Below are 56271 nucleotides of genomic sequence, written 5' to 3' on the forward strand. Positions count from 1 at the left end.
AGATGTCACACCCGGTTCTAAGAAAACATGTATTCCCAGCGGATATAATCCATGGAGAAAAAGAATAGAGGTCAGGCTCTCGGAAAACGCTTTCAAGGGCAAGGCTAATGAACAGCTCATAGAGGTTTTTGCGTTTTTTTTCGGCCTGACTGCTTCAGAGGTCTGTATCATCAATGGCCGGAAAAGTACCAAAAAGTCAGTACTCCTGAAAGGCCTTGACCACGCGAAGGTTGTTTCCATTATAAAGGATGAACTGGACCTGCCGGAATGTTGATCTTTTAATGAATAATTTTGATTCCGGTCTAAAAATAGTAATTAGAGAATACTTTCACTCTGCTCGGAGTCCCTTAATATAAGCGAGAAACCATTTGTAGACTGAGGTGAAACAGATGGATGAATATTTTGAAAGTCTGGCAGCAAGAGCTGCTTATTATGAACAGTTCGAAGAATTCGTTCGCTATTACAAGTGATGGTATGCCGACCTCTGCCGTGAACTCCTCCTAATCCCGAAGCATTATGCTTTCATCGCGGCAGGGTCTATTACTTTCACTTGTTTTCCAGTTACTTATTTCCTGCTTACCTGTTGAATTTTTACAAATTCCAGTGGTCAGCTTTTAATGTATTGCTTCTAATTGTTCAAGAAGGTCATCAGTACCTATTACGATATCAAGGGACAGTAGAGAATTTATGTTCAGGAGCATAAGAGATCACCGATTTTTGAAAGCGCCACTTCATGTTTATCAGAACAGACTTGAGAATATTGAAGATATTATCGATGAACTGCTTCAGCTTACAGAAGAAGGAACGATTATCATAGTAGAGGGCAAAAGAGATGTCAGAGCACTTAATAAGCTGGGCATCGATGGCCACTTTGAGATGGCAACACATCATTCACTCTCAAATTTCTGTGAGAACATTGTAAACACCGGCAAGAATATAGTAATCCTGACAGACTGGGACAGGCGCGGAAACATACTTATGTCAGATCTTACAAAACATTTTCAATCCTTTGGTACAAACCCCGATGTAAGGATAAGAGAACGTTTGAGATCCATTGTCCAAAAAGAAATAAAAGATGTGGAAAGCCTGCCTACTTATGTCCTGAAACTAAGGCATATAACAGGGTCGTCCACATTTTTAGATTAATTAAGAATGTACATTAATAACTGACTGGTCAAAAAGTGTCGTTATGATGCTGCGGTTCCCACGTCCTTTCAAACTCAGGATAGAGTTCTGACTTGTCCATCAGTTCAGTATATACATCGTGCCTGGGGCTGACTATAACCACGTGAGCAGGCGGATGTATTTTTCTCAGTTTACTTATTGCCGCACCTGCGTTATTGTCAAGTTCAACAAGAGCGGCTGAATTGCACTTTGCCCTGAGCGGAACGCCGGCAACGCTTACCAGCAGATTGTCCGCGAAGTTTGGTTCAATGCGTTTTGGCTTGGAGGCGAACCTCATGTGCCCATAGTGTTCAAGGTCATGTAATGCAACATTCACTTTGTCCGGATTATCGCCCCGGATCACGGCAAAAGACTTTATTTCAATCCCCATTTTGATTTTATCCCCCTGTTGTTTTTACGCTAGTCTATTTCAATCCTCTTTCCATACCTCTCCACAGTAGCATAGAATGCTAGCTTAAATAATATTAAAACCTTGCGATATAATAAGCTTTTCTATATCAACAAGGAAAAAAATAATAAGAGAGATATTTATATCAGTTACCAAGTTCCTTTGAGCGATTGGAAGCAGCGATGACAGCATTCATGAAAGCAGCCCTAACTCCGCTTTCTTCAAGTACATGCACGCCCCTTATCGTCGTTCCTCCGGGCGAGGTAACCATGTCCTTTAGCTGGCCGGGATGCATCTCCGTCTCAAGTACCATCTTTGCGGCACCCATTACCGTCTGTGCTGCAAGTACTATTGCACTGCTCCTGTCAAGACCTTCAAAAACCCCACCATCTGCCATAGCCTCGATCACTGGGAAGATAAAGGCAGGTCCGCTTCCCGAAAGCCCGGTGACTGCATCCATAAGGTGCTCAGGTACTATCAGGGAGCTACCCACTGACCCGAATATAGCCAGAACAGCATCAGCATCCTCCACGGTTGCATTCTTACCAGGCGAGATTGCAGAAGCTGCTTCTGCAACTGTCGCAGCTATGTTCGGCATGACACGCACTACACGTGTACCTGGTTTGAGTTCGTTCTCAATTGCATCCAGCTGGACTCCTGCTGCAATGGATATAAGAAGTTTATCTGTAGTTACCTCTTCCCTTATATGGGAAAGAACCGATTTCAATATCTGCGGCTTCACAGCAAGGACAATTATATCGGTATCCCTGACCACATCCATGTTATCTGTTGATATGTTGATCCCAAACTCATCATGTAACTCGTTCAGATATGACTCGAAAACATCACTTGCATATATCTCGGATCCCGGGATCATTTCCGTGTCACATATCCCTTTTATCAACGAACTTCCCATCTTCCCTGTTCCAATAAAGCCAAGTTTCTTTCCATTCAAAACCATAATAACCACTTGATCCTGTCAAAAAATACAAAATAGAAAGGAAATCACTTCCTTTTGATCGTTACTATATCTCCGAGTGTAGTACCTTTATTCAGGCGTTCTCCACTCCAGTCATCTTCACGGCTTCTCTCCGTAAGCTTGATATCCAGTTCTCGCTCCAGCTTTTTGCGAACTTCCTCTTCAGGCACAATGTCCCCACGTTCAAGTTTTTTTATCAAAGAGGACTTTTCCTTGACTTTGTAGGCAAGTTCATCATGCGTCAGTTGTTTTTTCTCCCTGGCTTCCTTGATGACAGAATCATAATCATCAACGAGCTCATCGCTGAAAGCTTCAAAACCTTTAGATCTTGATTTTTTCCTACTCTGAGCAACGGGTGCCACTGGTGCCATTTTTCTGGATACAGGCGTACGTTTTTCCAGGTTTTTGCCGTATTGGGAACACCTTCCACAAACTGTGAGTTCACTACCGTCTATACTTACTTTAAAAGAAGGCCCCTTGATATCAGTGCCACATATTTCACATTGCATAGATCTCAACTCATAAAAGCCAAATCTTGTCTTTACGAAAGGGCTATATACCCTTCGGGCTTAAATAATGTTCGGAGGCACATGAGCGAAACCAGCGACAGTGATGTAAATCACGAAAGGTACGATTTCACAGGTGTTAACAAAGCGGAATTCGGTTATGCCGGTGCAGGAAGCGAAGAGGATTTTTCGAAATACTTGCTTGACCGCATGAGGCAGCTTGAGTCGCGTAACAGTCTGTTGAAAGAACAATGTGAACAAATTGAATCTGAAAAACGCTTTGTTGAAAGTCAGAAACTGAAATATGAAAGAGAGGTCAGAAGGCTTCAGGCCGAGATTGACCGTCTGAAGACAGTTCCATTGGTAGTTGCTACTATAATGGATGTGATCAGCAATGACAAAGTACTTGTGAGAAGCTCGACAGGTCCCCAGTTCATGGTCAATGCATCCCAATATATAGATGATAAGACCCTTGCACCCGGTACCAAGGTAGCCCTGAACCAGCAGACCCTTGCAATAGTAGAAGTTATTCCTGCTTCAGAAGACCCGGCGGTATCTGCAATGGAAGTCGTGGATGCCCAGGATGTCGATTTCAATGACGTAGGTGGTCTTGAAGAACAGATACAGGAACTGGTAGAGTCCGTAGAGCTCCCACTCCTGAAGCCGGAATCATTTACTCGCATCGGCATATCTCCACCTAAAGGAGTGTTGCTGTTCGGTGAACCCGGTACTGGTAAGACCCTTCTTGCAAAGGCCGTTGCCCGCAGGACAGAAGCTACCTTTATAAGGGTAGTAGGCTCTGAACTGATACAGAAGTATATCGGTGACGGTGCAAAGCTTGTAAGGGACATGTTCGAGATGGCAAAAAAGAAATCCCCCAGCATAATCTTCATAGATGAGCTGGATGCTATCGCATCAAGGCGTCTTAACGATACCAACGGTGCTGATCGTGAGGTACAGAGAACACTCATGCAATTGCTTGCGGAAATGGACGGGTTCGAAACAAGAGGGGAAGTACGCATAATTGCAGCCACCAACCGGCTGGATGTGCTGGATCCGGCCATCATGAGACCTGGAAGATTTGACAGGATAGTGTATGTACCTATGCCTGATGAAGAGGCCAGGACAAATATTCTGAAGATCCACTCACGTTTCATGAACCTTGGGGAAGACGTGGATTTCAGAAAACTCGCTCGTATGACCGATGGTGCAAGCGGAGCAGATCTGAATGCGATCGCAATGGAAGCGGGAATGCTTGCAGTCAGATTTGAAAAAGAATCTATCGGAATGGAAGACTTCTTCGAATCTGCCAAAAAGGTCATGTCCAAGGTTGAGAACAAGCAGGAAGAATTGCCAACATCTATGTTTGGTTAATTCGACCTCACTTTTTATTTAATCAGATGCAATCTCTGCTTTTATAGCTATTTTTGTGTATCATTGAATTATTATACAAATTCAACCGGACCTAATATTAGATATCATATCTCTAACCTGTCGGTAAAGTACTTCTGATGTCTTTTGCATAACTTACCCTGTGAGCAGGTTCCATATTAAAGAAGAGATACGCATACTTGGCATTGATGATTCTGCCCTGATCAGTGAAAGTATATTGATAGTGGGTGCCTTTTTCAGAGGAGGGTTGTGGCTGGACGGAGTCATGCGTTCATACCTCACAAGGGATGGCATGGACGGCACGGACACCATTGAAGAGATGGTTAAAAGCAGCAAGCACTATACACAGATACGCATTATAATGCTTGATGGTATAACCTATGGGGGGTTCAACACTATTGACATCGTTCATCTGTATGAGGAAACCGGCATACCTGTCATAGTCCTGATGCGCGAGTATCCGGATTTCGGGATGATCCGTAAGGCACTTGAATATCTGCCGCACAAAGACCTGAGAGAGGAAATTATCGCAAAGGCCGGAAAGATATCAAAAGTTCATACAAAGAATACACTGAACCCGGTTTACATCCAGTGCAGGGGGATAGATATCAAAGACGCTGCCAGAATCGTCAAGCTCAGCGCTACAAGGAGCAATATCCCCGAGCCCCTGCGTGTAGCCCATCTCATCGCCACAGGGATCATTCTCGGAGAATCAAGAGGCAAAGCCTAAACGGAAACACAGATTTAAACCATGCATGCACCGATCAGTCTTACTCCTTCCTGCATCAGTGATTCTGCCCTTTCTTCCGTCCTCGACTCTGCGAATACGCGTATGATGGGCTCTGTTCCGGAGGGTCTTATGAGCACCCATCCATCATCGTGCCATATCTTGACCCCATCTGTGGTGTCCACCTCGTTTGCAGCACCAACAAGGCCCATTTTCACTCTTTCCATCGTAGCGACCAAATCCGTGCACCTGACTTTGGTCTTGGAATTGTAATAGACAGGTACGCTTTCAGCCAGTTCCGATAATTTATATCCGCTTGCGATAATCTCAAGAAACTTTGCACAGGCCATGCCACCGTCACGACAGTACTGGTGCTCAGGGAAAATAAGGCCCCCATTTCCCTCACCACCGAATACAGCATCAATCTCCATCATTTTGCGGGCCACATTGATAGAACCCACTGCAGTCCATACAAGTTCGACACCTGCTTCCCGGGTAATATCCATCATCCTGGAAGAAGAACTCACAGGCGTTACAACAGGACCTTTTTTTCTCCCAATTATATACTTTGTCATCATCGCAAGCAGTACATCTTCGGGTATGAAATTACCCCTCTCATCAATGAATACAGCTCGATCAGCATCGCCATCCTGGGCTACTCCCATGACCGCACCTGTCAATTTGACCAGCTCGATAAGCTCTTCCAGAACATCGGGAGTAGGTTCAGGATTACGCCAGGGAAACGTGCCATCCACCTGAGAATTTATCGTAATCACCTCACATCCGAGTTTCTGAAGGAGGAAAGGAAGGGTTACCGAGCCGGCCCCACAGCCGGCATCTGCAACAACTTTGAATCTGTTCTCACGAATAGCCTCACTGTCCACAGAATCTATTATCCCGTTAATGTAACGTTTATTTGCATTCAGGTCCGTTTGGAGATCACCAGTCCTTTCCCATGATGCGGCCACGAATTCCCCGGAATAGTATATTCTTTCAACTTCCCCTTCCCCATCCCTTGAGAATTCACTGCCATCATCTGCTATGAGTTTAATCCCGTTGTACTCACGAGGGTTATGTGACGCCGTTATCACTATGCCCGCATCAGCATGGTCCTTGACATAGTACTGGATAGAAGGAGTAGGAACTATTCCCAAATCTATAACCGTCAGGCCGGCAGACAGTGCACCTGCTATGGCAGCTGATTTCAGCATTTCACCTGAAGCCCTTGTATCCATGCCGATGGCTACTGTTCCCTTAGATCTCATATACGTGCCAACACTTCTGGCAACATCTATCACAAGCTGAGGAGTAATGTACTCGTTTGCGATTCCCCTAACACCATTTGTTCCAAAAAACGCCATTTGAATATCACCCATATATAAGGACCAGGTATTAACTCTAAACCTGAAACTCTATGTTATTCTTAATGTGATTATCTTAATAAGGCATTTCCCCATATTCAGTACTATGGACACAAAAGAGATCACATCTCTTGAAAATGCGATCCGCAGAAAAAAAAGTGCAGTCGTGGCTTTCTCAGGGGGTGTTGACAGTGCGACCCTTGCATACCTGGCCCATAAGACTTTAGGGGACAAGGCAGTTGCCATTACGATCAAACTCCGCTCCTTCCCGGACCGGGAACTCGAACATGCAAAAATGGTTGCGGACGAGATCGGTATAAAGCACAGGATTGTGTTCTTTGAAGAGCTGAAAGTCCCTTCAATAGCCAATAACACTGCGCAAAGATGTTATCATTGCAAGAAGAAGATACTTCATTTGCTTGACACAACCAGGAAAGAACTTGGCTTTGATGTGATCCTGGAAGGGAGCAATGCATCGGACAAAAATACGTACCGTCCGGGCAGAAAAGCAATTATGGAAGCAGACGAGCCGGTGCACTCTCCCTACATAGAGCTGGATGTGACAAAGGAAGAGATACGCCATATAGCCATAAAAGCCGGACTGACCGTTGCCGACAGGCCTCCATCTCCCTGTCTTGCATCAAGGTTTCCCTACGGGAATGTATTGACCGAAGAAGCCATCAGAAGAGTTGAACTTTCAGAGAATTTCCTGTCAGACCTTGGTTTTATGGAGTTGAGAGTAAGGGACCATGGCAGAATAGCCCGCATCGAAATCCATCCCTTTGATTTCAAGAATCTTCTATTACACAGGGAAAATATCATAGCATACTTTAAAAAGACAGGTTTTGATTACGTAACCCTTGATATGGAAGGTTTCCGTAGTGGCAGCATGGATGAGATATTATGAACCCGGAAATATCCATACGTGATGCATCGAACGGAGATATGGGACCCATACAGGTACTGATGTCAACTTATTTCCTTGATATCGAAGGAATATCATCGGAATGTTTTGCGGTTGCAGAGAAACAGGGAAAGATCATAGGTGCCGGAGCAATTATCAAAGATACTTTCCCGGAGATCCATTCCATAGCTGTGCACCCTAATTACCGGGGAACAGGAATAGGAACCTCGTTGATCCATCATATTCTTTCACGAATTCCAACAGGAAGTTTGGTTTATGCCAGAACGACATGTCCCGCGTTCTTTGAAAGCGCAGGTTTTGTGAAAGCAGATCCTTCGAAAAAAGCAGAGATATGGGACGACTGTGCCGGATGCGACAGGTTAAATACATGTAAGCAATCTGTCATGTGCCTGGAATTGAAATAAACATGGAGCAACGGTGAAAGTATGCTTACTCTTGGAATAGTGAACACATATGATAAGATCAAGGTACTGGATGCCCATTACAGGGCCATTGCAAGAGCTGCTCCCATATGCCATGCCTTCGGATTCTCTTTAGCATTATTTGATTTTCCCTTTAAGATGACACCCGATGAGCTTGTGGAATATGTAGCTGACAAGACCACAATCGGTGAATCGGGAAAATTCCTTCGCTTGCTGCATGAAAAGAAAAAACTCTTTGTGTTCGATCTGCCAAAAAAGGGTTTCCAGCCCCAGCTAGGATCTGTAGTAGTAACATCTTCAAAGCCGGAGGAAAGGCGTTCGGTCATGCCGGAGGCCCTGGCAAGCGACATCCTGCACAACAAATCTTTTCTGCTGCTTGTGGGGCTTGGCCATAAAGGTCTGCCAAAAAATCTTTTTGAAATGGCACCATACCACCTTGATATCACAGGCAATGGCACATCCCTGGAAACATGTACTGCCATAGGATGCATCCCCGCCTATCTGATGGGACTTGTCCATGCAGGAGAACACAAAGGTAGTATCCAGGGGAAACCTAATTAACAATTGATACTGACATTTCCTAATATGCGTCTTAACATTTTTTATTCCGGCGATTTCGGAAAAAAAGTGATTGGAAACCTTATCAACTCTGACAGGTTCTGTGTATCCTGCGGGGAATTGTGTGACCACTGCAGAGAATCCCGCGAGGGATTTGCAAATATTATCACAGGGATCTTTGAACTGCGGACAGACCTGCCGGACTTTGTAGAGGAGCCCATGGAATATATGCCTGTAGATATCCCTGAGTGCAACCTTATCCTTGCGATCGATCTTAACCCGGATCTTCTCATGGCAATACCCGGGATCGCGGAAAAGTCAGGTGCAAAAGGAGTTATTATTCCAGTAGATGATTCCAGGCTCACACCTGCAGGACTTACCGAGCAGGTGAAAAAAGAACTGGCCTCCAGAAGTATAGAATGTGAATGTCCCAAACCTTTCTGTTCACTGGATATAACAGGAAAGGATCCGATCGATGAGTTCGTAAAACTCGGCTTTGGAAAACCTCTTCTTAATCTTGAGCTGGATAAAAGGAACAATATTTTCACCCACACGGAGATTATCAGGGATGCGCCCTGTGGCTCCACATGGTTCGTTGCAAAGAAGCTCAAGTGGTCGGATATAAAAGATTACAAGGAAACTATCTCAGGTGCCCATCACTCATACCCCTGTACCGCAAGTATGGAAAAGGACCCGCAGATAGGAGATACCATCCTGCATAAAGCGGGTTATATAGTTAGGAAAAGTGTGGAAGATGCAATGGAAATGTCAGAAGATCAATGAAAGATTATCAATAGAAATTGTTTAAAAATAAAGTACAGAGAAGATAGTGGAATTAAAGTTTCAGTTGAATAAACAAACTGAAACCTTATATTTCCAATCTATCCTCACCCGGATTTGTACATTGTTTATTAATTAACTATTTATCCGGATCCGACAGTAATCGTACCCTGATAGGTTTCGCCTCCTCCCTGGACTGTGTATTCATAAACACCAGGACTCCTGAACAGGCGGCTGTACATGTTACCAGGTTCAATTGATCCTGAATCAAATGATCCATCGGTTATAGTTAACGTCTGATTTCCAGCATTTGTCCACACAACACCCTCATCCACAGGGACGCGGATATTTGCAGGCTCAATACCAGACTCACTTATTGATACAACGTCTGTTTCTACTATTTCACCTTCTGGGATTACCTGGTTTTCTCCATCGGCATTCTCAGTCGCATTGTCTTCTGTTGCATTATCCTCGGTCTCGTTGTCCATGGTCTCGTTGTCCATGGTCTCGTTGTCCATGGTCTCGTTGTCCATGGTCTCGTTGTCCATGGTCTCATTACAGCTCACCCATGCACTGTCATCTCCTGCCTCTCCGATATTATTGAAGTCTACGGCAATCTTATATCCTTCTTCGTTTGGAGGCAACATGCCATCCCACGAATCATTAAAGTAGACTATTATCGGACCATTGGAGGTATCACTCTGGTTTGCTATGATCCTTGTGATGACAGTTCCTTCACTCTGATCCAGTATTGTCCAGTTACCTTGCGAATCTGTCACATTTGTGATCATATCCCCTGGCACATTCATGACAATCGTGTTGATCACAGCATCCGGGAACATTTCCATAGTTTCGTTCACCATTTCAATTTCCGCAGTGTAAGGAGTTGTCTCGTTGTTGACCATCAGAGTTGCATTAAGGTCTCCCTGATATTCACTCTTGTCTTCTTCTACATTGTTCAGGTAACATGTGACATCAGTCACATTATCCATCTCATCCGGTTGTGTTGGCGGTGTCACTTCACCGTCCTCGACCTCTTCACAGTATCCAAGAGTGATCCAGGCACTATCATTACCCATCTCTCCGATGTTACGGACATCCGTTGAAATCACATAGCCATCTTCATTTTCCGGCAGTGTGCCATTCCAGGACTCATTGAAATAGATTGTAGCCGGAAGTGTTGCATTCTCAACATCGCCACTCACTGAGATCATCGTTTGGAAATCACCGAACGGGTTATCGACAGCTTCTTCAGCAGTAATTCTTGTCAGGAAGAAACCAAAAGGATTCTCCATCTCAAGATCTGTAATCTCCCACTCATTTCCAGCTGAATCATTCGCATTCATGATCTGATCGGCAGGAACATTGAGCAGAACTGTATTCACCGTTGCGTTCGGGAAAGTCTCATTGGTGTCATTGGTAAGGTCTATCTGAGCCGTGAAAGGATCTGATTGCGTATCGACCATCATTGTAGCATTCAACTGGCCTTCATACTGACTCTTGTCATCTTCTACAACATTGAGATAACATATTGTCACATTTCCGTCAGTCACATTTCCGTCAGTCACGTTTCCGTCGGTCACATTTCCGTCGGTCACATTTCCGTCAGTCACATTTCCGTCGGTCACATTTCCGTCAGTCACGTTTCCGTCGGTCACATTTCCGTCAGTCACGTTTCCGTCGGTCACATTTCCGTCGGTCACATTTCCGTCGGTCACATTTCCGTCAGTCACATTTCCGTCGGTCACATTTCCGTCGGTCACATTACCATCAGTAACATCGCCGTTTGTAACGTCACCGTCGGTAATATTAACATCTGTAATGTTATTGTATGCCCAGACAGAATAGTCCTCACCCCAGCGAATATGGATTGCCAGATCGAGTTCTTCAGGGCAATCATCATATTCAATTGTAACACTGGTGCTCCTGTCATTTGCCGAACTTATCTCATAGTAAGCATCTCCGCTTTCAAAGTTATCGGAGAATGGTCCGGGGAAAGGTGGCTCAGTAGAGACGTCCCAGTTGATCGAAGTGTTATCATCAGTGATGTTTGCTGATCCCGGACTAATCAGTATTGACTTAATTCCAGGGTTTGCACTCTCGTTAACACCGTAGTCACTTGCGTCTTCGATCTGCAACTGACCTTCAGTACATGTGATGTTAAAATCGATCATGACATCTTCAGGGAGAGTATCGCTCAGTTCCCATTCCCCTACTGTGACATTATCATCTGCGATATCGTCTTCTGTGACATTGTCACAATAGCCTGTTATCCATGCACTTTCATTACCCATTTCTCCGATGTTCTGTACATCCAGAGCTACTGTGTATTCGTCCTCATTTTCAGACAGAGTACCATTCCAGGTTTCATTGAGGTATATAGTCAATGGACCTGATATGTTAGTAGCGTTCTCACCGGGTTCAACTTCTGTAGCGAAGTTTCCAAACGGATAGAGTTCTCCAAGTTCTTCCTGTGTTGAAGGTGGGATCAGTACTCCATCAATTACATGTATCACACCATTGCTGGCCTCAATGTCAGCAGTTGTTACTGTAGCATTGTTGACCATGACGCTACCATTTTCTTCAGTAATGTTGAGCACCTCGCCCTGAACAGTGGTCAGGTTGTCAGTCTCAGCGAGAGTAGTAGCGTTGTATTCTCCTTCAACTACATGATAGGTCAGAACACCGGTTAATGCCGCTTCATCTTCAAGAAGCATATCAAGTGTATTTCCCGGAAGTCTGTCAAAGGACTTGTTTGTCGGTGCAAACACAGTGTATGGTCCCTCTGCGGCCAGTGTGTCTGTAAGGTTGGCGGCATTAAGGGCTGTGACAAGTGTCTCAAGCGAATCAGAACTTGCAACTACCTCAGCGATTGTGACATTCTCGCCTCCAAGGTCAACGCTTACATTGTCATCAGGTTCATCATCAACGTTATTTACGACCCATTCGTTACCTGCTGAATCTGTTGCATTCATGATCTGATCAGCAGGAACATTTAGCATGAAACTGCCAAGTGTCGCATTTGAGAAATTATCCTTAGTATCATTGGTCAGATCCAGCTGTATACCATAAGGAACAGTTTCGTTCCTGACCATCATTGAAGCATTAAGTTGACCTTCATATTGGCTCTTGTTATCTTCTACTGTATTAAGATAACATGTAGTAGCATTTGTGAAGTCGATTTCTTCTGTTACATTTTCACCAGTAACATTTTCATCGGTTACATTATCTTCCTGCATAGATGATGGAATCAATACTTCATCAATAGCATGTATCACACCATTGCTGGCTTCAATGTCTGCATTAGTTACTGTTGCATTATCGATCACTATAGTGTCATTTTCTTGAGTAATGTTGAGCATTTCTCCCTGTACAGTCGTCAGGTTGTCTACTTCAACAAGTGCACTGGAATTATATTCTCCTTCAGCCACATGGTAAGTCAGAACACTGGTCAAAGCTTCCTGGTCTTCAAGCAGTCCCTCAAGAGTACCTTCAGGAAGTTTATCAAATGCTTCGTTAGTTGGCGCAAAGACTGTAAACGGACCTTCGCCATCCAATGTCTCAACAAGACCAGCTGTTTCCAGAGCTGTTAATAGTGTCGAGAATGATTCGTTACTTGCAACAGTTCCGGCTATGGTAGCATTGCCATCGGTTACATTACCATCAGTCACGTTACCATCAGTCACGTTACCATCAGTCACGTTACCATCAGTCACGTTACCATCAGTCACGTTACCATCAGTCACGTTACCATCAGTCACGTTACCATCAGTTGCGTTACCATCAGTTACGTTACCGTCAGTTACGTTATCATCTGCAATTACATCATCTTCTTCGCAGAACCCAAGAGCTACCCATGCGGTGTCCTCATCATTTTCTCCGATATTTTCAATGTTTACAGCAATCGGATTACCTTCATCATTTTCAGGTAATGCGCCATCCCATGTATCTTCAAAGGTTACTATGATCGGAGCGGTGACATCCGCATCTGCTGCGTTAGCTTCTGTCTGGAAAGTACCCAGTGGGTTAGTTCCTTCCGGTCCTGATATTTCCCACTCGTTACCTGCTGAATCGGTTACATTAACAATCTGATTCGCAGGTACATTGAGTATCACACTTGTAACCTGTGAATCCGGGAAAAATAATTCAGTTTCTTCTGTCATTTCTATTGCAGCAGTATAAGGAGTGAACTCATTATTTAGTATCAGACTTGCGTTCAGATACCCCTCATACTCGTTCTTATCATCCTGCACGTCATTTAGATAACAGTCTGCACTCGCAAACCCTGTAAAAAGGAAAGCAACTGCTAACGTTATCAAAAATATTCTTTGTATCATATCGTACCACCTACTTTTATTGTAGTCACTGTATCTTGTCTTTTTGCTGACATATCCCCTTTGCGAAACAATAATACATAATTCTAATAGTAATAATAAATGTTAGTATATTAGGATAGTTTCTTATATCTTTAAATTTTTAAACATTACAGTAGTAAATAAATGTAAAACTTAAAGAGAATAGATACATCATGCAAATTACTACAAAGAGCAGAATAATCAATAATAGCAATTATGTCTATGAAAAATAGAATTACAGGAAAAAGCAGTTCATAATAAACAATTCAAGTCAAAAAACAGACAGAGAAGCAAATTCTAAAAAATCAAAAAAGAAGGAATGAACTTTGAAGTTTACTCCTTCCTGCGCTGGAACATGAATGCCAGACCGAGAATTGCAGCTATTGGAAGCGCAACTGTCGGAAATTCGGGGATTTCCTGCTGCTGACCGTTTCCATCATCATTGAAGCAGAATGTTATATGACTTATGGCAGCAGAGTTAGGTGTCTCACCTTCACCGGATGTTGCACCATCAAAGTAAGTAGTTTCATCTTGAGCGGCTGCAAACACAAGCACTGAGCATACCGGTATATCTGAAGTCCAATTGAAAGCTATTGCTTGCGACTCATCTTTTACTTCTGTTATTTCGATGGTAACATTTTTACCAGGATAATCAGGAATTTCCAGTGTAAATGTGTCTCCTACATCAACATCCTCAAAATCTACGTCAGTATCATCCTCGAATTTAAGCGGCGTACCATCCCCGCAAGTGCATTCGTCTGCTGCTGCTGCCAGTGACATCCCCGCCATTAGCAGTACCATAGTTAGTATTACTATTCTTTTCATTTTCATAACGTACCACCTCTCCTATATCCTTAAGATTGTTCTTGACTATATATGTGGAGTATAGTTATGTAACTATATTCTTCTTCATGTTTATAACATTTTCTAAAAAATTCAAATGTCATTATCATCATTATGATGATATATGAAATTGCACAAAGTATTTCAAAATGTTAGTGAGTTTGCTGTTACAACATCATAAAAACAGACATGCTCAAAAGATAGATAGTTTATCAGTAAACACACTACACCATCATGGACAACAGGGTTTGCATAGTCGTATCGATGATCATAAAATGTCAACTGAGGTAATCAGGCATCCGGTGGAACTTACAGGAGGCTTTTCCTGTATTATTTCGTAAGAAGAACAGGTACATTTAAAACAAGACCAAATATTCTTGGTGCATATAAACAGGAAGATACTGTGGAAGTTAAAAAGTCCCTGCTTGCAAAAATGTAACAGGGACTTAATACAGGGACTTCAGAGCTGACACACCGGACTCTTGCGAAGCCAGTCTATGTCTGACTGGTAAAGCAGACGCAGGTCCTTAAGACCCAGCTTGAGCATCGCCAGGCGGCTGACACCAAGACCCCATGCGAGTACCGGATACTTGATTCCCAGAGGTTCCGTCACCTCTTTCCTGAACACGCCTGCACCACCGAGCTCCACCCAGCCAAGACCATCTACATATACCTCGGGTTCCACACTTGGTTCGGTATATGGGAAATATCCCGGCCTGAAACGCACGTCTTCGAAGCCCATCCGATGATAGAACTCTTTCAGGCAACCAAGCAGGTTTGCAAAGGACATGTCCTTGTCCATGACAACCCCTTCAAGTTGCTCAAACTCGGGCGTATGGGTCGGGTCGATCGTTTCGCGGCGGTATGCCCTATCAATGGAGAAGGCCTTTACAGGAGGCTCAGGGTTGTCGGACAGATATTTTATAGTCAGTGCCGTGGTGTGGGTTCTAAGAACATCTTTACAGGCGATTTCCTCACTCCAATTACCCCCCCAGCCAGTGGAATCAATATCTCCTCCGTGTTCATGCATGGCACATACTTTGTCTTTATATTCAAGGGGAAGTTCGGATCTGCTGGAAAGATGGAAAGTATCCTGCATCTCCCTTGCAGGGTGGTCCTGTGGCTGGAACAGGGAATCGAAGTTCCAGAAGGAACTCTGCACGATCTCACCCTTGATCTCGGTGAATCCCATATCAAGGAATATACGCCTCATCTGATCGATCAGACGCTGATAAGGATGAACTTTAGCTCCATAGATGTGCCTCGGAGGAGTCTGAATATTATATGACCTGAACTTCATATCTTTCCACTGACCGCTCTTGAGCATCTCCGAACTGATCTGTGCAACCTCTTCCTCAACTTTGATTCCTGCAGCAACGACTTCAAGTCCCTGAGACGTGATGCTCACCAATCTGCACTTGTCTTCGTTCTTTGTTATGAGTTTGCGCTTGAGAATGTCCTTTATGAGACCCGGCCCTGCTTCCAGCTCTCCTATAGTCCTTGCCATGTCCCCAAACCTACCAAGTACCTTCTCGTCATCACTGAGTTCTGCATTTCCTGTGGGTACGACCATTCCTTTCTCGATACTGGCCCAGCCCTTACGACGCAGCCATCCGGTCGCAATACCGACCACAGGAGGAGGGAACATCTCCTTCAGCTCATCCATAGAGGTGGGCTCAGAAAGAGCATCGATTATCTGCCTCTCGGGCAAGCCTTCGTCTGCATATCTTTTGCCTTCGTCGGTCAGTTCATAGGTCTCGGTGACTGCTTCATCCACTCTGGCTAGCCCGTTCTCATCAAGCAGGAAAGCAGCCTGCATTGCAGTTTCCACTTTCATGCCCGCTTTTCGGGCAAGTTCACCCGGGTCTGCGGTCCTTAGTTCATCAAGTGCTATCAGCACATTCTTCTCATTGGGTGTGAGCTTATAATCTGAAACCATACATTACACCTTAATCATACTATAGTCCATATTCATCGAGCCTGTCTTTTGCGACTTCACGCAGTTCCTGGTGCTCCTTCAGGAACTTTTCCATCCTTTCCGCTGCAAGTGCCTTGCAGTTTCCACATACCTTTTGCCCGCTGACACATTCGTTGTAAATCTGCGCAAGTTCTCCATCATCTTCAACCAGATTGAACAGCAGCAGTTCGTATACAGAGCATTTGTCAGGTTCACCGCCAAGCTTCTTCTGCTCCTCAAGTGTTATCCTGCCACCGGTCTTTGCCTTCCGGACCTTATTGGCAGCTCCCTTTGGATCCTCAGTGAGTGATATGTAACTCTCCGGGACACTGCTTGACATCTTCCCGCCCTGCAGTCCTGACATGAATCGGTGATAGGTGGAAGACGGAGGAACAAAAGCATATCCACCGAATTCAAGCTCGACCTCCCTGACAATCTTTTGAAGTTTCCCGAAATCATCGAGATCGAATACATCAACATGGCCTTCGAACAGTTTTGTCCTTCCAGAGATACGTTCTGCCAGCTTCTTAAGAGCCCCTTCAGGTGCCGCCTTGCTCCTGATACTGAAGTAATGCCTGCCATCTTTATTCTCCCGCCCCTCTATCTTGAACATATTCATCTTATGACCGAGCCCGCGTGTTAAACGGATGTGAGGGTCCTGGTCAGCACCCACCGGTATAACAACCGGTTTTGGCCCCCCGTACGCTTCAAGCTGGGGGTGTAAGATATCCGCACTCTGGGTAACAGCACTGAGCATATGGGACACGCTGGTCTCACCTGTGAAGCCGTATATTGCACTTAGTTCGGAAAAGTTGGCCTTCGAACCTAATTCGAATGCAAGATCCTTGACCTGCTCAGAGTCAGACTGGAAATATATATGTCCATGCGGTTCAAAGCCAAGTGCTATGAGGCTTATGAGGTATTCGTTGATACCGATATCCCTGCATTTTTCCCATGACATGCCCCTTACTGAATGTGCCTCCCTGTCGGCGATGCCCACAAATGCATCGCCCCCCTGCTGCTGGTGCCATATTATCTCTTCCATCACCATCTTATGGCCCAGATGTATCTTTCCGGAAGGCATAAATCCGCTCATGACCGAAAAAGGTTTGCCGTTATTCATTGCATCGGTTATCAGATCATAACCCCTGTGGCCGAAGATAATCTTCCTGCGCATGTATCTGTGGGGACCTGTTATCTCAGGAAGCAATTGATCAAATGGTAAAATACCGAATTCCTCGAATAGTTTGGAATAGTCGTCAATGTTCAATGCACTCCATGGGTCGATCTTCATATTCATATAGGGCCTCGTGTATGATCGGATGTTCAGGATAGAACACCTATTTTCGTTTTCTGTCAGTAAAATTGTTAATTAAAACACCTGGGGATATGTAAAGGTTCTTATCCGGTAAATAAGACATATTTCATACCAGTTTTTGATTCAGCCTTTCAGAAGTTCCCGGGCATAGGGTTTTGATGCACCTTCCGGTATCCTGTCCACAAGCTTCAGGTATTCGGTTTCCTGCATCAGACACGTGCTCCGCTGCCCCCTGAATGTCTTGTCCTTTCGAATCTTACTCCAGATATCCTGCATGGAACTGTCCTGTATGTTACCGTAGCTGAACGGGATGTACGGGCAGGGTTTGACCGAACCGTCCACACATACGTGCAGCCATCTCTGTCCTGCCATGCACCCCAGCATCTCCCCTTCGAAATACGAGTTGGAGAAGATCCTTGGCCCGCCTTTTGTAGAGTTGACACGCTGGTACATATCCAGCACTGTCCCCCGGTCGACTTCGGTTATTATGGCATCCCCTTTCTTCTTGGGCACGGACTCCCACAGGGAGAACTCATGAACTCCAAGTTCCTTTGCAAATTCGTACATGGCAGGCAGCTCTTTTATGTTCCGGGGAGATACGTGTGTTGCCATGGTAACAAGCAATCCTGCCTCCAGTCCGGTCCTGATTGCACCTGTGGCCATATCGAATGCACCATCCAGACGTCGCACAGCATCATGCTTTTCAGGATCTGTGGAATATATGCTCACCAGGAGATTATGCAGCCCTGCTTTTTTCAGGCGTTGTGCATTATCAGGAGTCATTTCCGTACCGGGAGTGTACATGTTTACTATGGCACGTTCCTTATCCACATAGTCGATGAGTTCGTAGATATCCTCACGCAACATGGGATCCCCTTCTGTGAACACGATAACCATTGCCCCCATATCAAGGACATCATCTATGGCACGTTTCATAGTTTTGATATCCAGGTCCCCTTCTCCGCCACTTACCACGCAGTGTTCGCAGTTGCATTTACAATTACGCGTGATCTCAAAGGAAACTGTTTCGGGAACATACCTTCCCAGGGCGATCTGGGTTTCAGCCATAAGGAGCCTCTTGAAGGCCTTGCTGGGTATGGGCGGAAGCCATGTCGAGGCAATTACCTGTTCATCCGTAACAAGCGCTGGTTTTTCCTCTTTCAGCCTCTCATTTATTCTGTTCAGAAAAGGAGTGCATGCCTTACGAAGGCCACCAGTTGCCTTTAACTGGATAAAATCTTCTGTCCGGTCCAGCTTGATGGAAAGTCCCGGTATTGAAAGTAATGTAATGTTAGCGTGCTGTGAATCAGCGCCATTTTGTCTCATCTGATTTTCCCCTGGAGTTGAATAGCCCGGTGGAGAAAACATCTGCTTCCTTGCCTATAACGGACTGGGAAGAGTAAACGAAGATCCCATTATCAGCCATTACATAAGGCCTTAGCACCTCATCATGCCTGGTGCCTCGCATCTTCAGTATCTCAAGGGCCCTGATCCTTTCTCCGCCAATCCTGAATACCTTAAGACAAATAACTCCTTCGGCAAGATACTCTTCAACACTAAAGTGATCAGGATCTCTGTGCATCTCACTTGTGACCAGGGTCGTACAGTCAAAGTTCTCTATGTTCTTGATGAATTCAAGTATTATATACCTGACATTGACAGGATTGGGCGATATCTTGAGAGAGGTAATGGAGTCTATAAAAAGACGTTTTGCCCCTATCTCCTGTAAACTTGCATATATCTGCCGCAGAACAGTTTCGATTGTGCTGGTATCTGTTTCCTTATCAGATTCCGGGTCCCTGTTCTTTTTAATGTACCGTCCATAGGCGATGGGATCGACCCGGACTATACGAAGTTTATCTTCCTTTATAAGTCTCTCAAGGTCCCAGCCATGCCTCCACATGTTGCGCATTATGCGGGCAGGTGTTTCTTCAAAGGTAATATAAACCCCGGGCTCACTATAGCGCGTAATTCCTTCGTAGAGATATTGTGCTCCAAAAGTGGACTTTCCTGCCCCGGGTCCACCGATAAGCAGGATCACATCGTTCTCTATGAAGCCCCCTTCTACAAGTTCATCAAATCCGGGAATTCCTGTGGGTATGCGAGCCATTTAAAACCTCGAGCAGCTATTTTCGAGTATAATTATGGATTATAATTATATTATGACTCTGATCTAATATAACTTGTTCCTTTTAAAACACAGGTCAAAACCATTAAAAAGAAGTAAATAAAGACCAGATCCTTATTGGATCAGATCTTTTCTGCAAAAGCAAGCGTTCCACTGAGACGTTTGACCCTGATCTTCACGGCCTGGCCTTTTGAGGTGCCCGGTACGAAAATTGTATATTTGTCCACCTTGGCAATACCGTCGCCTTTGGAGCCAACGGCATCGATGTGTACTTCATATTCCTTGCCTTCTTCAATAGCATCCTGTTTGACAGGCGCAGCTGCTCTTCTTTTCTTTACCGGCCTGTGAGCTCCGCAGGCAGCGCATTTGAGGATGAGCACCCTGTCCATCTTTGTCAGCTGAGTATCAGGCCTTGAACACTCCGAACACATGACGAACTCTTCAACATATGCTTCTATGTTGGCCTTGATCTGATCCTTTGAGAAACGTCCCTGGAATATGGCCCTGCTACCATCGATCTTGCTTGCCGTACCCATCTCACGGGTCAGGAACTTCATCAGGTGATCAGGATCCCTGTTCAGTACATCAGCTATATTGCTGAAGTTATCCAGGATCGTAGTCTTACCTTCAACCATTGTCTTTGGCTCAGGGATCACGAAACGGGCATCCGTAGTCTCCTTGTCAGGTAAGTTTGCTATTGCACGGTCCAAAAGCGCTTCGTAATCTTTCATTTGATTCCTCCCGGGTCAGCTTCAATCAGTTTCACTGTACAAGTTCCAGTCCCTGGTCTACAGATATCCTCACAGGTGTTGGCAGTTTCTGGCCTGCCTTTCTGAGAGCATCCTTTGCGATTGCAAAATGTTCTTTGTTGACAGAGATTGTGAAGATCTTCTGACCGGCTGAAACTCTTGCAGCTGTTCCGACATTCTTCCCGTAAGATCCGCGCATACCGCTGGATACACGATCAGCACCTGCTCCTGTTGCCTGTTTGTTCTCTCTCAATACTTCGTGAGGGTACACCCTGAGCTTCATGTGGTAGCCTGCACGGCCTGCAGCAGCCATGATGGACCTGTTGGCAGTGATACGTGCTGCTTCAAGTGCAATGTGCCGAATCTGGCATCTTTCCACAGATATCAGTGATAACTTCACAGGGAATTCAGATGTCTTGTTACCCATGTCGTAGTGAATGATGTGGCTTCCGGGCACACCACCCATATATTTCTTTCTTGTGAATGAACGCTGTCTTACGTTCCTGTACATACTCGCTGGTTTTCTTACCATGAATTTAAGTCTCCTTGAATAATTATTAGGATAATGTACATCAAATAGTACCGCTTTGTCTCGGTTCCTAATTGATATGTCCGTATATCAATTTGTTGATGTGTTCAAACATCAGGTTGATACAATTTCATCTGGATGGTTCATTCCCTATTACCTAGAACTTTATAAGTCTTGTTGCTCATCCCGCCTCAAGCAAGGGGTAAGCAGACCGTAACAACCAGAAAGCATCATGTTTCCAAAAGGTGCGGCAAAATGCAGCCTGCCCCACAATTTCCGGTCCTTTGATCCTTCATCCATATTCATCAGTAGATTGCGCCTCGGACCGGTTATCATTACAGACCTTATCGTATCAAAGCCAATACTCTCTTTGATATAACAGCCATGCCCCCCATGGTCAAATACTTCTTCAAATGTGAGAGTGCCTTCGGCAAATCGTAACAATTGCTCCTGAAGCCCTTCACCATCCAGTGCAGAAGTATGGTGTTCGTACAGGGCTATTATCCGGTGATCCCTCACAATGGCTGCGAGAGTATGCCCGTTTCCGATATTGACAACCAGGGATGGTTGTTCAGCAGCCGGATCGAGCAATGCACCAAATATCGCAGCAGGACCGGTATCCATAAAAACTGCTTCTGTTTGACTCAAGATTTCAGCAGAGGACAGCATACGCGTCAGGTCAGCCGGGATATTTTCGTGGTTGTAGGCAAATTTGTCGAAATCCCCTCCCATGTCAATAAGTCTCTCGAATATCCTGAACCTGTATACCCGGTTACTTTCATAAGGAGAATTTCCATGGTCCTGAACAGCAATTGCGAACCGCCCAGGCAACTCAACACCAAAATTGTGAAGTGCGGACCCAATGGACTCGATATTTATATCCTGCATCAGTATCTCCTCATAGTCACCGACAGGCATACCCTGCCACGCATCATCAACGATCTTTATTCCCATCTGCCGGACCTTATCAAGATCATCTTTAATCGTCAATGCAGCCTTTCCGGTTGCATATACCTCTAATCCCTGCCTGATATGTTCCCTGACAGCCCTGACAGCAGGGCCGCCTCCCATTACACTTCCCCGGAGAAATATTGTTTTTTCAGAGTATGTGGCGTCTCGTATCTTTCTGGCAATTATGACAGTGGGAGAAGGCATCACCATCACCAGGCTATTCTCAACTTCCTTATCACTATCGTACAGGAGTATGTCCTGGGTGCCCGTACCTATATCGATTGCCAGTATCCTCATATCAAATCGTGTATTTCATATATCTATTCACGTATAAGACTTCGTATGAATGACCTTACAGTAAATCAACACAAGCAAGGAAGTAAAGGCCCTTGTAATTTCTACATAATTACAATCTCAACTTCAAGATCTGCAAAATATGGAGATACCTCCTCTCCACTGGATGCAGAAGATCGTTCCGGACAGCTTATGGAAGAAATGATCCTGACAGCAGGCCATAAATTATCAGGCTATTCACTTATCAGTGACAATAAAGGAGCCATCCTTGATACGGTCACCAATGCCTTAAGATCAGGTGCCGATATTGTAGTGACCAGTGGTGGTACCGGGCTCACATCAAAAGATGTAACAATTGAATCAGTAGTACCGATGTTCGAGAAGAACATACAGGGCTTCGGAGAACTGTTCAGATATAAGAGTATGGCACAAATCGGTGTTTCCGTAATACTAACCCGTGCTTGTGCAGGGGTTGTAGCAGGCAAGGCGGTTTTCTGTTTGCCAGGTTCCCCGGCAGCAGTCGAGCTTGCACTGAAAGAGATCATTATCCCCGAAGCAGGCCATATTGTCAGACATGTGAGGGAATAAACAAAAAACTTTAATATTGTTTGCAATATGTTACTGTAAATATTCAGAAAGCTTATCTGACATCTTATATAAAGGCGACAATTATATATCGCACATCTCGATAAAAGGTATGCATTGCACTTTCGTTAAGAGATTATAAGTATCTTCATATATAATTTCATATATAATCTATAATCAGGAACACGGAGAAAACATGTCCGTTTATTCATTAGGGATCAAAGAGCTGGATGACCTGTTAGGCGGCATTCGGGAAGGCACCAATCTTATGATGATAGGTCCGCCTATGAGCCGAAAAGATGAGCTGCTTGATGCAATCATTTTTCAGAATCTCAGCAGGGATAATGCAGCAATACTTGTTTCCACCAGGGAGCCAGGGGAAAGGGTTCTCACATGGTTCGAAGAACAGGGAACGGACATCTCAACTGTGAACATAGGTATAGTGGATTGTGTCACAAAGACCCTTGGAATGGGTGCCTCGGACACAGCCAATATCAAAAGAGCTTCAAGCCCCGTAGACCTTACGGGTATCGGAGTTAAGATCAGCCAGTTCCTTGAGGAATTCCTGGTAAAAAAGAACATTGGCAAGATCAGACTTTGCATCAATTCACTTTCAACCATTCTGATGTACTCGAACCTGCAGACAGTTTTCAGGTTCCTGCATGTCTTTACGGGCCGCGTGAAAGCTGCCGGAGGTTTTGGTCTTTACGTAGTTGAGGATGAGATGCATGACCCTCAGACCATAGCCACCTTAAAGCAATTGTTTGACGGGATGATAGAGATAAAAGCGATCGGTGATTCCTATATTATGAGAGTGGTCGGCCTGACTTCAAAACCCACACCCTGGTTTGAATATAGCATCGAAGGCACGGAAGTCAAACTGAGCGGATCCAGGAAAGCCTGACCGATTACAGGTGCGTACCTACATTTATATCCCAGTAAAGGGCTGTATTCTATTTTTGCAAGACTACCTCTTGCGACCATATCAAATATCATATATTATTCAGACCAATAAACCAATCAGGTGTAATTCATGGAAAAAGACAAATTGTATAAGTTAAAAGCAGAAGCCTCCGGCCTGAAACCGATTCTCAATATCGGAAAGAACGGGATTACGGAATCAGTAATAGAAGAAGTAAAAAAACAGGTTAAGGCAAACCGTCTTGTGAAGATTAAAATGTTGAAGACCATGCCCGAAGGAGAGAGTATACAGGACGCAGCTCAAAAGCTTGCAGAATCCACCAACACAACCCTTGTCGAAATACGTGGCAGCACAGTAGTCCTCTACAGGTGATCGTGCAATATTAAACCAACTAAGTCATTGACCGGTACACTCCCAGAAACCTCCCGAAACAATCAGAAACCCGTGTAAAGAGGAAAATGGGCCCGTAAGCCCGGCTGTAAGTACAGCCCTGAACAGAGATGTTCATGCTGACTGAAAACTTACCCGAATAATAAAGAAGCTGCGCCAGCTCCAAGCAAGCACAAAGTTACGTTAAGCAGTACATTGAGTAAAGAGTAGACCCCATCGCCATCTTCCAGCAAACCGAAAGTCTCGTAGGCGAATGTCGAGAATGTGGTGAAAGAACCAAGCATGCCTATACTTATAAAATATTCAAGGGAACCTGAAACAGATAAAAAGGTGAATGAGGCAAATGCAAAGCTTCCAATCACATTCACTACAAGTGTCCCGGCAGGTATCTTTCCGATACGAGGGATGGTACCTGATACAATAAACCTGGATGCTGCACCGATGAGACCACCCGCACGATCTGGGAGCCCAGCCCGGTGATTCCACCCATAACAGGAAAGAACAGAATTGTCGCACCCATGATACCAGGTGCCATATAGCTGCTATAATGGCGGGTGAGCGTTAAAAATACAGAAGCCATATAAGATGCACTTTCCTTTAGATACGCAAGGTATATAACAGCCGCTCTACCCACAAAGACTCCTGCCAATGTCAGCATTGTATTTCCGAGTATATTTAATAAGGCCACATTTGCAGGCATCTGGAAAGTCTGTACAGAAAAAGCGGAAAATGTCGTAAAGGATCCCAGAAAACCGATACCAAAGAACATTTTCATTCTAGGGAGGACATATCCCGGATACCTCGAATTGTACATTAAAAAACCAAGCAAGATGCTTCCCAGTACATTAACTATCAGCGTACCGACGGAAGGCTGAAAGTAGCCTGCCAGTACAAAGCGGGATGCTGCTCCCATAAACCCTCCTGCTCCGACAGTAAGGAGCGCAAGGGACCTTTCATTCAAACCGTTGCCTCATTCAATTAACACAACATCCACTTCGTCCCCTTCTTCATAACCTTCCACATTCGGAGGTATGATAACAAAACCTCCCGACTTTGCAATGGAGCTTAGTATTCCCGCACCTGCAGTCATAAGAGGACGGGCAGTATTGCCTTCAAGGATTACCCTTGCATAGCTCACGTATCCTTCCCTTGAGTTGATCTTGCCTGCCAGCCGGGCCTTTACAGAGACCTCCGGCGTATCGGGGATGTTCCCTGTCTTCCTGATGGCAGTTTTACCGAATGCGAAAAGCGCCACAAGCCCTGCTGCAGGATATCCCGGCATGCATAGCACGGGTACATCATTGATCGTACCAAGTGCGGTAGGTTTTCCCGGGCTCAGGCCAACCCCGTGAACAAGCTTTTTACCCAGTGATGCGACAACATCTGGCACGTAGTCCTGCTCACCAACGGATGTCCCACCTGAGATAACAATGAGATCCGCATCAAGGTTTCGGATCAGCGCTTCCCGGATATGCTCCCGGTGTTCAGGTACGATCCCACAGTACCGTGGTTCTGCACCCCATTTTTTGACATAAAGACCTATCATCAGGCTGTTGATGTTAAGAGTCTTCCCAGGAGGAGGCACTTCGTGGTCCTGTAAAGGGATCAGGTCGTTGCCTGTGGGGATTATAGCAACCACAGGTCTTGAGTAAACAGTAACCTCTGCAATCCCAAGAGAGGCAAGTACGGCTATATCACAGGGTCTTGAAAGATGTCCCTTGTTGAATATAATCTCGTTCTTCCTCACATCCTCGCCTATATCCCCCACATTCTTCCCGGGATGCACCTGTACACGTACTTCTATCATATCACCGATGGCTATTGTATCCTCCAGCATCAGGACGGCATCTGCTTCATCCGGCACATAGGAACCAGTACTTACCGGAACGCATGTACCCTCTTCTATCTCTTTGGAAACCTGCAGCATGACAGGGTTTGTTGAGGATGCCCCCATGATGTCAACGGACCGAACAGCAAAACCATCCATGGCAGAGCGGCGGTAATGCGGCACATTCCTGGGTGCGAGGATACTGGTAGAAAGGACCCTTCCGACACACTTTACAATTCCTGACCTTTCAGTACGCTTCAAAGGTTCTATTGCTTCAAGGAATATCTCTCTTGCATAGTCTACATCGGTGCGTTCCTTCATTATCCGATCCATTGCCAATCCTCCTGATGTTTCTTTATCCTCCGGACACGGGTGGGAAGATACCAACCTCATCACCATCTTTTAAATGGGTCCCGAGATAATCCATGTGTTTGATATTGTTCCCGTTCAAGAAAACGTTAATGTATCCCCGAAGCTCCGGTTCATTCGTATTTTCAAAAATAAGTCCCTCCAGTGAAGGGTGAAGGTCTATCAGAGAGAACAATATATCCTGCACAGTCTCTCCGCTTAGCACAACTGAGGATTCTCCCGCCTTTTCCCGGAGGTTTGCGAATAATCTGACTTTGATCTCTGGCATGAGCCTTATTCTTAACGTATAATTAATAAATCTATTCCAGAGTTGAAAACAAGGCAAATATCCCGTAATACCAGAATCAATACATGATTGAATTTTACAGAATAAAGCTGTTGGACAGTGTAAAAGAAATATGGTGGGATAGCGCGGATTTGAACCGCAGTCCAAGCGTCCCAAACGCTCGAGGATGGACCAAGCTACCCTACTATCCCATTCAGAAGGGTAGCACTTGAATATACCTTTTAGCTTAAATAGTTTGCGTGCAGAACGACGTTTTTACGAAAAAAAGGATAAGATATCCCTTCAAAAGTATTTCTCAGGAAAACGAGCTCGAGGACAGGATGTTCTTTACTGAAGAAACATATTATTGAAGAACTATATTATCCCCAGCGTTTATAAACATCATTGTCAATTCCCATCAGATCCAGTGCCCGTCCTGCCATCGAATTGATAAGGTCGTCTATTGTCGCGGGTCTGGAATAGAATCCCGGACATGCGGGAAGTATTATCGCACCCGCCCTCTCAAGCTTGAGCATGTTCTCAAGATGAATCTGGCTCAGAGGTGTTTCCCGTGGCATCAGGACAAGTTTCCTTCTTTCCTTAAGGCATACGTCCGCAGCTCGCCCCAACAGATTGTCAGACATACCTCCTGCGATCTCGCCAAGTGTCTTCATGCTGCAAGGGGCAACTATCATTCCTGCGAATCTGTGAGAACCACTTGCTATAGGCGCGGTGAACTCACCCTCACTGTAGACATGACTTGCCATTCCCTCTACCTCAATTACAGAATAATCAGTTTCGATCTCTATAATCAGCCTTGCAGCCTTTGTTATCACCAGATGGGTGACGATATCCATTTTTGAAAGTATTTCCAGCAGCCTTATCCCGTACATCGACCCGGATGCACCACTAATACCGATCGCTATTTCCATTTTGTTCCTCCTGCAAAATATCTACCAGTTCATCTATCATCTCTTCCGAGACAGTAATGATCTTCTCTATTTCTTTAAGCACAATGTTGTCCACATGGATACCAGCTACAAGAACAGTTGACGAGCGACTGGCCTTACTAAGTTTCCTTGCACCGTGCAGTACGATCCGGTCCTCCCGATGCCCCGGCACGGTCAGTACAGATGATGAAGCACTTCCGGATTCCCGATCAAATATTCCCAATGCCACGGCTCCGATGTGAGCAGTACCTCCGGTAAGACTGGCAAGGTAGTCTTCCCCCAGTTTATCCCATTCCAGAAGTAGAGTAGTTCTGCCAATCGTTCTCTCTACCCGGTGCATTTCAGCCCTCCAGCTCGGTCAGACGAAACTGCTTCAGGGTTTTTTTCACTTCAAAGAAGTTCCGGGCAGCTTTACCAACCTCATCACGGTGTTCCTTGGTAGTATATACTCCCATTTTCCAGTTGTCCCTGTGAGCCTGCTCAAGGGTTGCCACCACATGCGAGGTCTTGTCCAGACGGAGCATCCGTCCGTTCATCCTGACAAGGGCTTTCATCTCAACTATTTCAGGATCCCGGGGAATGTCTATCAGAACTTCCTTGCTATCAATGCCAACCATGTCTGCGATTTCGGATTCGATTCGCCTGATATTTTTTCGATGCCGCAGTACCCCATTACCCACTTCGTCAAAACCGACGTAAAGAGCTCGTTTGTACAGTTTCCGTTCATCCAGCCGGGATGCAAGCTCTCCTGCATAGCCATCATTGTTGCGGATCATTTCAAATGCTTTGGCGTCATCCATTCTCCTCAGCCGGGACGGATCAAGACTTCCTTGTTGGATGAGATCGTCCACGGCTCTTGTGAACATCGTTTCTGCAATCCTGGAAACATGATGGTAGTACACGGAAGGATGCATCAGGAACCTCGAGACCAGCAATGACTCAGCAGCCTTTACCCCTCCTTCGGTCACTACAAGATTGTTCTCATAGAACTGCATCTCATTGATTAGCCTCATGTGATCCACAAGGCCAAAGGCTACACCCGTATAATGGGAGTCCCTGACAAGATAGTCCATCTTATCGACATCGATCTCACTATTGAGCACCTTTCCAAAATCAGTCTTCCCCTGGATATGATCCTCGACGTTTGAGATATTAATACCGTGACTGTCCAGTATTTCCGCAATCTCGGTCTCCCTTATTATCTCTTTAACATCCTCATGCCCTTGTCTGGTATAATGTTTGATCAGGCTCTCTGTGACATGTGAAAAAGGCCCATGACCGATATCGTGGAGCAATGCAGCAACTTTCAACTCCTGCTTATCATCCCTGCTCACAGTGTTTATACCCGAGGTCAGTTTGCTGGCAAGATGCATGACCCCCAGAGAATGTTCAAAACGCGTGTGATTGGCTCCGGGATATACAAGGTTAGAAAGTCCTAACTGACTTATTCGCCGAAGACGCTGCATTGGAGGAGAATCGACAAGTGACAGTGCCAGCTCGTCAAGTTCGATATAGCCATGAATGGGGTCACGGATGACTTTCATTTGTTCAAACTCCGTATATATGTATTCTTAACCGGTTACCCTATACATAAAGGAAACCAATATCAAACTACCGGCAAATCCGAGTTCTTTTCTCAGTCCTTATAGATTGTGTTTTTGAAATCATCTTTATTGGTTTTCTTAATTAGATATTTAAATGATATTGGCTCCTTATTTGATATAATTTAAATCCTCCCCGGGCAGCCCCACTTTCCAAATCAAAAACTTTATCTACTCATGTCTCATAAATGAGATTCTACTCATATTTGAGATTCATGTGACCTGTCAATGTATACAATAAAATCCCTGAAAAAGCTGGCACTGCTTGGAGCTATTGAAAAACCGGTCAAGATATCTTCCAGTGAGTTCATGTACCATATATCCGCAAGTTCCAAGACCGCTGCACGAATACTCAAACAGCTTGAAGAAGATGGTTATATCGGAAGGCAGCTTGTTACAGGCGGGCAGATGGTCCAGCTGAGCGATGCAGGTGTAGAGCTTCTGAAAAAGGAGTATGCTGACTATCAACAGATATTCTGCAGGGAGCATGCAGACCCGGAGCTCTACGGACATGTCATTACAGGCCTGGGCGAGGGTCAGTACTACATTGCAAAGGAAGGTTACATGTCCCAGTTCAGGGATAAACTGGGTTTTAAGCCATTTCCGGGAACACTTAATGTGAGACTCATGGATCAGAGTGCACATATGCGCGATAGCATGGATATCTTCCAGCCCCTGGTCATCCAAGGTTTTAATGATGGAGAGAGAACTTTCGGAGGTGTCAAGTGTTATCCCATAGATGTAGATGGTATAAAAGGTGCGGCCATAATCCCCGACAGAACACACTACCCTGCTGATCTCCTGGAGATAATCGCACCTGTGAAATTGCGGGAAATGCTGCACATAAGCGATGGTGACGAAGTTAAGATAGTGGTGAAGAACCCTCAGAGATGTAAATGATGAGTGATATTATGGATGCAGGTGCAAATGGATACAGTGAGAATATACGAAGAGCTGTCACTGCTCTTCAGAACGGAGAAATGATATTGCTTTTCGACCTGGAGGGACGTGAGGCTGAAACAGACTTCACTATCCCTGCAACAGCCGTTAAGCCTTCTGACGTCCGGTGGATGCGCAATGATGCAGGCGGTCTTATCTGCGTTGCCCTCGACCCCGATGCTTCCGAGAAACTCGGCCTTCCCTTAATGGCAGATATCATTAGAGAAGCAAACCGGTCCAACTCTGCATTGAGCAGGATCGTGGAAAAGAGCGGTGACCTGAAATATGATTCCCGGTCATCTTTCTCTATATGGGTGAATCACAGGGATACACGAACCGGGATTCCGGACAATGACCGTACACTAACGATCAATAAGCTTGGCGAGGTCGTCAAAAACACACTTGATGGCGAAAACATCCATTTCGGCAATGAATTCAGGACCCCAGGCCATGTAGCAACCCTGCGTGCCGCAAAAGGGCTTGTTCACGAGCGTATGGGACAGACAGAATTATCGATCACCCTTGCAAAGATAGCAGGCATAACACCTGCAATGGTGGTCTGTGAGATGCTTGATGACGAAACTGGCAACGCCCTTGAAAAGAAAGATGCAGAGCAGTATGGAAATGACCATAACCTCGTATTTGTAGAAGGCGAGGAAGTCGTTGAAGCCTATGAGATATGGCTGAGTTCACAGCCTCAGAAGAAAAACTAAAATACTGTGATGCACATGTAGATACAATCCTGCGGGATCGTAGGGTAGCCTGGTCCATCCTGTTAGGCTGGGGGTCTAGCGACTGGAGTTCAAATCTCCACGATCCCACCATTTCATATATTCATGTTATATTTATGTAGCTATTCTTTTCACTTACACATGGACCTATTCAATTCCTCACAAGGGGACATACAGTAATCAGAACAACCTGACTAAAGAATGCAACTATGGCACCAGTATCTCGTCAATTGCATGTATGACCCCGTTACTACAATCGATATCAGCTTCTATAATCCTCGCAGTATCGACTTTTATCCCGTCGCTGGCAGTTATTTTTAAGCTGTTCCCGCTGACAGTTTCAAGTGTGTCAAGATTGCGGAGGTCCTCGGTAGTATATTTCCCCTTTACAATATGATAATTGATGATTCCCGAGAGGTATTCCCGATCCTCAAAGGATTCGTCAATAACTTCATCAGGGATAGGATCAAAAGCCGACTCCACTGGTGCAAAGACAGTATAAGGCCCTTCCTTGCGGTACTTATCCAAAAGGCCGAGTATCCCGGCAGCTTTAAGCAGGGTTGGGAAAGAACCCTTTTCTTTTGCAGTATCGATCAGGTTATTCAATTCCGCCATTTTATCCTCAAACCCAGTAATGCATTCCTGTCTTAAAAAGAGTTGCAAAAAGTATTACAGCCTTTGCAATACAGGTTTATGAGGCCGTATCTGCGGACGTAGATTAGCAGGTCCGCAAAGTTATCGAAATGGTTAATACATATCCTCCCAACATCCATAAAGAGGGTTATTTATAGTTCCTGTAATCGTTGCCGAGAATCTGAAGAAATCATTCAAGGATCTTGTTGCCGTTGATAACATCCGTTTTACCATTGAGGAAGGTGAGATGTTTGGTTTTCTGGGACCCAATGGTGCGGGTAAGACAACCGTTATGCGCATGATACAATGTGTATCCCCTGTTACATCCGGAAGTCTGGAAATGTTCGGGATGGATGCAACATCCCATCCACGCGAAATCAAATCCCTTATGGGTGTTGTGCCGCAGGAAAACAATCTTGACATTGATTTCACTGTTCATGAGAATCTCATGGTATACTCCAGATATTATGATATTCCCCGGGAAAAAGCTAAAGAAAGAGTGGATGAACTGCTTGATTTTGTCCAGCTTAAAGACAAGAAGGACACCATGACGGAGAATCTCTCAGGAGGAATGAAGCGCAGGCTGATCCTGGCAAGGGCACTTGTGAACCAGCCCAGAATGTTGATACTTGACGAGCCAACCGTGGGCCTTGATCCCCAGGCACGCCATCTGATATGGGACAGGCTCCGCTTACTGAAAAAACAGGGAGTTACAGTAGTCCTCACTTCTCATTACCTTGATGAGGTGGAGAAGCTCTGTGACAGGCTGGTTGTCATGGACAATGGCAAGATCCTTGTAGAAGGCAGCCCTTCAAGTGTCATTGAAAAATATGTAGGCTCGGGCATCGTCGAAGCGGAGAACAATCCGGAACTTGTCGAATGTCTTAACCGCAAAGAAGCCTCTTATGAGATAATCGGCGATCTCGTACACATCTACACCGATGATCCGAAACATATCACAGAGTACCTGACAATGGTCTGCTCGGTATCAAAGATCAGTGCAAGGCCCGCAACACTTGAAGACGTGTTTCTCAAGATTACCGGCAGGAGGTTGAGGGAATGAATCTTTCCAGCTACTTCGAAATTCCCAAGATCAGTTCCGGGTCCTACAAGGTCTGGCAGCGTAACAAGGACGTCTTCATGAAGGACAGCAAGTTGAATTTCCTCCCCCCATTCATTGAACCTGTGCTGTACCTTATAGCATTGGGTTTTGGTCTCGGAAGGTTTGTAGAGAACATTGACGGCGTACCTTATGCAGAATTCATAGCCCCTGCACTTATATCTATTTCTGTGATGTATGCTTCGTTTTTTGAATGCAGTTACGGTTCTTACGTGAGGATGTACTACCAGAAGACATTCGATGCAATCATAGCCACACCCCTGACGATTGAAGATGTCATAGCAGGCGAACTGTTGTGGGGTGCCACCAGGAGCATGATCAATGCAACCGTGATGATACCTGTGATCGCATTGTTTGGCCTTATAGACCTGCGCTACTCATTATTAATTATACCATTCGCGTTTCTGGGAGGTCTGCTTTTTGCGGCAATCGGCATGTGTTTCACAGCTGTGACCCCCAATATAATGTCCATCAACTATCCAGTACTGCTGTTCATAACTCCAATGTTCCTTTTCAGCGGCACGTTCTTCCCCCTGAATGCCCTGCCTGTAATTATCCAGTACTTTGCAATTGCTTTTCTACCCCTGACACATGTCGTGAACGTCATCCGGTCACTTGGGTACGGAATACTTGAATTCTCCTTACTATTCGATCTTGTGTGGATAATGGTTGTTTGTACAATCCTCGTGATACTTTCAATAAATATGATCAAAAAAAGGCTGGTCGTTTGATTTCCATTGCTGGTTCACCGATATTATGCTTTGCACATGCAGCGATAGTTTCATAAAACACATTGTTAATCTGTGTACTGATGAGAAAGTGGATTATGCTTGTATTTTGTATTTCTGTTCTCGCCATCTTTACAGGAGGTTGTATTGATGACCTGGTCCCTGTAAACGAAGAAAGGCCTGCACAGGATGTATCTGCCTATGATTTCGAGGTTTTCCTGAACAACAGTTTTGATGACGGAGAATTCATACACACCAGCACATTCTATCTGTCAAACGACGGAGATACAAAGGCAGTCCATATTCTGGACAATGAATCAGTTATCGACATCATACCACTTGAGGACATCAGTTCGTCAAGTCAGGAACCTGTCAGCAATATCGTGGTTCTGGGAAATTACTCTGGATCCACGGATGCCTCCATCCGGCATTTCACAGATCTTTCAAGGTCAGGTGAACCTGCGAATATCAATTATACGCTATCTGAAGATGTAATAAGAGGGCAAAAGCACATATATATCACATTCAGCCAGCCGGTCACCGGATTCGTAGCATTTACATTAGCCACCCCGGGAGGACAGGACTTCCTGCATGTGACCACACCCCCCTCCGTAGTACGCTTTGTCCTTCCCGAAGGGCATACAACCGGCAACCCGTTAATAGGAAAAGCAAACCCGGAGCCTGATGAGAGATATTACGATCCTGATAATCGGGAGAATCTGGTATGGTATAATGAAGTGACACATACCGGCAGTATCCTTGAAAGTGTACAGAGATTCTCAGGAGATAACAACTCACAAGCAGAACCGGCTCCCAAGGCAATAAGTGTCAAGTATTATTCGCAGTCTGCCCCACAGGGGTTGCTCATTGCAGCAGGGATCCTTGGCCTGGCAGCATTGCTTGTCTTTTCAAAATACCGTCGTGATAAAAAAAGGCTTAAAAAGATAAGAGAAGATGTTGAGAACCAGTTCAGGAACAAAAAGCGAAGAGGAAGGGAGTAAGGCAGTTCTCGTGAGGGACGGTATATACTGCTACTTCACAGTTCAAATACCATACCGTCGTATCCAAGGGGATACTCCTTAATTGCCTCATCATGAGGCCTGAAGAAGTGGCTCAGGTGTGTGAAAACCACTTTTTTTGCCCCTATTGTCTTTGCGAGGTCCATTGCCTCGGTAGTATTCATATGTTTTTTAACCTCCACCGTCGGAGGTACTATCGCATCGGCAATCAACAGATCAGCATCTTTTATCAGGTCCATGCTTGTTTGCGGGATTCCCCTCTGAGTATCCCCTGTTATGACAATTTTCTTACTTCCATCCCTGATAATGACACCCACAGGATTCTTTGCAGGAGGGTGCACCACCCTGAACAATGTAAATTCAAGGCCGATGAGTTCAAATGTCTTGTATATGGGGATATAATGGTTCCGTGGCCGGAGGAACTGCAAATAATCCATGATGTAATCCAGTGTTTCCTTTAACCCGTAGACATCCACGTTGTACTGGACCCTGTGGAACTCAGCAAAGCCTGAAAAATGGTCATAGTGCCCGTGGGTCCATATCACCCCATCCACGTGGCCTATATTGTTCTTTAGCATCTGATAGCGAAGATCCGGCCCCGTATCAATAAGTACCGAACCACTATTTGATTCCACCAGGACCGCACATCGGGTCCTGCGACTTTTACCACCTTTTTGTGCAGCTATGCAGGTCTGACAATTACATCCGATGACCGGAGTGCCGGTTGCATCACCGGTTCCCAGAAGAGTAATCCTCATGGAGTGCCCCGGTCACATTGTTGCATCGTACTCATTTGTCTTGAGCACAGCCCGTTCATCAAAGGATGCAACAGCACTGAGCATGTCCCTTTGTGTCAGTTCCATACGTTCTTTCACAAGTGCACTGAGAACACATTCTCTTATTACCATACGAAGATCGGAACCACTGTAACCATGTGTAAGGGATGCAACCTCAGCCGTATCAAAATCCCCTGTGATTTCCTTTGTGACTATATCAAGTATCTTCTTGCGCATATCCGTGTCAGGCAAAGGGAACTTCATGATATCATCAAAACGCCTCCATGCAGCAGAATCAAGCATCTTGGGATGGTTAGTTGCCGCCAGCAGCAGGACGCCGTCGTTTGTGAGGCTTATGTCATCTATAGCCTTGAGAAGTGTATTGACCGCCCTCTTAAGCGCCGCATGCTCATCAGAGGAACGGGTCTTTGCAACAAAATCGAACTCATCAATGAAAAGTATGCACGGATTCAGCCTTTTTGCAAGGGCGAACACACGATCTATATTCTTTGCCGTCTCGCCCAGATATTGGTCAGTTATCATGGACAGTTTCACTTCGACAAAAGGAATTGCAAGATGTTCTGACATAGCCTTGGCAAGTGATGTTTTCCCGGTACCCGGCGGACCTACCATCAGAATCTTCCCCACATCGTAGAGACCAATGCGTTTCAGGTAATCCCTGTACTGTATGGCCTTAACTATTTTCCGGACATCTTCCTGCTGTTCGGTCGTAAGAATAAATTCCCTGAGCGTCTGCCTGACATCTTCCGGAGCACTTATCTGGACAAGTTTAAGCATATCTTCTCCGGCTTCTTCTTTAGATATCTCCTCTATGAGGGATTCAATCCATTCCCTGTCGACCTCCTTTGGCCTCACCTTCGATTTTGCACTCTTATAGTCAGCGCCAGTCGCCTGTTTCTTTTCATAATAATAGGCAAGTACCGGGTTGTGCTCTATCTTGTCCATTGAACCTTCCCTTTTCTGGAACCAATCAGCTCCTACTTCAAGGGCGGTGATCTTGACCGAAAAATCCACTTCATCTATTGCAACAAAGGGAAGAGATTTCAGTTTACCATTTACACTGTCGATGCCAAAAAACCTTTCTATGTCTGCTGTCTTAACCCTTATCGGTTTTGGAACCGAGCGATGTTCTCTGCTCCAGTAGAATTTGCGTATGTTCTTTGGAAGATCGTTTACATCCAGTTCCGGATACTTGTTATATACCTGTGCAGTAAGCAATAGTTCAATAATATCAAGATTTATGTCAGACATGTTCTTACCTGGTCAGATGAGCTTGGGTTGAAACCCTGTTGGAAATGTAATCGTTCAGACATTACATGTAGTGCTTCATTTCAAATATATCTTTTGTATAGTAGTAATATAATAGTCAATCAGCATTTTTCCAAACAGAGTTCAGTCAGAATCAAAAAAGAAATATATCCCGGGTTCCCAGAAAACAAACGCAAGTGCTAACTTACGTCAGGCACACCATACCTGTTGAAGGCTCATATATTTCACCGGCTCTTGTAAGCCCATCCAGAATCTGCTCAAATTTCTGTTCCTGAATACCATGCTCTTTTGCAATTTCTTTTAAAGAGTCGGTATCCATCTTTCCTCCGTTTGAACGTAGCAGGTCAATAATTAGAAGATTTTTATTCAACTTCTGTACCGTAAATTCCCTCTTATCCGTAAAATCCTTTAATGAAACATCAAATAACCCGGTTTCCCGGATCGATATTGCTTTTACCGGTTCAGAGCTTTCTGAAAAGAGAGACATCCCGTCTTTTTCCTGACCATGTAGCTTTGCCTGGAGCACCGTCCTTGCAGCGACCGCTTCCTGCAGATCTTCAGATCTATGAAATAAGCGTAATTTCCGGATCTCCAGATTAGATCCGCATTTCTGGCACCGGGTCTTCTTCGGGCCCGGGATTTCGATTATCTGGGCATGTTCCCGGCATTTAGAGCAGACTATAACTGCGAAGGCGGCCATATTGCATGCTTGGTGTAGCAAATATAAATAATAGTTCCACAGATGTTTTAAGCCCAGAGTCCGGATTATGATAAAACATGATACGCAGAGTGATTATTGAGGATATCCCGCAGATTGTACAGGTTGAGGATGCCTGTTTCCCGGTCCCATGGCCGGACTTTCTGTTCAAGGCCCATCTTAACAATCCGGGATTTGTTGTCTACGAAAGAGAAAAAGAGATTCTTGGTTATGCCATAATCGGTGATTCGCAAGGAAAGGCTCACCTCCAGAACATTGCAGTGCACCCTGATTTCAGAAGACAGGGCATTGGCACGGACCTGCTTGAATGGTGCATAGACCTTGTAAAGCTCTATGGTTATCATGAGATCGTACTCGAAGTAAGGGAGAAGAACACCGGTTCACATAAATTTTACATAGACATGGATTTCGAGATCAGAGGCACTGTACAAGATTATTATCTGGATGATAATGCTATCGTCATGGAGAGAAGGATATAGCCTTACAGTTCACTTCCCGAATCTTCTCTGACGTTTCTGGAAATCCCGGATTATTCTCAGGATGTCCAGTTTCCGCATATTGTGCCAGTTCACATCCGTGAAATAAAGTTCGGAATACACGGCCTGCCAGATCAGAAAGTCGGACAGGTGTTTGCCACCGGAACGTATGAAGATATCCGGCTCATGCTTAACTTTCAGGCGGGATTCTATAGTCTCTTCGACTATAGAAGACGAGTCCAGCTTTCCGTCCCTTACATCTGAAAGAATGGATAATACGGCTTCTGTCACCTCTTTTCTTCCACCGAACCCGACTGAGACATAGACCAGCATCTTTTCGTCTTCTCTTTCAAGACAGAGTTCCCCTTCATCAGAATAAACTTCAAAACCTATATCATAAGGCAACTCCGGAAGGAACTCAGCCAGTTTTTCCACAAGCCTTTCAACCATTTCAGACCTGAGCTCCTCCTCAGTATCAAGCACATCGACATAGATACTGGCAATCCTGATATTCAACTGGCTGCACCAGGTTATATATTCCTTTAGTTTCACAAAGCCATTTGGCTGTGAAATGTCTTTTTCCGAAAGTACCAGTGATACATGCCCGGGAATCTTGGCAGAGGAGCCGGATACCTGTTTCAGAAGATAGTTCTCATATAAAGAGGTAATAATGTTCATGATAGGGAGCCGAGTATAGTGTTCAAATATCCGTTTCACTTGGCAGTGGAGACTATCTTCACGACATCACCATCGTTGAGTTCATGTTTTTCTCCAAGGCGCATCTTGGTCCTGGCATCCACGGCATAGAGGAATCTATTGCCGATATCAGAATGAACCTTATAAGCAAGATCGTGAGCGCTTGAACCTTTCTTCATGAGGAACGCATCCGGAAGCATCCTGTCATTCTTATCGGTCCACTTACCCTCGTCTTCCACGGGATACACTATTATCAGGTCAAGAAGTTCGAACACCGCTTTATTGATGCATTCCTGTATACCGGTACCACCCATTTTAGCGATGAGCGTACGTACACTTTCCAGGCCCTTTTTCTGTGCAGGAGTAAGTTCTTCATTCAGTATAATGAATTCGGCATCCCCGGAATCGTATTTTATGGCTCCGCCCCTGGAAGCTGACTTTAGCACGAGTTCGGCAGCTGCACTTGTCGGGACTACAATCTGGTCCAGGGACCTCAGATCACTGATAAACTCCTGCGGAGCAATGTCTGCCTTGTTGGCTGCCATAATCATAGGTTTGCTGATAATCCGTATACTATCACAGAAACGGATCAGGTCATCATCACTCCATTTCACGTGATTATGGTCAAGCCTGCACTCCGCAAGCGAGCATATAACATGATACTCATCCACCCCGGCACCTGCAAGCTGATCTGCGAGCACTTTCTCGATCTTGAGCCCTTCTGCCTGTGTCTTACGAGCAAGCCGGTCCCAGTTCCGCTTTATAATGCCGAACATCCACATTGTGATCTCCCGGTTAAGGAAGTCGATGTCATCCATGGGGTTGTGATCCCCCACATTAACAGGATTGCCTTCAATATCCGTACCCCCGGATGCGTCGATCACATGAATGATGGCCTGTGCCTGCCTGAGCTCATCCAGGAAGGTGTTACCAAGACCGCGGCCCTGATGAGCATCGGGTACAAGCCCGGCCACATCGATGAGTTCTATGGGTACGTAACGGATTCCTTCAACACAGTTCCCGCAACGTTTGCTGCGCGCTACACATGGACACTCGGCGCGCACATAGGTGACACCTTTATTTGCGTTGATAGTTGTAAAAGGATAGTTTGCAATTTCAACATCCGCCATCGTTGCGGCCTTGAAGAACGTGGATTTTCCCGAATTGGGTTTTCCTGCAAGTCCTATGGTCATTGACATGCTTTACTAATCACTGTCGCAGGATTTAACTTTTATCAGTGCCTCAGGTCATATTTCAAGCATCATTGTTAATTTTAACCAATAATGTTTATATTGGAGAAAGACATTAGAACATAACCTAGTGTCCTGGTAGGGTAGCGGATATCCTTGGGGCTTGCGGAGCCTTAGACCCGAGTTCGATTCTCGGTCGGGACGTACAATATACAGTCAAAAACTGTTAAACTTTCACTTCGTAAGGATGGCCTATTTAATCATCCTTGCGAAATGCTTTTTTTTATAGATCGATCTGTGTGTATGCTCAGTTTCATAATATCTGCATTTACGGAGCTGTTGGAAAAAATGAATCCTTTCATTTTAAGTTTAGGCCTGAACGGGGCGGAAAGATAAGTATACAGTATATGCCCGGCCAGCTTATACCGAATCAAATCCATAGCCATATAAAAAGAGACCTATTACGAGGATAATCGCAATCACAATCATGATCATACGGAATAGAAATCCTTTTGTCATGCCCATAATGTCTTTTGAATCTGCATTTTATTTCAACTTTTCTTTATGTAACTCATATAAAATACAAGCATAAAATACAAGCATTTTCAAATGCATATCTCCGGAGATCATGTCAGCATTACAAGAGCAGCAAATGCAATAACACCCAACAGGAAAATTCCGGAGAGTGACAGAAGGATCTTCTTCCGCCGGTTTTCCTCTTCCGGCGTGACCTGCAGTGGGCTTGGATTATATTTTTTCTCCATGTATGTCCCGATTCCGACTCCAAGGGCTATGCCGATCACCGGTCCGATTGCGACCATACCTGATAAAAGACCAATTGGAATGCCCAGGGGAAGACCTATAGCGATACCTATTGCCATGAAGTGACCTTTTGGGTATCTTTTTTCGTGCATGAGGTATAACTAACATTTTAGATATAAATAATCAACTTATATTGGAAAATGAACCCACTTTTGGACATATTGTCAACACAACTGCTACCCAGTACCCGGAAGCAATATTTTCAGGCAGGAAGTGAGCTTCCTTTGAGGTAACAGAACCTGCAAAAGTTGGACAATGAGCGTGATTTTAAACTTTCCGGCATACATTGGATCTGTATTAAGTATCATATTCAGAAAGAATAAGATATATACATTTTGCAGTCCATTAATTATTTATACTAATTGCTTATTATAAATATAATAATATTATTATTCAGTGCTAAATGGAGTATTTTATGAATAATAAAGATGAAGCAACATTCAATGAATTCAAAGAAGTGTTCAATAAATACCTTGACCCGGATGATCTCTCCGATCAGGAATTCCTTCTCAGGAACAATATGATCCAGTTCATCAAGAGCGCCTGCATTCAAAGCCTGCTTGTCTAGAACTGTCCACAGGAGTGCAGCAATAACCAAATACTGAGAACGCCCGCCGGCAGATTTGCCAAGGGCCCGTAGTCACTGTAGTCCCCCCCGGGCATCCTGACAATAAGACTCTTTCCTGAATAATTTTTCATCCCGTTGCGGACAAAAACCTTATTTGCATTGACCCTCATCTTCAAATCAGGACATTCATTTCTGAAAACAGGTGTAAATATGAGTGAAGCGGAAGATGTTTTTGATAAAGTGCAAAATAATTCCTTAAGGTCCTATGATATCCCTTTGTTACTGAAACGGTTGCGCCAGGATGCCAGAAATGGAAGGATAGAACTGACCCCAAAAGACATTGAGTGGTTTTCAGTGTATGAGTTTGCATTACAGCAGCTTGAGCTAAAGATGGGGAATGCTTCTGCTGACACCCATCCGGGAGACTGGAGGAACACTGTCAATGATTTCAGTAAAATTAAAGCCATAATTGATGAAATGGAGGAAAAAGGGGTAATTACAAACGCCAACTGGAATGTCGGAAGTCTGGCCCTTTTCACAATACCTAATGGAGAAATTTACAGAAGGCACGTCTGCTGCCTTATCAATACCCATCTGGCCAGTTTATACGGAAACCAGTGAGCAAGAAACGCCCTTCTTTATTTTTAAGCATCCTTGTTCCTGATGGGTATCTTTATATAGAACTGCTTGCATTTAGATTGTTCAGTACGAGTATCCCTGATACTCTATGGAAATTAACACTAACTTCTATATCGATACGCATTGTTATTATTAGGAGGTTATAATTTGGCAGGACAGCCCACATACATGTTAGGAAACAGGAACAAAAGTTCCCGAACAAGAGATGCCCAGAGCATTAACATCCTTGCCGGAAAAGCAGTGGCAAAGGCAGTAAGGACTACCCTTGGCCCCAAGGGTATGGACAAGATGCTTGTAGATTCGCTTGGTGACATTGTTATTACCAACGATGGTGCAACAATCCTCAGAGAGATGGATATCGAGCACCCGGCTGCAAAGATGGTAGTAGAAGTTGCAAAGACACAGGACGACGAAGTTGGGGACGGTACGACAACTGCAGCCGTTTTAACAGGAGAACTTCTTGCTAAAGCCGAAGAGCTCATAGAAAAAGGTGTTCACCCAACCATTATCGCATCTGGTTACAGAATGGCTGCTGAGAAGGCCACCGAGATTCTCAAGACGATAACGATCGACATTTCCAGGGATGACAGGAAAACCATGGGAAAACTTGTAAAGACATCCCTCACCGGAAAAGGTGCTGGTGAATACAAGGATTTCTTCGCAGATCTGGTGATCGATGCAGTGCTCTCTGTCGCCGAAGAGACAGAAGATGGCATCCAGGTTGATGTGGGCGATGTCACTATCGAAAAGAGAGAAGGCGGAAGCGTCCTTGACACAGAACTTGTCCCGGGACTTATTGTCGACAAGGAACGTGTAAGGCCCAACATGCCGAAAAAGGTGGAGAACGCAAAGATAATGCTGGCAAGTTTCGGCATTGAGTTCCACAAGATCGAGAAGAGTGCGGAGATTAAGATAACCTCACCGGACCAGATGCAGATGTTCGTTGACCAGGAAGAGAGAATGGTCAAGGAAATGGTGGACAAGATCATTGCAAGTGGTGCCAATGTTGTGTTCTGCCAGAAAGCGATCGATGACCTCGCACAGTACTATCTCGAAAAGGCCGGCATCTACGCCTGCAGAAGGATAAAGAAGAGCGATCTCCAGAAACTGGCTAAAGCGACCGGAGCAACACTGTTCCAGGATGTCACCGATATAAGGCCGGAAGACCTTGGTAGTGCCGAGCTTGTTGAAGAGAGAGACATAAGTGGTGCAAAGATGACATTCCTGACAGGATGTAAGGAAGAAAAGACCGCTTCACTTATACTTCACGGTAGCACCACACATATTGTCGACAGCCTGAAAAGTGCACTCAACGACGCACTCTGTGTGATCGGTGTCGCCCTCGAGGATCAGAAGATAGTAGCTGGTGGCGGATCTCCGGAAATAGAGCTTGCACTCCGGCTCAGTGAGTACGCAGCAACACTCAAGGGAAGAGAACAGCTTGCAGTCAGCAAGTTTGCAGAAGCACTTGAGATCATACCGCAGACACTTGCCGAGAATGCAGGTCTTGACCCCATAGACAAGATCATCGAACTGCGCTCACAGCATGAAAAGGGTAACAAGAATGCAGGTCTTGACGTGTACACAGGTAAGATCGTCAACATGCTCGAGAACAATGTTCTTGAACCACTCAGAATCAAGACACAGGCACTCAATGCAGCCACAGAGGCAACAGTAATGATCCTCAGGATCGACGATGTGGTTGCAGCAGGTTCCAGAAAAGGTGCAATGCCCCCAGGAATGCCACAGCCTGACATGGAGATGTAAATCTCCTTTTTTTCTGACTTTTGTATTATGTGCCGGTATTTCCGGCACTTTAAATGTTTTTAGAATTTAGCCAGATCCGCTGATTCTAATTGATACTCTTTGAATTATATTTATTCAAATGTATTGATCCAATCGGGAATCCTCCTGTTTGTTTTCAGCAGAAAGAAGCTTTTTATATTTTGTAAACCTAGTTCAAAATACAGGTTGACAATCTTATTGCATCCTTTTACTAGATACGATTATCCACACCCCTCCCAAATTATGTGCACTTTTAGAAGCAAATTAGAAATAGAATAGAAAAATCAGGAGAAAAAAGAATGGACGAAAGTCATTATTCCTACCACGGAGACGATATCAAAAAAATGGCACTCTCATCCCTTTTTGCTGCCCTGATAGCTGTGGGTGCCTATCTGAAGATACCAATACCCTTCAGCCCCGTTCCGATAACTTTACAAGTACTCTTTATATTCCTTGCAGGCGCTATGCTCGGCGCGCGATGGGGCACTTTAAGTGTCATTGTATACTTGCTACTTGGCATCATAGGCCTCCCGGTTTTCTCAGGAGGATCATCAGGGATCGGCATGCTCCTTGGACCCACAGGAGGATACCTGATCAGTTTTGCAATAGCTGCTTTTCTTATTGGAACTCTGTCCGAAAAAAAGGGTACATCAAATATCCTATTAAATGCGACATTCATGATTGCAGGGTTATGCGTAATATACCTGCTGGGAACTTCCTACCTTTCATATGCTGCCAGCATAACACTTGAAAATGCTGTAAAGGTGGGTGTTCTCCCATTTCTTCCTGCAGATCTGCTAAAACTTGCTCTTGCGTCTGTTATTGTTTCAAAGTACTCAATATAAAGATAAACATGATCGAGATCACAACTCTAAACCATAGGTATCCGGGCGGTAAGCTATCACTGGACTCTGTAGACCTGCATATAGAAAAGGGAGAATTTGTTGTCATTGCTGGCAGGAACGGTAGTGGCAAATCGACATTGGTACGCCATATGAACGCCTTACTTCTCCCCTCATCCGGATCGGTTAAGGTCAAAGGATATTGTACCGCAAAAAATGCAAATCTAAGAGAGATTCGCAGAACCGTAGGCATGGTCTTCCAGAATCCGGATTCCCAATTTGTCGGTATGACGGTTGAAGAAGATATCGCCTTCGGACTTGAGAACACCGGAACACCTCCTGAAAGAGTAAGGCAGCTTGTGGACGAAATTTTAGAGTTGATGGAACTTTCCGATTACAAGAAATATACACCTCGCTCGTTGAGCGGAGGACAGAGACAAATGATTGCTATTGCAGGAGTCCTTGTAATGGAACCGGAATGCATGGTGTTCGATGAGATCACCTCTATGCTTGATCCCACCTCAAGAAAAGAGATCCTTGCAACAATACATCACATCAACAAAAAAGGAACAACTGTCGTGCACGTCACGCACATGCTTGAAGAAGCTGTTGGCGCTGACCGCCTGATCGTTATGGATTCCGGAAAGATTGTCCTTGAAGGCAGCCCGGATGACGTTTTCACGCACCCGGACATCATTCAAAAACATGGGATGGAGTTACCCCCCGTAGCAGAACTTTCAAGAAGGCTCTATGATTCAGGAATAATCAAAAAGAAGATAGTCTTTTCAAGGGATGAACTTGTGGAGGAATTATGCCGATCGATGTGAAAGGGGTCAGTTTTTCCTATAATACCGGCACCACCCTTGAAAAGGTTGCACTGGAAAACATAAATCTATCCATAGGCAAAGGAGAGTTCATCCTCATAGGCGGGGAGATCGGCTCAGGCAAATCAACCCTTATCCGGCATTTCAACGGGTTACTCAAACCGTCTACCGGGCAGGTGATCGTGGATGGAATGCCAGCTCATGAAAAGCATGTCAAGACAAAGGTAGGAATACTTTTCCAGTTCCCACAGAACCAGCTCTTCGCAAAGACAGTATACGAAGATGTAGCCTTTGGACCCTCTAATTTTGGCATCAAGGGGAAGCAACTGGACAAAAGGGTCATTCATGCCCTGCAGCTGGCAGGGGTCAGGGAGGAACTGTATGATCGTTCACCTTTTACTTTAAGCGGGGGAGAGATGAGACTGGTGGCTATTGCCGGTGTACTGGCAATGCAGCCTGACTATCTATTACTGGATGAGCCTCTTTCCGGACTTGACCCCGAGAATAAGAATTCCCTGCTGCTACTTCTAAAGACCCTTCATTCGCAAGGTATCTCTGTCGTCATAGTATCCCACAGGATAGCAGACATGCTGTTCCTTGCAGACAGAGTCTTTTTGATGCAAGACGGAAGGGTCTCATTCAAAGGTAAACCTGACGATTATATCTATTCAACTTCATCTCCGCTACCTGATATCACATCCCTGATGAAGGATCTGCGTCAGAAGGGTATTGATGTGAGGGATGATGTTTTCAGTATAGAGGATGCATTCGATGAAATAACCCGCGTACAAAAGGAAAGAATGGTGCGTTAGTAATGAGCAATCTTTTTTTCACCTATATCCCCGGCACATCCCTAATCCACAGACTGGACCCCAGAACAAAGATAATCTCTGTGATGATAGCCAGCATGATCATTTTCAAGTTAGCTTCTTTTGCAGAGATGGCTTTAATAGGAGCCGTATTTTTAATTTTATCCCTTGTTTCAAGTATTCCTTTTAAGGTATCCATGGCTGCTGTTAAACCCATGATCGTGTTCCTAGTGATCATTTTCCTTATGCAGCTATTCCTGACAGAGGGAACAGCATTATTCTCATTGTCCGGTTTCAGCGCCACACGGGAAGGACTGCACATCGGATTATTACTGACAGTGAAATTTGTTTACTTGCTTCTGTTTGCATCTCTTCTTACAGCAACCACTGCACCTTCCATGCTCACTGCCGGCATCGAGCGTATGCTACGTCCTTTGCCACTGAAGAAAGCAGGCATATCGTCTTTTGACCTTGCAACCATGATGTCCCTGTCAATACACTTTTTCCCCCTATTGTATGAACACCTGTGGCACCTCAAGGATGCACAGATGTCCCGCGGCCTTGACCCTGGGCGCAGTCCTTTCAAGACCGTGTACTCCCTCTCTGTCCCAATGATGAGAACAGCATTCCGATCTGCAGAGGAGGTTTCGTTCGCAATGGAAAGCCGATGTTATCAAGGTATTTGCAGGACATCCCTCTTCGACCCCCGGATGCAAAGAAGGGATTTCGCAGCTCTTTCAGCCTTCGTGGTTGTTATGTGGGTGATCCTGTTTTTTGCCTGATCTTTCTTTCTTTTTTCTTATACATGCACTTATTATTTCTTATTTACATCAGGAGCCATTATCAATACTTGGAAACAGGCAAATGATAAATACATTTACATATGTTCATATATTTATGGAAATCTCAGCTGAGCATACATGTGCCGATGTAAAATCAATATCAGAAATGGTACGTGCTCTCCCTTCGGAAGAAGAACTCTGCAGGATATGCGATGTCCTCAGTGCCCTGCACTCTGAGACACGCCTGAAGATACTGTTCCTTCTGTCAGAAGGAGGATTATGTGTCAAGGAACTTGAGATGGGACTTGATGTTTCTCAGCCTGCCATATCCCACAGCCTGCGAACGCTCAGGCAACTGGACCTTGTAAAGGTCAAGAAAGAAGGCAGGTTCGCAGTATATCACATCGCGGACGAACATGTGCGTACTTTCCTTGATATGTGAAGGCAGCATGTGGGAGAGTGCAAATAATGCCACTTGCCGAACTGGTGCGATCCGCGTTGATGGGAATCGCCCTGGAATCCTGGAATCTCTTTCTGGAAATGGCTCCATACCTGTTTCTTGGATTTACCATTGCGGGGCTGCTCCATATATCCATACCCGAAGGACAGATAATAAAATATCTGGGCAGTTCCGCCGGAAAGTTCAGGTCAGCTCTGAATGCATCTCTGTTGGGAATACCAATTCCCCTGTGCTCATGCGGAGTGGTCCCAACTGCCCTGTCCCTTCAAAAAAGAGGAGCTACAAAGGGTGCAACTCTCTCATTCCTGATCTCCACCCCTGAAACCGGGGTTGACTCAATCTCAATAACTTATGCCCTGCTCGATCCGATCATAACAGTGTTCCGTCCGTTTGCAACTCTTATAACCGCATTGTCAGCTGGCATTGCAGAGAACTTCCTGGGCAGGGAAGAAGTCAGGGCTCCCGAGGACAGAACTACTGAAAAGATAATAAATTTGGATGATAACCTGCTTCAGGTTCAGCCGGTTACCGCTTGCAATGATACTTCATGTTCCTGTCAGGCCCTTCCCGGAACAGAAAAGAAATTGTCCGTCACGGAGCGTTTAAAGGAAGGTTTCAGATATGCTTATTTTGAACTGCTGGGTGACATCTCGAAATGGCTGCTGTTCGGTATTGTTGTTGCGGGCATCATCTCCTATGCCGTGCCTTATGAACTTGTGCAGACCTATTTAGGAGGAGGTATTGCTTCAATGGTCTTAATGTTGCTTGTGGGAATTCCCCTGTACATTTGCGCAACCACCTCCACACCACTGGCCGCAGCGTTAATAGCCAAGGGCATGAGCCCCGGAACAGCATTTGTATTCCTGCTTGCAGGACCTGCTACCAATGCAGCAACGATAACCATGGTAACAAAGTTCCTTGGTAAAAGGAGTGCAGCGATCTATCTTGTAACAATAGCCGTGTGTTCACTAATATTCGGCCTGATCCTTGATCTGATATACTTCAGACTGGGAATAGAAGCGGTTTCCATAGTAGGCAGTGCGAGTGAAATACTACCAGCTCAGGTGAAGATGGTATTTGCATTGATTCTGATACCACTGATGATATACGGGATATACAAACATTAACTCAAAGAAGCTATCAGAATCAGGACTAATCCTTATGCAGTTCTCTTGAGAGTTTCTCTGCTGTTTTTTCTTTGAATTCGTCAACTTCAAAATCCACGTCCTCATCACGGGCAAAAGAGATCCCATCACCCTCTTTTTCTTCATCCCCGCACTCCGGTGGGATTACCACGATCTTTCCGATATTCCCGTTCTTATTGATACGGTCTTTTCCCCACATAAAATCATTTTTTTCTGTCATTTCAACACCACAACCATAGAATGGGCTAAAGAGCCCACAAATTTATATATGTTATCTCTGACTATATACCTTTTTTTCATGTCCATAAAATAATATTTATGAAACATGACTTATTCTTCCTTTTGTGTACCCTTTCCAACGAGTACTTCGGTGGATTTTATAATTGCAAAGACATCGTCACCCGGCTTTATGTCAAGCCTTTCAACGGCCTCAGAGGTTATAATGGATGTAAGGGCGGAAGGTTCGATCTCAATAATGATCTTTGATACCAGACCTTCTTTGTCTACTCTGACAACCTTTCCAGGGATTTTATTGCGGGCTGAAAGCTTCAATCCGATATTCTGCCATGAACCTTCGTCTTTCATAGTACCCTCGACAAAGTCCTTGTGAAGTTCATACTCACGGATGAGCTGCCTGCCTGCATCAGTTAGAAAAGTCCCCTGGTCCTTCCCTCCCCTGACAGTCCTTACAACATCCCTGCCAAGTCTTTCATTCATGGTGTTGAGTACATTCCACGCGTGTTTGTAGGAGATATCAAGTTTCTTACAGGCTTTTCTTAAAGACATCTCCTCATCAATGACTTTGAGCAGGGCAACCTTGCCTGCACCTATTACCGGTTTTCCATCCTCTGCCAGCCATACCTTTGTTTTGGTTTCCACATTTTCACCTGATAGTAGATTATTTCAGATCATCCTCTTCAAAGATGAATAATTCGTCAATGTTCGTCTTCAGACACAGTGCAACCTTGTAGGCAAGTTTTAGTGAGGGGTTATATTTCCCTTTTTCCAGAAAACCTATGGTTTCCCTCCTGACACCTGCCCTGATGGCCAGATCCTCCTGGGTCATATCATACCTGGCCCTGAGCTCCTTTATCCTGGTCTTCATATTTTTCACCGGAGAGTCATTATTCCATATCACCCTTTCTGAAAAGGTACCACTGGAATCCCTTTGCCGTTGCGATCATCACGATAAACATTATACCTATCACCTGAGGAACAGTGAATTTTAACAGCGACAGATTGCCTATCCAGAACAGCAGGTTAAGTACAATAAAACTGACAAAACAGGAATATGATAATCCATATGAACGATCCTGACAGTCCTCTCACCCTTCACCAGACCTTTGCGATGTCTTCTTGCCCTGAGGAACGTAACAAAAAGAAGAACAGACCCCATATTTATCAGAGTAATGGCTCCCTTCATATACTCTTCGGCAATAATCACCAGAGACATACCTGCCAGAATGAGCACAATAGCAAGTGAATAACCTGCACGTACATATTTTTCAAGTTTTGCCATGAAATATCACCATATATAATTCTAACATGATGTTAAATATTACTAATATAATGTTATCTATGTCTAACATTGCTTATTTAAATTCATGCATTGACCCAAAACCTGATAAATTATTTATCAGGTCACATGCCCAATATTATTAATTACCGATGCCATATACTGCAAGAATACCGGGTGAAATGATGAAGATAAATGTTATATTTTACAGCCTCTACGGACACAATTACAAAATGGCAGAGGCGGTTGCAGGGGGTGCCGGAAAGGTTGAAGGTGCAGAGGTAGGACTATACCAGGTGCATGAAACACTTACTCCCAAAATACTCGAGAAGATGGGAGCCACTGAATCAAAGAATAAGTTCAGCCACATTCCCATTGCAACTGTCGAGAATCTGGAGGAAGCAGATGCCATTATCTTTGGAACACCCACAAGGTTTGGAATGATGGCTGCACAGATGCGTGCTTTTCTGGATAAGACAGGTAGCCTCTGGTCAAAGGGTACTCTCATAGGCAAAGTCGGCAGCGTGTTCACATCAAGCAGCACCCAGCATGGAGGACAGGAATCCACCATCCTGAGTTTTCACACCACTCTCCTGCACCACGGCATGATAATCGTAGGCGTACCTTATTCAGAAGAAAGGCAGTCAATCCTCACCGAAATCACAGGAGGAAGCCCCTATGGTGCTTCGACTGTCGCAGGTAGCGGTCCGGATACCAGACAACCAAGTGAGAATGAGCTTGGGATTGCGAGGTTCCAGGGAAGACATGTGGCAGAGATTACGAAGAAGCTTGTTGGTGAGTGAGAAAAATGGATTTCAGGCTTATCTTTCTGAACCCATAATTGTCCGTAGGATCCAGAAAACGCATTGAAGATATCCAGAAAGAGCTATAAGATCCCTGCACACAATAATTGATTCATTTCCTCAGAATATAGCCCTATATTCTGCATTTTTCATTTCAGACTGCTCCGCTTTATATAACTTCGAACATCTTTGAAGTTTAAGCAAAGTATATACAGTTCTGCTCCTTACATTCTTTCATAAACAATACACCGGATCTGATTTCGGGCGTGGTAAAAAATGAGAATGAAAGGAACCAGGTTAAAGTCACAGCTTCTTTGCATATTGATATTGTTCTCCCTCTTCTCGGGATGTATTGGTAATGGAAACGGCGGTTCGCAATTGCCCTCAAACCAGGCGGGCCTGTGTACCGGACAGCTTGCAGACGCAGGCGACGAGTTCTTCATACTCGCTCCGAAGATGCTCTACTCGGGTGGCGAGAGTTCGATAACCATGGCGGCCTTTGAGGACGGGCAGCCGGTGAGCCGCTGTATCGAATATACGCTTGTGGATGAGGACAACAATGAGATATCCCTCATCAGCGTTTCAACATACGAATCCGGTAATGCGGTGGCCTCCTTTGAAGTGCCCGATGTCGAGGAAGGGCGCTACGTGCTCACGGCAAAACCGGCAGGCTACGAGCGCAATTTCACCGCCGTGGTGGAAGTGATAAAGAACAACCCGCTCTTCATCGAGACAGATAAGCCAATCTACAAGCCCGGCCAGACTGTACATGGCAGGATACTCTCCCTGAACAATAACCTCGTGCCTGTGGAACAGGACATCACAGTCGAGATTACCGATGCCAAAGGCATCAAGGTATTCAAGCAAGAGCTGAGCTCCAACGGATACGGAGTAGTTTCCTTTGACATGCCACTTGCCAGTGAACTGAATCTGGGAACATGGAAGGTAATCGCAAATGCCGGGGAATCAACATCCAATGTAGATATCGAGGTGGACAAGTATGTGCTGCCCAAATTCGATGTCTCACTCAGCACACAGCGGGACTGGTTCCTGGTCTCGGACGAGATAACAGGCACCGTCTCCGCAAACTACTTCTTCGGCAAGGATGTAGAAGGAGAGGTGCTTGTCGAGGCTTCACGTTATGTGGGTGAATGGGAACAGTACGCAACATTCAGCGGAGAACTTGAGAAGGGTTCTCTGGAATTCGAACTTCCGCCAGTGGAGTATGCAGCCGGCACATAAGGTGCGGCAGGGCAGGCAAGTCTGATGCTCAATGTGACTGTGAACGATACTGGTAATCACAGCGAGACCACCAACAAATTACTTACAATTGCAAATTCCCCTGTGGTTTTGCAGTTGATACCTGAATCCGACTATGTCAAACCGGGAATGCCTTTTCAGGTGATTATAGTAACAAAGGATCCCGGAGGAAATCCTGTTGATACTGAAGTGGATATAGATGCGACCTTCAGGAACGAGTCCTATGAAGGAACAGAAAAACAGGACACTGTTACAACCAGTAACGGCGTTGCCCTGATCACATACGATGTCCCTGAATCAACCACAGCATGCTACCTTAATGCCCGGACAGATGATGCATCAGCTTACAGGGAGATGGGAGCGGTCTACTCACCGAGTGCTAGTTTCATTCACATCAGCCAGACAAGTGAGGGAGTTCCCGAGGTGGGAGATACCATCTCCTTCAGGGTATACTCCACAAATCCCGGAACTGTGTTCTATGATGTCTTTGCCAATGGCAGGACCGTATATTCAGCAACCAGCAATGAACAGGACATCAGTATTCCGGTCACTCCGCAGATGAGCCCCCATGCAAAGGTTGTTGCATACATGATCAATCCAAACAGTGAGGTTTCCGTTGATGTGCTGCCCTTTGATGTGCGGTTCTCCACACAGGTGAACCTGTCCGGCTCCTTTGACAGCGATTCCGTTGAGCCGGGAGACAATGTTACCGTTGACTTTGATGCCGGAAGCAGATCCATGATCGGTTTTTCCATCGTTGACGAATCAGTGTACGCTCTTAGCGAGGGCAGGCTGAATCTTAAGCAGGTCTTCGACGAACTGGAAAAACGCTTTATGGAACCACAGGCCGAATCCCATTCGGTGTGGAGTCGGGAAGGAGCATATGAGATGCTGGAAAATTCCGGTGTGACGGTTATGGTATCACCGGGAATCAGTGTACCGAAATCACCGGTGAGTTACAATAATTTTGCGGGCAGGGATGTGGAAATTGACGGAATGTTAGTCGAGGAAGCAGCGCCACAAATGGAAGAGCCCGCCAATCTAGAAATGGATGATGTGGTTGCTGATGAAAAAGGAGATCTTGCCGAAGTCCGGAGAGTACGTCAGTTCTTCCCGGAGACCTGGATATGGATGCCTGATATGCTGACGGATGATCTGGGACGTGCCAGCCTAGACCTGACAGCTCCGGACAGCATTACCACATGGAAACTGCATGCAGTTTCCTCGGGTCCCGAAGGTATCGGAATCTCCGAATCCAGCCTGACGGTCTTCCAGGACTTCTTCATAGATCCTGACCTCCCATATGCAGTGACCAGAGGTGAGGAGTTCCCTGTACAGGTGCAGGTCTACAACTATCTTGACACGGAACAGGAAGTAAAACTCACACTTTCGGATGCAGACTGGTTCGATATCATTGGTGATGACGTGCAGCAATTACCGGTCGAGGCCAACAGTGTGGCCCATGCAAGCTTCACCATCCGGCCCACTGAAGTTGGAAAGCAGCTAATCGAGATCATGGGTCAGACAACTGAGAAAGCCGACGCTGTCCGTAAGGACATTATCATTGAGCCGGAAGGTGCTACAAGGGAGCTTGTAGATAACGGGGTCCTGAAGAACGGTTCAGTGGAACTTGACCCGGCCCTCCCGGAAGAAATAGTGTCCGATTCAGGTAAGGTGCTTGTGAGCTTTACACCGAGCATCGTCGCCCAGACAATAAACGGCGTAGATGACCTTCTTGGGATGCCATACGGCTGCGGAGAGCAGAACATGATGCTTTTCTCCACTGATGTGGAGGTGTTGCACTACCTTGAAGCTACCGGGCAGGACAATCCAGAACTGAAAGCAAAGGCTGAGATGTACATAGTAACAGGTTACCAGCGTGAGCTGACCTACCGGCACAGTGATGGCTCTTTCTCGGCATTTGGGGAAAGCGACCCTGAAGGCAGTCTCTGGCTTACAGCCTTCGTGCTGTCACAGTTCAGTGGTGCAAGGGACCTTACAACCATCGACGAAAACATCCTTACAGAATCCGCCTCATGGATCGAGTCACACCAGCAGCCGGACGGATCCTGGGAACAGGTCGGTTTTGTGGTACATCAGGACATGATGGGAGGTGTCAGCGGCACCTATGCATTAACGTCATATGTTACCCTGGCGCTTGAAGAATATGGATCTCCCAGCCCTGTGGTTATGGCCGATGCCAAGAAGTATCTGGAGGATAATCTTGCAGAGCAGGACGACCCCTACGCTCTGGCAATCGGCACCCTGGCACTGCAGAGACTTGAAAGTCCCTTTGCAGACGAGGCTCTGAATGACCTGCTTGCTATCGTAAAACAGGATGATGACGGTACCTACTGGGGCTACGGTGACGGTGCTGTTGCTAAACCATATGAGCACGGAGGTTACGATTTTATCGCACCTTCCAGCAAGAATGTAGAAACCACAGCCTACGCAACCCTTGCTCTGATAGAGGCAAATAACCCCACTGCGAGCTCATCACTGAAATGGATAGCTGCACAGCGCAGTTCCAATGGCGGATTCTCCAGTACCCAGGATACGGTCATGGCCTTCAGGGCACTGATGACTGCAGCGGCAACAGCAGGCAGGGATATCGATGCTACGGTACGGGTGCTTACAGACGGTGAAGAGATTAAATCCATCAAGGTTAACTCTGCAAATTTCGATGTGGTGCAGATAGTGGATATACCCAAAAGCGCATCACAGGTCGAACTCCAACTTGACGGCACCGGCGAACTGAACTACCAGCTTGTAAGACGCTTCAATGTGATACTACCCGAAATCACAGAACAGAATGAGATCGAGCTTGATGTGGAATACGATTCCACCGATGTCGCAGTGAGTGATATCGTTACAGTTAACACCCGGCTGAAATACAATGGCATCCGGGGAATCGACGGTGTTGCCAGTTCCAGCGGCATGATGATAGTGGACATCGCGGTACCCACAGGATTCGCTCCGGTTACATCGAGCCTTGAGGCTCTCAAAGAAGACGGCATTATAACCAGGTATGAGATCGCAGGTCGCAAGGTGATACTCTACATAGACGACATGCAACCCGGCGAGGAGATCAGCTTCAGTATACAGGTGAAAGCGCTGTTCCCTGTGAAAGCTATCGTGTCTGAGAGCAGGGCTTATTCGTATTATAACCCGGAGGTTGTGGCTGAATCGAATGGTAGCAATGTGACTGTGACCTGAGGGGATTTTATCCCCTTCCTCTCTCTTTTTTTATTTTACGATAACTGATGTTAATCCAGAGATTGCAGATATAGCATCAACATTACGTGCAAGATATTCAATAAAGACACCTGATTCTATTCAGTAGCAACTGCAATTAAAGAAGATGCTCACTGTTCATCACAAATGATTTTGCCCTTAAGAAAATAGAAGAAATTGAAGTAATTACACTGAAAGATATCCTTTCTGACCTTTAACCCTTCATTATTCTCCATCCACAAACATCCGCGCCACCAGACCCAGGTGGTCCTCGTGGAACGAATCCAGCTCCTTTCTCTGCAACACCTCGAACTCCACGCCAAAGCCGCCTTCCAGTTTGTGGACCTCATCCTTGAATATCTTTTTGGGACTGGCTAAGGTATCTATGCTCCTTGATTTTATAGAGAGGATCAGATGACCGTGCTTTTCTAAAAAGTACTTTGAGTTGACAGATGCGATCTCGGCCTGATTGGGTTGGGCTACGTCCTGGAAGATGACATCCGCTTTTTCTACGATGTGGGCGTAGGACAGAGGTTTGTTGGCGTCCGCGAGTATCGGGATGATGTTGGGACGCTGATCACAGAGCTGGATCAGATCGCGCATGGTGCGGGGGGAGAATTCCACTGCGTAGACCAGGCCATCCCTGAGTATGTCGGAAACGTGGCTCACGGTCGTACCCGATGCTGCACCCAGATAGAGCACCGTGGAATCGTATTTGAGAGGGATCTCGAACTTTTTGAGCACCATGGCTCCAAGCTTGCTGCGCCTGGGGTCCCATAAGCGATATTCCACTCCCTCTTCCCTGAAGAGGCGTTCACCGTATACGCTGATACCCGGCATGATGTTCTTGGTGGCCAGCGTTTTTCTGCCATCTAGATCTATCTCGAATATACCGTCACTCAACTCTTCAACTGACATTAGCGTTTGCCTCCTTTCTTCTTTCTTCCTTTACCCCGGGCTCCGGAAGCTTTGCCACCTGGCTTTGTCTCTTTTTTCGGAGGAGAGGGGTTGGCATTTCGGATAGCAGTAAGTTTTAACTCAAGCTTTTCCTTAATGGAAGGGTCTTTTTTGCCCGAATAGAAGTCTGTTCTTGATGCAAGACTGATCTTCGCGGCAAAGGCTCTTGCCAGCTTTCCCCTCTGCCACCAAGGCGCATTTTTGATAATTATATTGTTAAAGATGATACCATGCTTGGGAGGAGGTGTGTTT

At 45.3% G+C, this 56271-nt stretch carries 62 protein-coding genes and 3 tRNA genes (2 of these 65 running past the window's edge); 31 read left to right on the forward strand and 34 right to left on the reverse strand.

Going from position 1 to position 56271, the window contains the following annotated elements; genetic code table 11:
• Together CUN85_RS02790 and CUN85_RS02795 are read left to right on the forward strand one after the other, a co-directional pair.
• On the forward strand, positions 1-274 hold the 3' portion of the coding sequence (locus CUN85_RS02790) for a DUF167 domain-containing protein (protein WP_135388763.1). It extends 53 nt beyond the left edge of the window; 274 of the gene's 327 nt are visible here — the last part of the coding sequence; its start codon lies off the left edge, out of view; the stop codon is at positions 272-274.
• A 443-nt stretch (positions 275-717) separates the two neighbouring features.
• Complete coding sequence (locus tag CUN85_RS02795; protein ID WP_328591220.1) at positions 718-1146, forward strand: toprim domain-containing protein; 429 nt, start codon at positions 718-720, stop codon at positions 1144-1146.
• 28 nt (positions 1147-1174) lie between these two features.
• Here CUN85_RS02795 and CUN85_RS02800 read toward each other — a convergent pair whose 3' ends face one another.
• The 3 genes from CUN85_RS02800 to CUN85_RS02810 form a co-directional block, all read right to left on the reverse strand.
• Positions 1175-1555, reverse strand: coding sequence for a DUF356 domain-containing protein (locus CUN85_RS02800; RefSeq protein WP_135388767.1), 381 nt, complete (start codon positions 1553-1555; stop codon positions 1175-1177).
• A 163-nt stretch (positions 1556-1718) separates the two neighbouring features.
• Positions 1719-2534, reverse strand: coding sequence for a pyrroline-5-carboxylate reductase (proC, locus tag CUN85_RS02805; protein ID WP_205804331.1), 816 nt, complete (start codon positions 2532-2534; stop codon positions 1719-1721).
• Between the two features lie 44 nt (positions 2535-2578).
• Positions 2579-3061 carry a multiprotein bridging factor aMBF1 gene (locus CUN85_RS02810; RefSeq protein WP_135388769.1) on the reverse strand — a complete coding sequence of 161 codons (483 nt, stop codon included), beginning with the start codon at positions 3059-3061 and terminating at the stop codon, positions 2579-2581.
• 81 nt (positions 3062-3142) lie between these two features.
• On the opposite strand from CUN85_RS02810, the gene CUN85_RS02815 reads away from it, so the two are divergent.
• Both CUN85_RS02815 and CUN85_RS02820 read left to right on the forward strand, forming a co-directional pair.
• Positions 3143-4432 (forward strand): proteasome-activating nucleotidase, encoded by a 1290-nt coding sequence (locus CUN85_RS02815; protein ID WP_135388771.1) that lies wholly within the window; start codon positions 3143-3145, stop codon positions 4430-4432.
• A 160-nt stretch (positions 4433-4592) separates the two neighbouring features.
• Positions 4593-5180 carry an endonuclease dU gene (locus CUN85_RS02820; protein WP_135388773.1) on the forward strand — a complete coding sequence of 196 codons (588 nt, stop codon included), beginning with the start codon at positions 4593-4595 and terminating at the stop codon, positions 5178-5180.
• A 14-nt stretch (positions 5181-5194) separates the two neighbouring features.
• Here CUN85_RS02820 and glmM read toward each other — a convergent pair whose 3' ends face one another.
• Complete coding sequence (gene glmM, locus CUN85_RS02825; protein WP_135388775.1) at positions 5195-6538, reverse strand: phosphoglucosamine mutase; 1344 nt, start codon at positions 6536-6538, stop codon at positions 5195-5197.
• Between the two features lie 106 nt (positions 6539-6644).
• Between glmM and larE the strand changes: the two genes are divergently transcribed.
• The 4 genes from larE to CUN85_RS02845 are packed head-to-tail and all read left to right on the forward strand — an operon-like array spanning position 6645 to position 9226.
• On the forward strand, positions 6645-7445 hold the full coding sequence (gene larE / locus CUN85_RS02830) for an ATP-dependent sacrificial sulfur transferase LarE (RefSeq protein WP_135388777.1): 801 nt from the start codon (positions 6645-6647) through the stop codon (positions 7443-7445).
• Positions 7442-7867, forward strand: a complete 426-nt coding sequence (locus CUN85_RS02835; protein ID WP_135388779.1) for a GNAT family N-acetyltransferase — start codon at positions 7442-7444, stop codon at positions 7865-7867. Before larE ends, CUN85_RS02835 begins: the two co-directional genes overlap by 4 nt.
• Positions 7868-7888: 21 nt before the next feature.
• Entirely contained in the window at positions 7889-8446 is a 558-nt protein-coding gene (locus CUN85_RS02840; RefSeq protein ID WP_135388781.1) for a DUF531 domain-containing protein, read from the forward strand.
• 24 nt (positions 8447-8470) lie between these two features.
• On the forward strand, positions 8471-9226 hold the full coding sequence (locus CUN85_RS02845) for a DUF166 domain-containing protein (protein WP_135388783.1): 756 nt from the start codon (positions 8471-8473) through the stop codon (positions 9224-9226).
• A 140-nt stretch (positions 9227-9366) separates the two neighbouring features.
• Here CUN85_RS02845 and CUN85_RS13695 read toward each other — a convergent pair whose 3' ends face one another.
• From CUN85_RS13695 to CUN85_RS02890, 9 genes are all read right to left on the reverse strand, one after another.
• Positions 9367-13560 (reverse strand): fasciclin domain-containing protein, encoded by a 4194-nt coding sequence (locus CUN85_RS13695; RefSeq protein ID WP_135388785.1) that lies wholly within the window; start codon positions 13558-13560, stop codon positions 9367-9369.
• Between the two features lie 351 nt (positions 13561-13911).
• Positions 13912-14409, reverse strand: coding sequence for a PEF-CTERM sorting domain-containing protein (locus CUN85_RS13240; RefSeq protein ID WP_235856162.1), 498 nt, complete (start codon positions 14407-14409; stop codon positions 13912-13914).
• 472 nt (positions 14410-14881) lie between these two features.
• Complete coding sequence (gene pheS, locus CUN85_RS02860) at positions 14882-16360, reverse strand: phenylalanine--tRNA ligase subunit alpha (protein ID WP_135388787.1); 1479 nt, start codon at positions 16358-16360, stop codon at positions 14882-14884.
• A gap of 19 nt (positions 16361-16379) precedes the next feature.
• Positions 16380-17678 carry a tryptophan--tRNA ligase gene (locus CUN85_RS02865; RefSeq protein ID WP_135388789.1) on the reverse strand — a complete coding sequence of 433 codons (1299 nt, stop codon included), beginning with the start codon at positions 17676-17678 and terminating at the stop codon, positions 16380-16382.
• Between the two features lie 141 nt (positions 17679-17819).
• Positions 17820-19022, reverse strand: a complete 1203-nt coding sequence (locus CUN85_RS02870; protein WP_135388791.1) for a radical SAM protein — start codon at positions 19020-19022, stop codon at positions 17820-17822.
• The gene (locus CUN85_RS02875; RefSeq protein WP_135388792.1) at positions 19003-19806 is read right to left on the reverse strand and encodes an RAD55 family ATPase; all 804 of its coding nucleotides are present in this window, start codon (positions 19804-19806) and stop codon (positions 19003-19005) included. Before CUN85_RS02875 ends, CUN85_RS02870 begins: the two co-directional genes overlap by 20 nt.
• A gap of 140 nt (positions 19807-19946) precedes the next feature.
• Positions 19947-20555 (reverse strand): translation initiation factor IF-2 subunit beta, encoded by a 609-nt coding sequence (locus tag CUN85_RS02880; protein ID WP_135388794.1) that lies wholly within the window; start codon positions 20553-20555, stop codon positions 19947-19949.
• Positions 20556-20586: 31 nt separating this feature from the next.
• Positions 20587-21105, reverse strand: coding sequence for a 50S ribosomal protein L16 (locus CUN85_RS02885; protein ID WP_135388796.1), 519 nt, complete (start codon positions 21103-21105; stop codon positions 20587-20589).
• A gap of 162 nt (positions 21106-21267) precedes the next feature.
• Positions 21268-22350: a DUF1786 domain-containing protein gene (locus tag CUN85_RS02890; protein ID WP_135388798.1), complete on the reverse strand. Its 1083-nt coding sequence runs from the start codon at positions 22348-22350 to the stop codon at positions 21268-21270.
• Positions 22351-22395: 45 nt separating this feature from the next.
• Here CUN85_RS02890 and CUN85_RS02895 point away from each other — a divergent pair, with 45 nt between their 5' ends.
• The 3 genes from CUN85_RS02895 (at position 22396) to CUN85_RS02905 (ending at position 24226) form a co-directional block, all read left to right on the forward strand.
• Positions 22396-22935 carry a MogA/MoaB family molybdenum cofactor biosynthesis protein gene (locus tag CUN85_RS02895; protein ID WP_135388800.1) on the forward strand — a complete coding sequence of 180 codons (540 nt, stop codon included), beginning with the start codon at positions 22396-22398 and terminating at the stop codon, positions 22933-22935.
• A gap of 193 nt (positions 22936-23128) precedes the next feature.
• Positions 23129-23836: an RAD55 family ATPase gene (locus tag CUN85_RS02900; RefSeq protein WP_135388802.1), complete on the forward strand. Its 708-nt coding sequence runs from the start codon at positions 23129-23131 to the stop codon at positions 23834-23836.
• 129 nt (positions 23837-23965) lie between these two features.
• The gene (locus tag CUN85_RS02905; RefSeq protein WP_135388804.1) at positions 23966-24226 is read left to right on the forward strand and encodes a YhbY family RNA-binding protein; all 261 of its coding nucleotides are present in this window, start codon (positions 23966-23968) and stop codon (positions 24224-24226) included.
• Positions 24227-24375: 149 nt separating this feature from the next.
• On the opposite strand, the gene CUN85_RS02910 is transcribed toward CUN85_RS02905, so the two are convergent.
• The 8 genes from CUN85_RS02910 to CUN85_RS02945 form a co-directional block, all read right to left on the reverse strand.
• Positions 24376-24687: a fluoride efflux transporter FluC gene (locus tag CUN85_RS02910; RefSeq protein WP_135388805.1), complete on the reverse strand. Its 312-nt coding sequence runs from the start codon at positions 24685-24687 to the stop codon at positions 24376-24378.
• Positions 24612-25205, reverse strand: a complete 594-nt coding sequence (gene crcB / locus CUN85_RS02915; protein WP_235856163.1) for a fluoride efflux transporter CrcB — start codon at positions 25203-25205, stop codon at positions 24612-24614. The genes CUN85_RS02910 and crcB overlap by 76 nt, the downstream gene beginning before the upstream one ends.
• Positions 25206-25214: 9 nt before the next feature.
• Positions 25215-26405 carry a molybdopterin molybdotransferase MoeA gene (locus tag CUN85_RS02920; protein WP_135388807.1) on the reverse strand — a complete coding sequence of 397 codons (1191 nt, stop codon included), beginning with the start codon at positions 26403-26405 and terminating at the stop codon, positions 25215-25217.
• 22 nt (positions 26406-26427) lie between these two features.
• Entirely contained in the window at positions 26428-26709 is a 282-nt protein-coding gene (locus CUN85_RS02925; RefSeq protein ID WP_135388809.1) for a ubiquitin-like small modifier protein 1, read from the reverse strand.
• Positions 26710-26840: 131 nt separating this feature from the next.
• Positions 26841-26918 (reverse strand) — tRNA-Pro (locus CUN85_RS02930).
• 168 nt (positions 26919-27086) lie between these two features.
• Positions 27087-27638: a UbiX family flavin prenyltransferase gene (locus CUN85_RS02935; RefSeq protein ID WP_135388811.1), complete on the reverse strand. Its 552-nt coding sequence runs from the start codon at positions 27636-27638 to the stop codon at positions 27087-27089.
• Entirely contained in the window at positions 27616-27996 is a 381-nt protein-coding gene (gene lpdD / locus CUN85_RS02940) for a prenylated flavin chaperone LpdD (RefSeq protein ID WP_135388813.1), read from the reverse strand. Before lpdD ends, CUN85_RS02935 begins: the two co-directional genes overlap by 23 nt.
• A 1-nt stretch (position 27997) precedes the next feature.
• A complete protein-coding gene (locus tag CUN85_RS02945) occupies positions 27998-29200 on the reverse strand; it encodes an HD domain-containing protein (RefSeq protein WP_135388815.1) in 1203 nt (400 codons plus the stop codon).
• 285 nt (positions 29201-29485) lie between these two features.
• Here CUN85_RS02945 and CUN85_RS02950 point away from each other — a divergent pair, with 285 nt between their 5' ends.
• The 3 genes from CUN85_RS02950 (at position 29486) to CUN85_RS02960 (ending at position 31020) form a co-directional block, all read left to right on the forward strand.
• Positions 29486-30157 carry a winged helix-turn-helix domain-containing protein/riboflavin kinase gene (locus tag CUN85_RS02950; protein WP_135388816.1) on the forward strand — a complete coding sequence of 224 codons (672 nt, stop codon included), beginning with the start codon at positions 29486-29488 and terminating at the stop codon, positions 30155-30157.
• Positions 30154-30909 carry a 3,4-dihydroxy-2-butanone-4-phosphate synthase gene (gene ribB, locus CUN85_RS02955; protein ID WP_394346214.1) on the forward strand — a complete coding sequence of 252 codons (756 nt, stop codon included), beginning with the start codon at positions 30154-30156 and terminating at the stop codon, positions 30907-30909. The genes CUN85_RS02950 and ribB overlap by 4 nt, the downstream gene beginning before the upstream one ends.
• 33 nt (positions 30910-30942) lie before the next feature.
• Positions 30943-31020, forward strand: a tRNA-Pro gene (locus tag CUN85_RS02960).
• A gap of 114 nt (positions 31021-31134) precedes the next feature.
• On the opposite strand, the gene CUN85_RS02965 is transcribed toward CUN85_RS02960, so the two are convergent.
• The gene (locus CUN85_RS02965) at positions 31135-31542 is read right to left on the reverse strand and encodes a fasciclin domain-containing protein (RefSeq protein ID WP_135388818.1); all 408 of its coding nucleotides are present in this window, start codon (positions 31540-31542) and stop codon (positions 31135-31137) included.
• 238 nt (positions 31543-31780) lie between these two features.
• On the opposite strand from CUN85_RS02965, the gene CUN85_RS02970 reads away from it, so the two are divergent.
• The 3 genes from CUN85_RS02970 to CUN85_RS02980 all read left to right on the forward strand — a co-directional run bounded on the left by CUN85_RS02970 (position 31781) and on the right by CUN85_RS02980 (position 34409).
• The gene (locus CUN85_RS02970) at positions 31781-32623 is read left to right on the forward strand and encodes an ABC transporter ATP-binding protein (RefSeq protein ID WP_268921573.1); all 843 of its coding nucleotides are present in this window, start codon (positions 31781-31783) and stop codon (positions 32621-32623) included.
• On the forward strand, positions 32620-33411 hold the full coding sequence (locus tag CUN85_RS02975; protein WP_135388822.1) for an ABC transporter permease: 792 nt from the start codon (positions 32620-32622) through the stop codon (positions 33409-33411). Before CUN85_RS02970 ends, CUN85_RS02975 begins: the two co-directional genes overlap by 4 nt.
• An 80-nt stretch (positions 33412-33491) precedes the next feature.
• On the forward strand, positions 33492-34409 hold the full coding sequence (locus tag CUN85_RS02980; protein ID WP_135388824.1) for a DUF5803 family protein: 918 nt from the start codon (positions 33492-33494) through the stop codon (positions 34407-34409).
• 35 nt (positions 34410-34444) lie between these two features.
• On the opposite strand, the gene CUN85_RS02985 is transcribed toward CUN85_RS02980, so the two are convergent.
• The 3 genes from CUN85_RS02985 to CUN85_RS02995 form a co-directional block, all read right to left on the reverse strand.
• Positions 34445-35185 carry an MBL fold metallo-hydrolase gene (locus CUN85_RS02985; RefSeq protein ID WP_135388826.1) on the reverse strand — a complete coding sequence of 247 codons (741 nt, stop codon included), beginning with the start codon at positions 35183-35185 and terminating at the stop codon, positions 34445-34447.
• A 12-nt stretch (positions 35186-35197) separates the two neighbouring features.
• The gene (locus tag CUN85_RS02990) at positions 35198-36475 is read right to left on the reverse strand and encodes an ATP-binding protein (protein ID WP_135388828.1); all 1278 of its coding nucleotides are present in this window, start codon (positions 36473-36475) and stop codon (positions 35198-35200) included.
• A gap of 202 nt (positions 36476-36677) precedes the next feature.
• On the reverse strand, positions 36678-37193 hold the full coding sequence (locus tag CUN85_RS02995; RefSeq protein WP_135388829.1) for a DUF5817 domain-containing protein: 516 nt from the start codon (positions 37191-37193) through the stop codon (positions 36678-36680).
• A gap of 77 nt (positions 37194-37270) precedes the next feature.
• Between CUN85_RS02995 and rimI the strand changes: the two genes are divergently transcribed.
• Positions 37271-37690, forward strand: coding sequence for a ribosomal protein S18-alanine N-acetyltransferase (gene rimI / locus CUN85_RS03000; protein ID WP_135388830.1), 420 nt, complete (start codon positions 37271-37273; stop codon positions 37688-37690).
• A 9-nt stretch (positions 37691-37699) separates the two neighbouring features.
• Here rimI and CUN85_RS03005 read toward each other — a convergent pair whose 3' ends face one another.
• Both CUN85_RS03005 and CUN85_RS03010 read right to left on the reverse strand, forming a co-directional pair.
• Positions 37700-38365, reverse strand: coding sequence for an undecaprenyl diphosphate synthase family protein (locus CUN85_RS03005; RefSeq protein ID WP_135388831.1), 666 nt, complete (start codon positions 38363-38365; stop codon positions 37700-37702).
• Between the two features lie 35 nt (positions 38366-38400).
• Positions 38401-39582 (reverse strand): redox-regulated ATPase YchF, encoded by a 1182-nt coding sequence (locus tag CUN85_RS03010; RefSeq protein WP_135388832.1) that lies wholly within the window; start codon positions 39580-39582, stop codon positions 38401-38403.
• 123 nt (positions 39583-39705) lie between these two features.
• Here CUN85_RS03010 and CUN85_RS03015 point away from each other — a divergent pair.
• Positions 39706-39777: transfer RNA gene (locus CUN85_RS03015), tRNA-Arg, on the forward strand.
• A gap of 422 nt (positions 39778-40199) precedes the next feature.
• Here the strand turns inward: CUN85_RS03015 and CUN85_RS13140 are convergent.
• A complete protein-coding gene (locus CUN85_RS13140) occupies positions 40200-40487 on the reverse strand; it encodes a hypothetical protein (protein WP_205804333.1) in 288 nt (95 codons plus the stop codon).
• Positions 40488-40810: 323 nt separating this feature from the next.
• On the opposite strand from CUN85_RS13140, the gene CUN85_RS12915 reads away from it, so the two are divergent.
• From CUN85_RS12915 to CUN85_RS03060, 9 genes are all read left to right on the forward strand, one after another.
• Entirely contained in the window at positions 40811-40963 is a 153-nt protein-coding gene (locus CUN85_RS12915; RefSeq protein WP_167848768.1) for a hypothetical protein, read from the forward strand.
• A 210-nt stretch (positions 40964-41173) separates the two neighbouring features.
• Positions 41174-41584, forward strand: coding sequence for a hypothetical protein (locus tag CUN85_RS03025; protein ID WP_135388833.1), 411 nt, complete (start codon positions 41174-41176; stop codon positions 41582-41584).
• A 165-nt stretch (positions 41585-41749) separates the two neighbouring features.
• Entirely contained in the window at positions 41750-43369 is a 1620-nt protein-coding gene (gene thsA, locus CUN85_RS03030) for a thermosome subunit alpha (protein ID WP_135388834.1), read from the forward strand.
• A 317-nt stretch (positions 43370-43686) separates the two neighbouring features.
• A complete protein-coding gene (locus CUN85_RS03035) occupies positions 43687-44232 on the forward strand; it encodes a biotin transporter BioY (protein WP_135388835.1) in 546 nt (181 codons plus the stop codon).
• A gap of 8 nt (positions 44233-44240) precedes the next feature.
• Positions 44241-45056 (forward strand): energy-coupling factor transporter ATPase, encoded by an 816-nt coding sequence (locus CUN85_RS03040; RefSeq protein WP_135388836.1) that lies wholly within the window; start codon positions 44241-44243, stop codon positions 45054-45056.
• Entirely contained in the window at positions 45041-45865 is an 825-nt protein-coding gene (locus CUN85_RS03045) for an ATP-binding cassette domain-containing protein (protein ID WP_135388837.1), read from the forward strand. The genes CUN85_RS03040 and CUN85_RS03045 overlap by 16 nt, the downstream gene beginning before the upstream one ends.
• Positions 45866-45867: 2 nt before the next feature.
• On the forward strand, positions 45868-46644 hold the full coding sequence (locus CUN85_RS03050) for an energy-coupling factor transporter transmembrane component T family protein (protein ID WP_135388838.1): 777 nt from the start codon (positions 45868-45870) through the stop codon (positions 46642-46644).
• A 115-nt stretch (positions 46645-46759) separates the two neighbouring features.
• Entirely contained in the window at positions 46760-47086 is a 327-nt protein-coding gene (locus CUN85_RS03055; protein WP_135388839.1) for an ArsR/SmtB family transcription factor, read from the forward strand.
• A 26-nt stretch (positions 47087-47112) separates the two neighbouring features.
• Positions 47113-48231, forward strand: a complete 1119-nt coding sequence (locus tag CUN85_RS03060; protein ID WP_135388840.1) for an SO_0444 family Cu/Zn efflux transporter — start codon at positions 47113-47115, stop codon at positions 48229-48231.
• Between the two features lie 25 nt (positions 48232-48256).
• On the opposite strand, the gene CUN85_RS03065 is transcribed toward CUN85_RS03060, so the two are convergent.
• From CUN85_RS03065 to CUN85_RS03080, 4 genes are all read right to left on the reverse strand, one after another.
• On the reverse strand, positions 48257-48469 hold the full coding sequence (locus CUN85_RS03065) for a hypothetical protein (protein WP_135388841.1): 213 nt from the start codon (positions 48467-48469) through the stop codon (positions 48257-48259).
• 110 nt (positions 48470-48579) lie between these two features.
• The gene (locus CUN85_RS03070; protein ID WP_135388842.1) at positions 48580-49128 is read right to left on the reverse strand and encodes a TOBE domain-containing protein; all 549 of its coding nucleotides are present in this window, start codon (positions 49126-49128) and stop codon (positions 48580-48582) included.
• A 19-nt stretch (positions 49129-49147) separates the two neighbouring features.
• Positions 49148-49354, reverse strand: coding sequence for a helix-turn-helix transcriptional regulator (locus CUN85_RS03075; protein ID WP_135388843.1), 207 nt, complete (start codon positions 49352-49354; stop codon positions 49148-49150).
• A gap of 138 nt (positions 49355-49492) precedes the next feature.
• Positions 49493-49768, reverse strand: a complete 276-nt coding sequence (locus tag CUN85_RS03080; protein ID WP_135388844.1) for a hypothetical protein — start codon at positions 49766-49768, stop codon at positions 49493-49495.
• Between the two features lie 149 nt (positions 49769-49917).
• On the opposite strand from CUN85_RS03080, the gene wrbA reads away from it, so the two are divergent.
• From wrbA to CUN85_RS03090, 3 genes are all read left to right on the forward strand, one after another.
• On the forward strand, positions 49918-50568 hold the full coding sequence (gene wrbA / locus CUN85_RS03085) for an NAD(P)H:quinone oxidoreductase (RefSeq protein WP_235856165.1): 651 nt from the start codon (positions 49918-49920) through the stop codon (positions 50566-50568).
• A 276-nt stretch (positions 50569-50844) separates the two neighbouring features.
• On the forward strand, positions 50845-51810 hold the full coding sequence (locus tag CUN85_RS13245; RefSeq protein WP_235856166.1) for an MG2 domain-containing protein: 966 nt from the start codon (positions 50845-50847) through the stop codon (positions 51808-51810).
• Between the two features lie 24 nt (positions 51811-51834).
• Positions 51835-55044 (forward strand): alpha-2-macroglobulin family protein, encoded by a 3210-nt coding sequence (locus CUN85_RS03090; protein WP_235856167.1) that lies wholly within the window; start codon positions 51835-51837, stop codon positions 55042-55044.
• 243 nt (positions 55045-55287) lie between these two features.
• Here the strand turns inward: CUN85_RS03090 and CUN85_RS03095 are convergent, their stop codons facing one another.
• Both CUN85_RS03095 and CUN85_RS03100 read right to left on the reverse strand, forming a co-directional pair.
• On the reverse strand, positions 55288-55980 hold the full coding sequence (locus CUN85_RS03095) for a fibrillarin-like rRNA/tRNA 2'-O-methyltransferase (RefSeq protein WP_135388846.1): 693 nt from the start codon (positions 55978-55980) through the stop codon (positions 55288-55290).
• Positions 55980-56271 carry the end of an NOP5/NOP56 family protein gene (locus CUN85_RS03100; RefSeq protein ID WP_135388847.1) on the reverse strand. The gene runs 752 nt beyond the window's last position, so 292 of the gene's 1044 nt are visible here — the last part of the coding sequence; the start codon falls outside the window, past its right edge; its stop codon occupies positions 55980-55982. Before CUN85_RS03100 ends, CUN85_RS03095 begins: the two co-directional genes overlap by 1 nt.

This window comes from Methanolobus halotolerans, assembly GCF_004745425.1.
GTDB lineage: Archaea > Halobacteriota > Methanosarcinia > Methanosarcinales > Methanosarcinaceae > Methanolobus > Methanolobus halotolerans.

What these genes read in the sequence shown, in the direction of transcription:
- CUN85_RS02885 (WP_135388796.1), bottom strand. Translation starts at nt 21,105, where the DNA reads ATGGTAAGAAAACCAGCGAGTATGTACAGGAACGTAAGACAGCGTTCA.
- pheS (WP_135388787.1), bottom strand. Translation starts at nt 16,360, where the DNA reads ATGGTTTCAGATTATAAGCTCACACCCAATGAGAAGAATGTGCTGATA.
- CUN85_RS02890 (WP_135388798.1), bottom strand. Translation starts at nt 22,350, where the DNA reads ATGAGGATACTGGCAATCGATATAGGTACGGGCACCCAGGACATACTC.
- CUN85_RS03040 (WP_135388836.1), top strand. Translation starts at nt 44,241, where the DNA reads ATGATCGAGATCACAACTCTAAACCATAGGTATCCGGGCGGTAAGCTA.
- CUN85_RS03010 (WP_135388832.1), bottom strand. Translation starts at nt 39,582, where the DNA reads ATGTCAATGACCATAGGACTTGCAGGAAAACCCAATTCGGGAAAATCC.
- CUN85_RS03055 (WP_135388839.1), top strand. Translation starts at nt 46,760, where the DNA reads ATGGAAATCTCAGCTGAGCATACATGTGCCGATGTAAAATCAATATCA.
- CUN85_RS13240 (WP_235856162.1), bottom strand. Translation starts at nt 14,409, where the DNA reads ATGAAAATGAAAAGAATAGTAATACTAACTATGGTACTGCTAATGGCG.
- CUN85_RS02870 (WP_135388791.1), bottom strand. Translation starts at nt 19,022, where the DNA reads ATGAGACAAAATGGCGCTGATTCACAGCACGCTAACATTACATTACTT.
- CUN85_RS12915 (WP_167848768.1), top strand. Translation starts at nt 40,811, where the DNA reads ATGAATAATAAAGATGAAGCAACATTCAATGAATTCAAAGAAGTGTTC.
- CUN85_RS02950 (WP_135388816.1), top strand. Translation starts at nt 29,486, where the DNA reads ATGTATACAATAAAATCCCTGAAAAAGCTGGCACTGCTTGGAGCTATT.
- CUN85_RS02840 (WP_135388781.1), top strand. Translation starts at nt 7,889, where the DNA reads ATGCTTACTCTTGGAATAGTGAACACATATGATAAGATCAAGGTACTG.
- rimI (WP_135388830.1), top strand. Translation starts at nt 37,271, where the DNA reads ATGATACGCAGAGTGATTATTGAGGATATCCCGCAGATTGTACAGGTT.
- CUN85_RS02880 (WP_135388794.1), bottom strand. Translation starts at nt 20,555, where the DNA reads ATGAAAGATTACGAAGCGCTTTTGGACCGTGCAATAGCAAACTTACCT.
- CUN85_RS02810 (WP_135388769.1), bottom strand. Translation starts at nt 3,061, where the DNA reads ATGCAATGTGAAATATGTGGCACTGATATCAAGGGGCCTTCTTTTAAA.
- CUN85_RS03060 (WP_135388840.1), top strand. Translation starts at nt 47,113, where the DNA reads ATGCCACTTGCCGAACTGGTGCGATCCGCGTTGATGGGAATCGCCCTG.
- CUN85_RS02875 (WP_135388792.1), bottom strand. Translation starts at nt 19,806, where the DNA reads ATGGCTCGCATACCCACAGGAATTCCCGGATTTGATGAACTTGTAGAA.
- CUN85_RS02945 (WP_135388815.1), bottom strand. Translation starts at nt 29,200, where the DNA reads ATGAAAGTCATCCGTGACCCCATTCATGGCTATATCGAACTTGACGAG.
- CUN85_RS02895 (WP_135388800.1), top strand. Translation starts at nt 22,396, where the DNA reads ATGAATGACCTTACAGTAAATCAACACAAGCAAGGAAGTAAAGGCCCT.
- lpdD (WP_135388813.1), bottom strand. Translation starts at nt 27,996, where the DNA reads ATGCACCGGGTAGAGAGAACGATTGGCAGAACTACTCTACTTCTGGAA.
- CUN85_RS02905 (WP_135388804.1), top strand. Translation starts at nt 23,966, where the DNA reads ATGGAAAAAGACAAATTGTATAAGTTAAAAGCAGAAGCCTCCGGCCTG.
- CUN85_RS03035 (WP_135388835.1), top strand. Translation starts at nt 43,687, where the DNA reads ATGGACGAAAGTCATTATTCCTACCACGGAGACGATATCAAAAAAATG.
- CUN85_RS02800 (WP_135388767.1), bottom strand. Translation starts at nt 1,555, where the DNA reads ATGGGGATTGAAATAAAGTCTTTTGCCGTGATCCGGGGCGATAATCCG.
- CUN85_RS02920 (WP_135388807.1), bottom strand. Translation starts at nt 26,405, where the DNA reads ATGGATCGGATAATGAAGGAACGCACCGATGTAGACTATGCAAGAGAG.
- wrbA (WP_235856165.1), top strand. Translation starts at nt 49,918, where the DNA reads ATGCCATATACTGCAAGAATACCGGGTGAAATGATGAAGATAAATGTT.
- CUN85_RS13695 (WP_135388785.1), bottom strand. Translation starts at nt 13,560, where the DNA reads ATGATACAAAGAATATTTTTGATAACGTTAGCAGTTGCTTTCCTTTTT.
- CUN85_RS02990 (WP_135388828.1), bottom strand. Translation starts at nt 36,475, where the DNA reads ATGTCTGACATAAATCTTGATATTATTGAACTATTGCTTACTGCACAG.
- ribB (WP_394346214.1), top strand. Translation starts at nt 30,154, where the DNA reads ATGATGAGTGATATTATGGATGCAGGTGCAAATGGATACAGTGAGAAT.
- CUN85_RS02980 (WP_135388824.1), top strand. Translation starts at nt 33,492, where the DNA reads ATGAGAAAGTGGATTATGCTTGTATTTTGTATTTCTGTTCTCGCCATC.
- CUN85_RS02900 (WP_135388802.1), top strand. Translation starts at nt 23,129, where the DNA reads ATGTCCGTTTATTCATTAGGGATCAAAGAGCTGGATGACCTGTTAGGC.
- CUN85_RS02835 (WP_135388779.1), top strand. Translation starts at nt 7,442, where the DNA reads ATGAACCCGGAAATATCCATACGTGATGCATCGAACGGAGATATGGGA.
- CUN85_RS02925 (WP_135388809.1), bottom strand. Translation starts at nt 26,709, where the DNA reads ATGCCAGAGATCAAAGTCAGATTATTCGCAAACCTCCGGGAAAAGGCG.
- CUN85_RS02985 (WP_135388826.1), bottom strand. Translation starts at nt 35,185, where the DNA reads ATGAGGATTACTCTTCTGGGAACCGGTGATGCAACCGGCACTCCGGTC.
- larE (WP_135388777.1), top strand. Translation starts at nt 6,645, where the DNA reads ATGGACACAAAAGAGATCACATCTCTTGAAAATGCGATCCGCAGAAAA.
- CUN85_RS03050 (WP_135388838.1), top strand. Translation starts at nt 45,868, where the DNA reads ATGAGCAATCTTTTTTTCACCTATATCCCCGGCACATCCCTAATCCAC.
- CUN85_RS02975 (WP_135388822.1), top strand. Translation starts at nt 32,620, where the DNA reads ATGAATCTTTCCAGCTACTTCGAAATTCCCAAGATCAGTTCCGGGTCC.
- CUN85_RS02845 (WP_135388783.1), top strand. Translation starts at nt 8,471, where the DNA reads ATGCGTCTTAACATTTTTTATTCCGGCGATTTCGGAAAAAAAGTGATT.
- CUN85_RS02815 (WP_135388771.1), top strand. Translation starts at nt 3,143, where the DNA reads ATGAGCGAAACCAGCGACAGTGATGTAAATCACGAAAGGTACGATTTC.
- CUN85_RS03080 (WP_135388844.1), bottom strand. Translation starts at nt 49,768, where the DNA reads ATGGCAAAACTTGAAAAATATGTACGTGCAGGTTATTCACTTGCTATT.
- CUN85_RS03075 (WP_135388843.1), bottom strand. Translation starts at nt 49,354, where the DNA reads ATGAAGACCAGGATAAAGGAGCTCAGGGCCAGGTATGATATGACCCAG.
- CUN85_RS02965 (WP_135388818.1), bottom strand. Translation starts at nt 31,542, where the DNA reads ATGGCGGAATTGAATAACCTGATCGATACTGCAAAAGAAAAGGGTTCT.
- CUN85_RS03005 (WP_135388831.1), bottom strand. Translation starts at nt 38,365, where the DNA reads ATGAACATTATTACCTCTTTATATGAGAACTATCTTCTGAAACAGGTA.
- CUN85_RS03095 (WP_135388846.1), bottom strand. Translation starts at nt 55,980, where the DNA reads ATGTCAGTTGAAGAGTTGAGTGACGGTATATTCGAGATAGATCTAGAT.
- CUN85_RS03045 (WP_135388837.1), top strand. Translation starts at nt 45,041, where the DNA reads ATGCCGATCGATGTGAAAGGGGTCAGTTTTTCCTATAATACCGGCACC.
- proC (WP_205804331.1), bottom strand. Translation starts at nt 2,534, where the DNA reads ATGGTTTTGAATGGAAAGAAACTTGGCTTTATTGGAACAGGGAAGATG.
- CUN85_RS13140 (WP_205804333.1), bottom strand. Translation starts at nt 40,487, where the DNA reads ATGCACGAAAAAAGATACCCAAAAGGTCACTTCATGGCAATAGGTATC.
- glmM (WP_135388775.1), bottom strand. Translation starts at nt 6,538, where the DNA reads ATGGCGTTTTTTGGAACAAATGGTGTTAGGGGAATCGCAAACGAGTAC.
- CUN85_RS03090 (WP_235856167.1), top strand. Translation starts at nt 51,835, where the DNA reads ATGCTCAATGTGACTGTGAACGATACTGGTAATCACAGCGAGACCACC.
- CUN85_RS03065 (WP_135388841.1), bottom strand. Translation starts at nt 48,469, where the DNA reads ATGACAGAAAAAAATGATTTTATGTGGGGAAAAGACCGTATCAATAAG.
- CUN85_RS02935 (WP_135388811.1), bottom strand. Translation starts at nt 27,638, where the DNA reads ATGGAAATAGCGATCGGTATTAGTGGTGCATCCGGGTCGATGTACGGG.
- CUN85_RS02995 (WP_135388829.1), bottom strand. Translation starts at nt 37,193, where the DNA reads ATGGCCGCCTTCGCAGTTATAGTCTGCTCTAAATGCCGGGAACATGCC.
- CUN85_RS02865 (WP_135388789.1), bottom strand. Translation starts at nt 17,678, where the DNA reads ATGAATATGAAGATCGACCCATGGAGTGCATTGAACATTGACGACTAT.
- CUN85_RS13245 (WP_235856166.1), top strand. Translation starts at nt 50,845, where the DNA reads ATGAGAATGAAAGGAACCAGGTTAAAGTCACAGCTTCTTTGCATATTG.
- CUN85_RS03025 (WP_135388833.1), top strand. Translation starts at nt 41,174, where the DNA reads ATGAGTGAAGCGGAAGATGTTTTTGATAAAGTGCAAAATAATTCCTTA.